Source organism: Pseudomonas sp. GW821-FHT01E05 (assembly GCF_059422425.1).
This window is the reverse complement of sequence record NZ_JBWKWW010000004.1, coordinates 513,341-564,620: the sequence shown is the minus strand read 5'-3', so window position 1 is coordinate 564,620 and position 51,280 is coordinate 513,341. Positions and strand designations below refer to the sequence as shown.

43 protein-coding genes (1 of these 43 only partly in view) are annotated in these 51,280 nt (G+C 58.7%); 23 read left to right on the top strand and 20 right to left on the bottom strand.

Translation table 11 applies throughout. The features are described from left to right. Positions 1-273 precede the first annotated feature (273 nt). The 3 genes from recC to recD are packed head-to-tail and all read left to right on the top strand — an operon-like array spanning position 274 to position 9,499. Positions 274-3,726 (top strand): exodeoxyribonuclease V subunit gamma, encoded by a 3,453-nt coding sequence (gene recC, locus AC07W5_RS11820; RefSeq protein WP_495023416.1) that lies wholly within the window; start codon positions 274-276, stop codon positions 3,724-3,726. Next, entirely contained in the window at positions 3,723-7,415 is a 3,693-nt protein-coding gene (gene recB, locus AC07W5_RS11815) for an exodeoxyribonuclease V subunit beta (RefSeq protein WP_495023415.1), read from the top strand. The genes recC and recB overlap by 4 nt, the downstream gene beginning before the upstream one ends. Continuing rightward, a complete protein-coding gene (gene recD, locus AC07W5_RS11810) occupies positions 7,412-9,499 on the top strand; it encodes an exodeoxyribonuclease V subunit alpha (protein WP_495023414.1) in 2,088 nt (695 codons plus the stop codon). The genes recB and recD overlap by 4 nt, the downstream gene beginning before the upstream one ends. A 69-nt stretch (positions 9,500-9,568) precedes the next feature. On the opposite strand, the gene AC07W5_RS11805 is transcribed toward recD, so the two are convergent. The 4 genes from AC07W5_RS11805 to AC07W5_RS11790 all read right to left on the bottom strand — a co-directional run bounded on the left by AC07W5_RS11805 (position 9,569) and on the right by AC07W5_RS11790 (position 13,967). After that, positions 9,569-11,104 (bottom strand): amino acid ABC transporter permease/ATP-binding protein, encoded by a 1,536-nt coding sequence (locus AC07W5_RS11805; protein ID WP_495023413.1) that lies wholly within the window; start codon positions 11,102-11,104, stop codon positions 9,569-9,571. Between the two features lie 95 nt (positions 11,105-11,199). Next, a complete protein-coding gene (locus AC07W5_RS11800; RefSeq protein WP_494995463.1) occupies positions 11,200-12,000 on the bottom strand; it encodes an ABC transporter substrate-binding protein in 801 nt (266 codons plus the stop codon). Positions 12,001-12,045: 45 nt separating this feature from the next. Then, on the bottom strand, positions 12,046-13,104 hold the full coding sequence (locus AC07W5_RS11795; protein ID WP_495023412.1) for an isopenicillin N synthase family dioxygenase: 1,059 nt from the start codon (positions 13,102-13,104) through the stop codon (positions 12,046-12,048). Positions 13,105-13,115: 11 nt separating this feature from the next. Then, positions 13,116-13,967 (bottom strand): sugar phosphate isomerase/epimerase family protein, encoded by an 852-nt coding sequence (locus AC07W5_RS11790; protein WP_494995461.1) that lies wholly within the window; start codon positions 13,965-13,967, stop codon positions 13,116-13,118. A 467-nt stretch (positions 13,968-14,434) separates the two neighbouring features. Here AC07W5_RS11790 and dgcN point away from each other — a divergent pair, with 467 nt between their 5' ends. Further along, on the top strand, positions 14,435-15,703 hold the full coding sequence (dgcN, locus tag AC07W5_RS11785) for a diguanylate cyclase DgcN/YfiN (protein ID WP_495023411.1): 1,269 nt from the start codon (positions 14,435-14,437) through the stop codon (positions 15,701-15,703). Between the two features lie 44 nt (positions 15,704-15,747). Here the strand turns inward: dgcN and AC07W5_RS11780 are convergent, their stop codons facing one another. Next, positions 15,748-16,695: a LysR family transcriptional regulator gene (locus AC07W5_RS11780; protein ID WP_495013244.1), complete on the bottom strand. Its 948-nt coding sequence runs from the start codon at positions 16,693-16,695 to the stop codon at positions 15,748-15,750. Between the two features lie 162 nt (positions 16,696-16,857). On the opposite strand from AC07W5_RS11780, the gene AC07W5_RS11775 reads away from it, so the two are divergent. Both AC07W5_RS11775 and mmsB read left to right on the top strand, forming a co-directional pair. After that, complete coding sequence (locus AC07W5_RS11775; RefSeq protein WP_494995451.1) at positions 16,858-18,384, top strand: CoA-acylating methylmalonate-semialdehyde dehydrogenase; 1,527 nt, start codon at positions 16,858-16,860, stop codon at positions 18,382-18,384. 14 nt (positions 18,385-18,398) lie between these two features. Next, a complete protein-coding gene (gene mmsB / locus AC07W5_RS11770) occupies positions 18,399-19,286 on the top strand; it encodes a 3-hydroxyisobutyrate dehydrogenase (RefSeq protein WP_495013243.1) in 888 nt (295 codons plus the stop codon). An 83-nt stretch (positions 19,287-19,369) separates the two neighbouring features. Here the strand turns inward: mmsB and AC07W5_RS11765 are convergent, their stop codons facing one another. After that, the gene (locus tag AC07W5_RS11765) at positions 19,370-19,714 is read right to left on the bottom strand and encodes a cupin domain-containing protein (RefSeq protein ID WP_494995449.1); all 345 of its coding nucleotides are present in this window, start codon (positions 19,712-19,714) and stop codon (positions 19,370-19,372) included. Between the two features lie 312 nt (positions 19,715-20,026). Here AC07W5_RS11765 and kynB point away from each other — a divergent pair, with 312 nt between their 5' ends. Together kynB and kynA are read left to right on the top strand one after the other, a co-directional pair. Then, a complete protein-coding gene (kynB, locus tag AC07W5_RS11760) occupies positions 20,027-20,692 on the top strand; it encodes an arylformamidase (protein WP_495013242.1) in 666 nt (221 codons plus the stop codon). Next, positions 20,689-21,543, top strand: a complete 855-nt coding sequence (gene kynA, locus AC07W5_RS11755; protein ID WP_495013241.1) for a tryptophan 2,3-dioxygenase — start codon at positions 20,689-20,691, stop codon at positions 21,541-21,543. Before kynB ends, kynA begins: the two co-directional genes overlap by 4 nt. Before the next feature lie 63 nt (positions 21,544-21,606). Here kynA and AC07W5_RS11750 read toward each other — a convergent pair whose 3' ends face one another. The 4 genes from AC07W5_RS11750 to antA form a co-directional block, all read right to left on the bottom strand. After that, complete coding sequence (locus tag AC07W5_RS11750; protein ID WP_494995446.1) at positions 21,607-23,010, bottom strand: amino acid permease; 1,404 nt, start codon at positions 23,008-23,010, stop codon at positions 21,607-21,609. Positions 23,011-23,086: 76 nt separating this feature from the next. Then, positions 23,087-24,109 carry an anthranilate 1,2-dioxygenase electron transfer component AntC gene (gene antC / locus AC07W5_RS11745; protein WP_495023410.1) on the bottom strand — a complete coding sequence of 341 codons (1,023 nt, stop codon included), beginning with the start codon at positions 24,107-24,109 and terminating at the stop codon, positions 23,087-23,089. An 18-nt stretch (positions 24,110-24,127) separates the two neighbouring features. Further along, on the bottom strand, positions 24,128-24,619 hold the full coding sequence (gene antB / locus AC07W5_RS11740) for an anthranilate 1,2-dioxygenase small subunit (RefSeq protein ID WP_495013239.1): 492 nt from the start codon (positions 24,617-24,619) through the stop codon (positions 24,128-24,130). Positions 24,620-24,621: 2 nt separating this feature from the next. After that, positions 24,622-26,010: an anthranilate 1,2-dioxygenase large subunit gene (gene antA / locus AC07W5_RS11735; RefSeq protein WP_495013238.1), complete on the bottom strand. Its 1,389-nt coding sequence runs from the start codon at positions 26,008-26,010 to the stop codon at positions 24,622-24,624. Positions 26,011-26,569: 559 nt separating this feature from the next. Between antA and AC07W5_RS11730 the strand changes: the two genes are divergently transcribed. Next, on the top strand, positions 26,570-27,583 hold the full coding sequence (locus AC07W5_RS11730) for an AraC family transcriptional regulator (protein ID WP_494995442.1): 1,014 nt from the start codon (positions 26,570-26,572) through the stop codon (positions 27,581-27,583). A gap of 172 nt (positions 27,584-27,755) precedes the next feature. On the opposite strand, the gene AC07W5_RS11725 is transcribed toward AC07W5_RS11730, so the two are convergent. After that, the gene (locus tag AC07W5_RS11725) at positions 27,756-28,640 is read right to left on the bottom strand and encodes a LysR family transcriptional regulator (RefSeq protein ID WP_494995441.1); all 885 of its coding nucleotides are present in this window, start codon (positions 28,638-28,640) and stop codon (positions 27,756-27,758) included. A 136-nt stretch (positions 28,641-28,776) separates the two neighbouring features. Between AC07W5_RS11725 and AC07W5_RS11720 the strand changes: the two genes are divergently transcribed. The 8 genes from AC07W5_RS11720 to AC07W5_RS11685 all read left to right on the top strand — a co-directional run bounded on the left by AC07W5_RS11720 (position 28,777) and on the right by AC07W5_RS11685 (position 36,096). Further along, a complete protein-coding gene (locus AC07W5_RS11720) occupies positions 28,777-29,925 on the top strand; it encodes a muconate cycloisomerase family protein (protein ID WP_495013237.1) in 1,149 nt (382 codons plus the stop codon). Between the two features lie 12 nt (positions 29,926-29,937). Then, the gene (gene catC, locus AC07W5_RS11715) at positions 29,938-30,228 is read left to right on the top strand and encodes a muconolactone Delta-isomerase (RefSeq protein ID WP_419118739.1); all 291 of its coding nucleotides are present in this window, start codon (positions 29,938-29,940) and stop codon (positions 30,226-30,228) included. A 52-nt stretch (positions 30,229-30,280) separates the two neighbouring features. After that, entirely contained in the window at positions 30,281-31,210 is a 930-nt protein-coding gene (gene catA / locus AC07W5_RS11710; protein WP_494995439.1) for a catechol 1,2-dioxygenase, read from the top strand. Between the two features lie 110 nt (positions 31,211-31,320). After that, the gene (locus AC07W5_RS11705) at positions 31,321-32,277 is read left to right on the top strand and encodes an AraC family transcriptional regulator (RefSeq protein WP_495023409.1); all 957 of its coding nucleotides are present in this window, start codon (positions 31,321-31,323) and stop codon (positions 32,275-32,277) included. A 141-nt stretch (positions 32,278-32,418) separates the two neighbouring features. Further along, positions 32,419-33,777, top strand: a complete 1,359-nt coding sequence (benA, locus tag AC07W5_RS11700) for a benzoate 1,2-dioxygenase large subunit (protein WP_495023408.1) — start codon at positions 32,419-32,421, stop codon at positions 33,775-33,777. Further along, a complete protein-coding gene (gene benB, locus AC07W5_RS11695; RefSeq protein WP_494995436.1) occupies positions 33,777-34,265 on the top strand; it encodes a benzoate 1,2-dioxygenase small subunit in 489 nt (162 codons plus the stop codon). The genes benA and benB overlap by 1 nt, the downstream gene beginning before the upstream one ends. Before the next feature lie 10 nt (positions 34,266-34,275). Then, complete coding sequence (gene benC, locus AC07W5_RS11690) at positions 34,276-35,289, top strand: benzoate 1,2-dioxygenase electron transfer component BenC (RefSeq protein WP_494995435.1); 1,014 nt, start codon at positions 34,276-34,278, stop codon at positions 35,287-35,289. 27 nt (positions 35,290-35,316) lie between these two features. Then, a complete protein-coding gene (locus tag AC07W5_RS11685) occupies positions 35,317-36,096 on the top strand; it encodes a 1,6-dihydroxycyclohexa-2,4-diene-1-carboxylate dehydrogenase (RefSeq protein ID WP_495023407.1) in 780 nt (259 codons plus the stop codon). A gap of 126 nt (positions 36,097-36,222) precedes the next feature. On the opposite strand, the gene AC07W5_RS11680 is transcribed toward AC07W5_RS11685, so the two are convergent. Continuing rightward, entirely contained in the window at positions 36,223-36,696 is a 474-nt protein-coding gene (locus tag AC07W5_RS11680; RefSeq protein WP_419118732.1) for an Lrp/AsnC family transcriptional regulator, read from the bottom strand. 220 nt (positions 36,697-36,916) lie between these two features. Here AC07W5_RS11680 and kynU point away from each other — a divergent pair, with 220 nt between their 5' ends. Both kynU and AC07W5_RS11670 read left to right on the top strand, forming a co-directional pair. After that, positions 36,917-38,167 (top strand): kynureninase, encoded by a 1,251-nt coding sequence (gene kynU, locus AC07W5_RS11675; protein ID WP_495023406.1) that lies wholly within the window; start codon positions 36,917-36,919, stop codon positions 38,165-38,167. A 48-nt stretch (positions 38,168-38,215) separates the two neighbouring features. Beyond that, the gene (locus AC07W5_RS11670; RefSeq protein ID WP_495023405.1) at positions 38,216-39,628 is read left to right on the top strand and encodes an amino acid permease; all 1,413 of its coding nucleotides are present in this window, start codon (positions 38,216-38,218) and stop codon (positions 39,626-39,628) included. A 34-nt stretch (positions 39,629-39,662) separates the two neighbouring features. On the opposite strand, the gene AC07W5_RS11665 is transcribed toward AC07W5_RS11670, so the two are convergent. The 3 genes from AC07W5_RS11665 to AC07W5_RS11655 form a co-directional block, all read right to left on the bottom strand. Beyond that, positions 39,663-40,034, bottom strand: a complete 372-nt coding sequence (locus tag AC07W5_RS11665) for a MerR family transcriptional regulator (protein WP_495023404.1) — start codon at positions 40,032-40,034, stop codon at positions 39,663-39,665. A 63-nt stretch (positions 40,035-40,097) separates the two neighbouring features. Continuing rightward, a complete protein-coding gene (locus AC07W5_RS11660) occupies positions 40,098-40,673 on the bottom strand; it encodes an NAD(P)H-dependent oxidoreductase (RefSeq protein ID WP_495023403.1) in 576 nt (191 codons plus the stop codon). A 69-nt stretch (positions 40,674-40,742) separates the two neighbouring features. Then, entirely contained in the window at positions 40,743-41,627 is an 885-nt protein-coding gene (locus AC07W5_RS11655) for a LysR family transcriptional regulator (protein ID WP_495023402.1), read from the bottom strand. A 234-nt stretch (positions 41,628-41,861) separates the two neighbouring features. On the opposite strand from AC07W5_RS11655, the gene AC07W5_RS11650 reads away from it, so the two are divergent. Beyond that, positions 41,862-42,626: a sulfite exporter TauE/SafE family protein gene (locus AC07W5_RS11650; protein ID WP_495023401.1), complete on the top strand. Its 765-nt coding sequence runs from the start codon at positions 41,862-41,864 to the stop codon at positions 42,624-42,626. 75 nt (positions 42,627-42,701) lie between these two features. Here AC07W5_RS11650 and AC07W5_RS11645 read toward each other — a convergent pair whose 3' ends face one another. The 5 genes from AC07W5_RS11645 to AC07W5_RS11625 all read right to left on the bottom strand — a co-directional run bounded on the left by AC07W5_RS11645 (position 42,702) and on the right by AC07W5_RS11625 (position 49,155). Beyond that, entirely contained in the window at positions 42,702-44,888 is a 2,187-nt protein-coding gene (locus AC07W5_RS11645; RefSeq protein WP_495023400.1) for a glycosyltransferase, read from the bottom strand. Next, positions 44,881-45,567, bottom strand: coding sequence for a 2OG-Fe(II) oxygenase (locus AC07W5_RS11640; RefSeq protein WP_495013223.1), 687 nt, complete (start codon positions 45,565-45,567; stop codon positions 44,881-44,883). The genes AC07W5_RS11645 and AC07W5_RS11640 overlap by 8 nt, the downstream gene beginning before the upstream one ends. 7 nt (positions 45,568-45,574) lie before the next feature. Then, positions 45,575-46,978, bottom strand: a complete 1,404-nt coding sequence (locus AC07W5_RS11635) for a polysaccharide pyruvyl transferase family protein (RefSeq protein WP_495013222.1) — start codon at positions 46,976-46,978, stop codon at positions 45,575-45,577. Next, a complete protein-coding gene (locus tag AC07W5_RS11630; RefSeq protein WP_495013221.1) occupies positions 46,975-48,285 on the bottom strand; it encodes an ABC transporter ATP-binding protein in 1,311 nt (436 codons plus the stop codon). The genes AC07W5_RS11635 and AC07W5_RS11630 overlap by 4 nt, the downstream gene beginning before the upstream one ends. 555 nt (positions 48,286-48,840) lie before the next feature. Beyond that, positions 48,841-49,155, bottom strand: coding sequence for a putative quinol monooxygenase (locus AC07W5_RS11625; protein WP_494995412.1), 315 nt, complete (start codon positions 49,153-49,155; stop codon positions 48,841-48,843). A gap of 200 nt (positions 49,156-49,355) precedes the next feature. Between AC07W5_RS11625 and mdaB the strand changes: the two genes are divergently transcribed. The 3 genes from mdaB to AC07W5_RS11610 form a co-directional block, all read left to right on the top strand. Then, entirely contained in the window at positions 49,356-49,946 is a 591-nt protein-coding gene (mdaB, locus tag AC07W5_RS11620; RefSeq protein ID WP_495023399.1) for an NADPH:quinone oxidoreductase MdaB, read from the top strand. Positions 49,947-50,068: 122 nt separating this feature from the next. Next, positions 50,069-50,980: a LysR substrate-binding domain-containing protein gene (locus tag AC07W5_RS11615; RefSeq protein ID WP_494995410.1), complete on the top strand. Its 912-nt coding sequence runs from the start codon at positions 50,069-50,071 to the stop codon at positions 50,978-50,980. Positions 50,981-51,250: 270 nt separating this feature from the next. After that, a protein-coding gene (locus AC07W5_RS11610) for an N-acyl-D-amino-acid deacylase family protein (RefSeq protein WP_495023398.1) crosses the window boundary here: on the top strand, positions 51,251-51,280 show its 5' portion. Its footprint extends 1,440 nt past the window's final position; only the first 30 of its 1,470 coding nucleotides appear in the window; it begins with the start codon at positions 51,251-51,253; the stop codon falls past the right edge of the window.

The following is a 51,280-nucleotide window of genomic DNA, read 5'->3' as shown; positions in this document are numbered from 1 at the left end:
ATCGCCGATGGTAGTGTGGGGTTTCCCCATGTGAGAGTAGGTCATCGTCAAGATTAACTTCCGAAACCCCTATCTGCATCTGCAGGTAGGGGTTTTGTTTTGCGCGCGATTTGTCGGCGCGGGCTGGCTCGCGATGGCGATTTCCAAGACGCCATGGCGCGCACTCGAGTGTCGACCGGCTGCTCCTGCAGCTTTCAGGCACGCGCTGCTGCCCCGGCCCTCCGACAGTGCTAAGGTTCGGCCCTAGCTTTTGCATTTTCCAAGGAAGCCTTTATGCCGGACGCGACGTCCCTCAGTGCTGGTTTTATGGTGGTTCACGGCAACCGCCTGGACGAGTTGCGTAGTCTTGTCGTCAGTTGGATGCGGCGCTATCCGCTCACCCCCCTGGAAAATGAAATCGCCCTGGTGCAGAGCAACGGCATCGCCCAGTGGTTGAAGCTCGCGCTGGCTGAAGACCCGCAAGATGACGATATGGGCGGCTGTGGAATAGCGGCCGCCATCGATGTGCAATTGCCTGGCAGCTTTATGTGGCAGCTTTATCGTATGGTGTTGGGTCGTGATGAAATTCCGGCCAAATCCCTGCTGGATAAAGCCCCGCTGACCTGGCGGCTGATGCGCTTGTTGCCAGAGCTGATTGATCAGCCGCACTTCGAACCCTTGCAACGCTTTCTTACCCACGACACAGATCTACGTAAGCGCTATCAATTGGCTGAACGCTTGGCGGATCTGTTCGATCAATACCAGGTATATCGAGCCGACTGGCTGGAAGACTGGGCAGCAGGTCGCCATCAACTGCGCAATGGCAGAGGCGAAGCCAAGGCGCTGACGCCTGCAAATTGCTGGCAGGCTGAGTTGTGGCGAGCGTTGCTGCTGGATGTGGGTGAGCAGGGCATGGCGCAAAGTCGTGCCGGAGTTCATCAACGCTTCATTGAGCGGATCAACAGCCTGGATACAGCTCCCAAAGGATTGCCCTCCCGAGTGATCGTTTTCGGCATTTCTTCGTTACCGGCCCAGGCCTTGGAAGCTCTTGCTGGATTGGCGCGTTTCAGTCAGGTTTTGCTTTGTGTGCATAACCCATGTCGTCACCATTGGGCCGACATCGTCGCCGATAAAGACCTGCTACGGCACCAATACAAGCGTCAAGCGCGCAAGGCGGGAATGCCCGCAGCGCTCGATCCGCAAACCCTGCATCAACATGCTCATCCGTTGTTGGCCGCGTGGGGCAAACAGGGTCGCGACTACATCAATCTGCTCGACAGCTATGATGATCCCAACAGCTATCGTTCGGCCTTTCGCGATGGGCGGATCGATCTGTTCAGCGAAAGCCGGCCGCAGAATATGCTTAACCAGTTGCAGGACGATATCCTCGAACTTCGCCCCCTGAATGAAACCCGTGAACATTGGCCAAGTGTTGACCTTGTACACGATGAGTCGATCCGTTTTCACATCGCCCACAGCGCCCAGCGTGAAGTCGAAATTCTTCACGACCAATTACTCGCCCGATTCAGCGCCGATCCGCAATTGCGCCCTCGCGATGTGATCGTGATGGTCCCGGATATCGACAGTTACGCTCCGCATATCCGCGCCGTGTTCGGCCAACTGGAGCGAGATGACCGACGTTTCGTTCCCTTCACTCTGACTGACCAAGGCCAACGCGGCCGCGATCCACTGCTGATAGCCGTGGAACATCTGCTCAAATTGCCCGACAGTCGTTTCCCGGTCAGCGAGATTCTCGATCTGTTGGATGTTCCAGCCTTACGTGCTCGATTCGGCGTAGAGGAGCGTGACCTGCCGACCTTGCATCGCTGGATTGAAGGCGCCGGTATTCGCTGGGGCATGAATGCCGAACAGCGCGCAGGGCTTGGTCTACCGGATGAATTGGAGCAGAACAGTTGGCGCTTCGGCCTGCGGCGTATGCTGCTCGGCTATGTTGTAGGCAGCGGAGCGGCTTGTGACGGCATCGAACCTTACGATGAAATAGGTGGTCTGGACGCGGCGTTGATCGGCCCGCTGGTCGCGTTGCTTGATGCCTTGCAGATTGCCCACCAGGAACTCTCGTTACCTGCGCCGCCGCAGCAATGGGGGGAGCGCCTGCATGCGTTATCGCAGTTGTTCTTCCTGGCAAGCAATGAGCATGACGACTACCTCCTGGCCCAGCTCGAAGAGTTGCGCGAAAGCTGGTTGGAGACTTGTGAGTCGGTAGGTTTGCAGGATGAGTTACCGCTGACCGTCGTCCGTGAGGCCTGGCTGGCGGGGCTTGATCAGGGGCGCTTGTCGCAACGCTTTCTGGCCGGTGCGGTGAATTTCTGCACCTTGATGCCGATGCGCGCTATCCCTTTCAAACTGGTCTGCTTGCTTGGCATGAATGACGGCGACTATCCGCGCGCGCAGCCGCCGCTGGACTTCGACCTGATGGGTAGCGATTACCGTCCCGGCGACCGCTCGCGGCGTGAGGATGATCGCTATTTGCTGCTCGAAGCCTTGCTCTCGGCGCGTGATCAGCTCTACATCAGCTGGGTCGGCCGCAGCATTCGTGACAACAGCGAGCGTCCGGCTTCAGTGTTGATAGGCCAGTTGCGCGATCATCTGGCCAGCGGTTGGCATCTGTCGAACAGCGATGAGTCGCTTGTTGATGCAATGACCCAGGAACATCCACTGCAACCCTTTAGCGCCCGTTATTTTCATGAAGGCGACGGACTGTTCAGCTACGCCCGAGAGTGGCAGTTGCTTCACCAGACACACGAGGCCGTCGCCGAGCTTCCAGCGCTGACGGCCTATGTTCAGGAAGAGCCGCTGAGCCTGGGTCAGTTACAGGATTTCCTGCGAAACCCGGTGCGACATTTCTTCAGCCAACGGCTCAAGGTGTTTTTCGAGGCCGCCGAGGCACCTCTGGCGGATGAGGAACCCTTTGTACTTGATGCGTTGCAACGCTATAGCCTGAGCGACAGTTTGCTTGAAGCGGCGCTTACCCATCCGGAACAACCCGAGCTGGCCTTGGAGGCTCAAGCAAAACGCCTGCAGGGCAGCGGTCTGTTACCAATGGCCGGTTTTGGTGAGTGCTTGCAACAGGAGTTGATCGAGCCACTGCCTGACTTGCTGCAACGCTATCAACAGTTGCTGGCTTTATGGCCGACGCCGCTCAACAGTGCCTTGCCGGTGAGTCTCGAGCAGCATGGAGTCGGCCTCGAGGGCTGGCTCAGTGGTCTGCATCAGCGCAGCGATGGAGGATTGTTGGCTGTCACCACGATTCCCAACAGCATTGGTTCAATCAAGATCCGCAAATGGCATCGGCTGACTCGGCCCTGGGTCAATCATCTGGCGGCTTGCGCGAGCGGGTTGTCGCTGACCACGGCGCTGGTGGCCAGTGACGACACCTTGTTGCTGGCTCCCATAGAGCAGAGCGCAGCCCTTAATTCTTTGGGCGATCTGTTGCAGGCCTGGCAATCGGGGATGCGTCAGCCATTGCCGGTTGCGGTGAAGACTGCCTTCGCCTGGCTTGGCCAGAGCGATCCGGTCAAAGCCGAAGCGGCCGCATGCAAGGCCTATGAAGGCGACGGTCAGACCACCGACGGTGAGCGTCGCGAAAGCCCGGCATTGGCCCGACAGTTTCCCGATTACAGCGCACTCGTCGCTGACGAAACCTTCGCTGATTGGTGTAACGCTCTCTACCGGCCACTGCTTGAAGCCCCGTGGCGATCATTGGCCAGCGAGGAGGTTCGCTCATGACAACCAAGACACCTCTGGCGCTGGCTTTCCCCTTGCGCGGCAGCCAACTGATCGAGGCCAGCGCCGGGACCGGCAAGACCTTCACCATCTCGGCGCTCTACCTGCGCCTGGTGCTCGGTCACGGTGGCGAGGTCGCCGGTTTTGGCCGCGAGTTGCTGCCACCGCAGATTTTGGTGGTGACCTTCACGGATGCAGCGACCAAGGAGCTGCGTGAGCGTATCCGCACTCGTCTTGCCGAGGCTGCGCGGTTTTTCCGTGACGAAACGCCAGCACCGGATGACTTGATCGCCGAGTTGCGCGAGCAATACAGCCCTGAGCAATGGGCAACTTGCGCCAATCGTCTGGACATCGCTGCTCAATGGATGGATGAGGCGGCGGTGTCGACGATTCACAGTTGGTGTCAGCGCATGTTGCGCGAGCACGCCTTCGACAGCGGCAGCCTGTTTACCCAGACCCTGGAAACCGATCACAGCGATTTGCTCGGTGAAGTGCTGCGCGATTACTGGCGGCTGTTTTGCTACCCGATGCAGGGTGATGCGCTGAACTGGGTTCGTGCCAATTGGGGAGGCCCGGCTGCGTTGTTGCCGCGCGTGCGTGCCTTGTTCGCAAGCGAGCAAGGTCTTGATGATGGAAAAGAGCCTGCCGAGCTGATTATCGCTTGCCTGCAAGAGCGGCGCGAAGCCCTTCTGCAACTCAAGACCCCATGGCTGCAATGGGCGGCCGAGCTGCGGGATATCTGTCTGCAAGGTGTCGCTGAAAAGACCGTCGATGGGCGCAAGATGCAGGCGCGTTACTTCGAACCCTGGTTTGAGAAAATCAGCGCCTGGGCCGAGGACGAGTCTCAAGAGCAACTGGATATCGGCACCGGTTTCAGTCGTCTGACACCGGACGGTATGGCCGAAGCCTGGAAAGGCCAGGCGCCAGACCATCCGGGGCTGGACGCCATGCCCGGTCTGAAAGCCAGTCTGGATGCCTTGCCGACCCCGGATGCTGCAGTGCTGCAACATGCGGCCAAGTGGGTCGGTACGCGCTTTGAAGAAGAAAAGCGTCGCCGTGCCGAAATGGGTTTCGACGACATGCTGCTGCGGCTCGATGCCGCCTTGCAGGCCGACGCTGGCGAGCGTCTGGCAACGTTGATTCGCGAGCAGTTCCCGGTCGCGCTGATCGATGAGTTCCAGGACACCGACCCGGTGCAGTACCGGATCTTCGAAAGTATTTACCGCATCGAAGACAACAATCCCGAATGCGGTCTGTTCCTGATCGGCGACCCGAAGCAGGCGATCTATGCCTTTCGTGGCGCCGATATCTACACTTACCTGCGCGCGCGTCAGGCCACCAGTGGCCGCCTGCATACCCTGGGCACTAACTTCCGCTCCAGCCATGGCATGGTCGGCGCGGTGAACCACGTATTCGAGCGCGCCGAGTCGCGCGAGCATGGCCGTGGTGCGTTTCTGTTCCGGGAAAAAACTGGCGAGAACCCCGTCCCCTTTCTGCCTGTTGCTTCTCAGGGACGTAAAGAAGTTTTGCAGATTGATGGTCAACCTGTGCCTGCGCTGAATATCTGGCAGTTGTCTGCCGAGCAGCCATTGTCCGGTGTGGTTTACCGGCAGCAACTGGCCGCCGCCTGCGCCAGTGAAATCGTCGCGCTGCTCAATGGCGGCCAGCAGGGCCACGCGGGATTCGTTCGCGACGGTCAGGATATGCGAGGCCTGCTCCCGGCCGATATCGCGATTCTGGTGCGTGACGGCAAAGAGGCCCAGGCGGTACGCGGTGAGTTGTCCGCCCGCGGGGTACGCAGCGTTTACCTTTCCGACAAGGACTCGGTGTTCGCAGCTCAAGAAGCCCACGATCTGTTGGCCTGGCTGAAGGCTTGCGCCGAACCGGATGTCGAGCGGCCGTTACGTGCTGCGCTGGCCTGTATCACACTGGATCTGCCATTGGCCGAGCTGGAGCGCTTGAATCAGGACGAACTGGCCTGGGAAGCGCGGGTGATGCAGTTCCGTGGTTATCGGGCGATCTGGCGCAGCCAGGGCGTGTTGCCGATGCTGCGCCGTCTGCTGCATGACTTTCAGTTGCCCCAGGCGTTGATTGCTCGAAGCGATGGCGAGCGGGTACTGACCAATCTGCTGCACCTGTCCGAGTTGTTGCAGCAAGCCGCCGCCGAACTGGATGGCGAACAAGCCTTGATCCGGCATTTGGCCGAGCATCTGGCGTTGTCCGGTCAGGCGGGTGAAGAACAGATTTTGCGGCTGGAAAGTGACGAGCAACTGGTCAAAGTGGTGACCATCCACAAGTCCAAAGGGCTTGAATATCCGTTGGTGTTTCTGCCGTTCATCTGCTCGGCAAAACCGGTGGATGGCAGTCGCCTGCCGCTGCATTACCACGACGACTCGGGCAAGGCGCAAGTGTCGTTGAAGCCCACCGCAGAGCTGATCGCCCAAGCTGATGACGAGCGTCTGGCTGAAGACCTGCGGTTGCTCTACGTTGCGTTGACCCGCGCGCAACACGCCTGCTGGTTGGGCGTCACGGACCTCAAGCGCGGCAATAACAACAGTTCGGTCCTGCACCTGTCGGCGTTGGGCTATCTGCTCGGTGGTGGCCTGTCGTTGACCGAATCGGCCGGTCTGAGCCGCTGGCTGGAAGACTTGCAGCAAGGCTGTGAGGCAATCAGTTGCAGCGAAATGCCCGAAGCGAGCGAAATCCGTTTCAAACCGCCGCGCAATGAAGCCGTTCTGCTCGCGCCGTTGATTCCCAAGCGCAAGGCTGCGGAGAACTGGTGGATTGCCTCTTACAGCGCACTGCGTATTGGCGAGAGTATGAGCGCCGGTAGCGACGAAGCGCCGGAAAGTCCGCAAGCGCAGAAGCTCTTCGATGATGAGCGACTCGACCCGGATGCACCTCGGGAAATGGTCGCCAGTGGTGGCGATATCCATCGTTTCCCCCGTGGACCGAACCCCGGGACCTTTCTCCATGGTTTGCTGGAGTGGGCCGGTAACGAAGGCTTTGCCGCCGATCGGCGAAGTGTCGAAGACGCCATCGCTCGGCGCTGCAACCGCCGTGGTTGGGAAGGCTGGATCGGCACCTTGAGCGATTGGTTGCTGCACCTGCTGCAAGCTCCGTTACGCATCGGCGCTGGACTGTCACCGGTGGTGTTCGAACAACTGACCCAGTACCGGGTCGAGATGGAGTTCTGGTTCGCCAGCCATAAAGTCGATGTGTTGAAACTCGATGAGCTGGTGTGCCAATACACCCATAACGGTGTTGCCCGGGTGGCGGCCGAACCGGTGTTGCTCAATGGCATGTTCAAAGGTTTTATCGACCTGACGTTCGAGCACGAAGGGCGTTATTACGTCGCTGATTACAAATCCAACTGGCTGGGTGTCGATGATTCGGCCTACACCGAACTGGCGATGGAACAGTCGATTCTCGACAATCGTTACGACCTGCAATACGTGTTGTATCTATTGGCCCTGCATCGCCAGCTCAAGGCACGACTCGCCGATTACGATTACGAGCGGCACATGGGCGGGGCGCTTTATCTGTTCTTGCGCGGCACCCGAGCGCCGAGCCAGGGCGTGTGCTTTACCCGTCCGCCACGGGAGTTGATCGAGCGTCTGGATCGGCTGTTTCAGGGCAAACCGGAGCAACCCAGGGCCGAGCCCGCCTGGGAACAAGGAGTATTGCTATGAGTCGTTCCCTTGCCGATTTACTGCCCACACCGTTGGCCGCTGAAAGCCTGGTCGGGCTGGCACCGCTGAGTCGAGCCGAAGATCTGCTGCTGTTGCTTGAGCGATGGGTCGAACGCAGCTGGCTGAGGGCACTGGACAAAGCCTTTGTGGGCTTCCTTCACGAACTCGAACCTCAAGGCGACTCGCTGGTGCTGCTTGCGGCGGCGTTGACCAGTCACCAACTGGGTCACGGGCACGTCTGTCTGGATCTGTTCGAGACCCTCAAGGAGCCGGACTTCGCCCTGTCGTTGCCGCCGGAAGGGGATGTGCACACAGGCGCCATGCTGTTGCCGTCGCAACTGCTCGAAGCACTGGACGGCGCGCACTGGTGCAAGGTGTTGGCGTCCAGCCGATTGGTAGCGCTGGCCGCCGATAGCCGTGACGACGCGCAGCAGCGCCCTTTGGTGTTGTCCGGCAAGCGTTTGTACTTGCGTCGTTACTGGGCTTACGAGCGGCGCATCGATACCGCGTTGCGTCAGCGACTCGCGGCCCATGAAGCAACGCCCGATGATCTACCCGAGCGCTTGAGTGGCTTGTTCGGCGCGGCCAGGAGCGGGGTGCCGATCGATTGGCAGAAGCTCGCCTGTGCTCTGGCCACTCGCGGCGCCTTCAGCATCGTCACTGGTGGACCGGGTACCGGTAAGACCACCACCGTGGTGCGTCTGCTGGCCCTGTTGCAAGCGCCGGCCGTGGAGTCTGGCAAACCGCTGAGAATCCGTCTCGCCGCACCCACCGGCAAGGCCGCCGCACGACTGACCGAATCCATCAGCCAACAGGTTCGTACGTTGGCAGTCGCTGACAGCGTGCGGGACAAAATCCCCTCTGAAGTCACCACTGTGCACCGCTTGCTCGGCAGCCGTCCGGGCACCCGTCATTTCCGCCACCACGCCGGTAATCGTTTGCCGCTGGATGTGCTGGTGGTCGACGAAGCCTCGATGATCGACCTGGAGATGATGGCCAACCTGCTCGATGCCTTGCCGACACATGCCCGTCTTGTGTTGCTTGGCGACAAGGATCAGTTGGCCTCGGTGGAGGCCGGTGCGGTACTTGGTGATTTGTGCCGCGATGCCGAGGCCGGTTGGTACAGCCCACAGACTCGCGTCTGGCTGGAGGCGGTCAGCGGTGAACATCTGAGTGCCAGCGGTTTGCAGGAAGATACCGAGGACGTTCATCCATTGGCTCAGCAGGTGGTGATGTTGCGCCATTCGCGGCGTTTCGGTGAGGGCAGTGGTATTGGCCAATTGGCGCGCAGGGTCAATCAGCAGCAGGCCGATGAGGCGCGCAAACTACTGGCCGTTCGCACCCATGCCGATTTGTTCTCGCTGACGCTCAAGGGGGAGCAGGATCGCGCTCTGGAGCGGCTATTGCTTGAAGGGCACGGCGAGGGGCCGCAGGGTTATCGGCATTACTTGAGTCTTCTACGCAGCCAGCGACCGACAGTCGACACTGCGCTTGAGGATCCACGCTGGACCGAATGGGCACGCAATGTGTTGCAGGCCTTCGATGCGTTCCAGTTGCTGTGTGCCGTGCGAAAAGGCCCTTGGGGCGTTGATGGCCTGAATCTGCGCATCACCAGTGCGCTACTCAAGGCACGCCTGATCGACAGCGACCAGCAATGGTACGAAGGTCGCCCGGTGCTGATGACCCGCAACGATTACGGTCTGGGCTTGATGAATGGCGACATCGGCATTGCCCTGAAACTGCCGGAACGGGACGGCCCGCAGGCAGGTCGTCAGGTGCTGCGCGTGGCGTTTCCGCGCAACGATGGTCAGGGCGGTGTGCGCTTTGTGTTGCCCAGCCGGCTGAATGACGTGGAAACCGTGTACGCCATGACCGTGCACAAATCCCAGGGTTCTGAATTTACCCACACCGCATTGATTCTCCCGGATGCACTGAACCCGGTGCTGACCAAAGAACTGATCTACACCGGGATTACCCGGGCCAAGGACTGGTTCAGTCTGATCGAGCCAAGGCCCGGTGTATTCGAAGAGGCGGTACGGCGCAAGGTCAAGCGCTTGAGCGGGTTGATGCTTGAGTTGGGGTGAGCCGGTGCCGTAACGGTGGCGAGAGGATTTCACCTCTCGCCACAAAGACCTGGCCAATTCCCGCGACGACTACTCCGCCACCAGCAGCATTTCCTGGGAGGGCAGGCCCATGAAGCGTCGGACCCGCTCCCCGGCCTGCTCATTGCGTATGGCGTGTGGTCTTGCATCCAGCTGAATATTCCCGCCTTCCATGAAAATCACCCGATCAGAAATCGACATCGCGAAGTCCATCTCGTGGGTCACGATCAGCATGGTCATACCTTCCTTCGCCAAATCGCGAATCACGTTCAATACGTCGCCCACCAGCTCCGGATCGAGGGCCGAAGTCGGCTCATCGAACAGCATGATCTTCGGCTCCATGGCCAATGCTCGGGCAATCGCTACCCGTTGTTGCTGGCCACCAGAAAGCTGATGCGGGTATTTGTGTGCGTGGGCCAGCAGCCCGACCTTATCCAGCAGTGCATACGCGCGTTGTTCGCTCAAGGGCTTGGCGCTGCCGTGGTAGCGCGGTGCCAGGGTTATGTTGTCGAGAATGCAGCGATGGGGGAACAGGTTGAAGTTCTGGAAAACCATCCCGATATGCCGCACGCCACTGCGAACCCGGGCGCTGTTGGGAGTGTCATCGTGGCTGATGAAGCTTTCGCCGAACAGCTTGATCTCACCTTGATCAATACTTTCCAGGCCATTGATAGTACGGATCAACGAAGTTTTGCCCGAGCCTGACGGGCCGATGATCGAGATTACCTGACCACTGCCGACCTTCAGGTCGATGCCCTTGAGCACCTCGTGATTGCCATAGCGCTTGTGGATCTTTTCCAATTGCAGAACCGGTGCTGCACCGTGGATGGCTGGAAGGCCGGTAGTGGCAATCAGCGGTGGGATTTGTGCCTTGAGTCGGGCCACGGCAGTTTCGTCGAGGGTTTGTGGTTTGCGTTGGTTCAGATCCAGATAGCGTTCCAGTCGGTGCAAAAACCAGCCGAACACGCTCACGATAAATACGTAATACACCGCTACCGCGCCGAGGGTTTCCATCACCAGGAAGTTTTGCGCGTACAGGCGCTGGCCGACGGTGAGCAGTTCGGTCAGGGAGATCACCGAGATCAGCGATGTCAGTTTCACCACGGTAATGTATTCGTTGATCAGCGTGGGCAGGGAAATGCGAAAGGCTTGAGGTATCACGATCAAACGCTGCAAGCCCAGAAAGCCGACACCCAGCGCACGCCCGGCTTCTTTCTGACCCTTGGCCACCGAAATCAGGCCGCCGCGATGGATCTCTGCCATATACGCCGCTTCGGTTATCACCAGCGCGAACAGCCCGGAGTAGAACGGATTGGACAGTACCGAGCCGGTCATCGGAAACAATTGCGGCAGGTTGTAGACGAACACCACCAGCACCAGCAGCGGGATGCTGCGAAAGAACCAGATATAAACGGCCGCCGGTATTTTAAGCCAGGCCGAAGCAGACAACTTGGCCGAGGCCAGGAGAAAACCCAGCAACATGCCGATGAACCAGGCCAGCGAACTGAGTTCGATCACGGTGACGCAGGCTTGCCAGAAGGCGGACTCTGCAAACAGGGAGAAAAAGTACGTCCAATCGAATTGCATAAGTACCTCAAACCGCATTGAAATCTTCGCGGGTAAGCCGCTCCCGCATGGGGAGCGGTGTTTTTGTAGGCGCGTGCTCGCGAAGGGGCGTAGCCTTAGTTAGACGCTTCTTCCAGGTTGTACTTCTTCAGGATAGCCGCGTAATCACCGCTTTTTTTGGCTTCATCAAACGCTTTGAGCAGCGCCTGATAGGTGTCGTTGTTGCCTTTCTTGACGAAGATGCCGAGGGTTTGCGGATAGACCAGATGCTCGCTGGTGACCACTACGCGGCCACTGGTGTGCTCGGCGATCATCTTCGCCGCGCCGGCGATTTCCATCTGGGCCTGGATGTTTTTCGACAGCAGGGCCTGGGTCACTTCCGGTGCCGACGGGAACTCGCTGACAGTGATGGCGCCCTTGTTGTTCGGCACACAATATTCGGTGGAGAGTTTCTTCAATTGAGCGACCCAGGTGGTGCCTTGTTCCAGGCCGACTTTCAGGCCGCAGAGGTCCTCAGGGGTTTGCGCATTCAGACCGCTGTCTTTCGGCGCCATGATTGCCGCGCCAGTCACGGCGTAGCCAATGGTCATGGCTTGAGTCTGACGCTCGGGCGTGATGTACATGCCGGAGATAATCGCGTCATAGTGCCCGGAGTTCAGGCCGGAAATCAGATTAGGGAACTTGGTATCGACGAACTCTGCCTTGGCTTGCATCTGCTTGGCCAGGGCCTGAGCCAGTTCCGGATCGGAGCCGACAATATTCTTCTGGCTGTCATAGGATTCGAACGGCGGGTAGGTGATTTCCATGCCGATTTTTAACTGGCCCGGTGTCGCGGTGGTTGTGGCAAAGCTGGCGGTGGCGCAAAGCAGGCCGGCGGCAAGCAGGGTCAGGCAGGATGCGGTGTTTTTAGTGAACATGTTCGGTGACTCCAGGGTAGGGAAGTAGTGGCCGACGACAGGGTTTCAGGAAGGCTGCGCCTGGTTTTTCAAATGTCCGAAGCTCGACGGCTTGCGGGCCTTTTCTGGAAGCAGGATCTCGCCATTTTCTACCCGCTTGCGCAGGTATTGGTATGTCTGCAAGGCTTGGCCGTACATGTGTTCACCAATGGTGATTTGCTCGTACTCGTGCTCGGTTTTGGCAAAGCCGGGCAGCGGTTTGATCTGGGTATGGAAGTCGCAGGCGTAGAACAGCGGGAAGGAGTAGCGCTCTTCACTGACTGTGCGCACACGGTGCGCGGTAGCGACGAACGCACCCGCGGTCATGACTTCGAGCATGTCGCCGATGTTCACCACGAAAGCGTCTGGAACGGGCGGCGCATCGATCCATTGGCCGAGGTTGTTCATCACCTCCAGCCCCGGTTTGTCAGCCAGCAAAATGGTGAAGCACTCATAGTCGGTGTGCGCACCAATACCGGGTGCATCCTGGACCGCGTCGTCGAAGGGATAGTGGATCAACCGCAGCTTTGAGGGTGGTCGGGTGACCATGCTGTCGAAATAGTCTTCCTCCAGGCCCAATGCCAGGGCGAAGCCACCGAACAGCCGTCGGCCGAGGTCGAAGATCGCAGCGTAGTAGGCCTGCACTGCTTCCTTGAAACCTGGCAGCAGCGGCCATTCATTTGGCCCGAGCAGCGGGGTGTTGGCCAGCACCAGCGGGTCGTTTACCGGGACTTCGAAGCCGATATCGAAGGCTTCTTTGTGATCCGGTTTGCCCTTGGCGTAAACCTCTTCGCCTTCCGGGACATAACCTTTATGAGTCTGCGAGGCGCCGATGTAGTGCTGCATCTTGGTTGCGAAGGGCTGATCGAAATAGTCCCTGGCTGCCTGGCGCAAGTTGGCGATCAGCTGCGGCTCAATGCCGTGGCTGGTGATGTAGAGAAAGCCGACCTCACTGGCGGCCACCCCGAGCTGTTCAGCGACGGCCAGGCGATGTTCCCGTTCGATGCTGAACAAACCGGCGATATCCACCACCGGAATGCTTTTGAAATTAGCTTGGGCCGGGCTGTTATTGATCTTCTCAGGCATGACGCAAAACCTCACGAGAGAGTTGAGTGGTTGAAGCGATCGAAGTGTTCGCGCTCTGTTCTAGCCATCCAGACATTCAGCGACCACAGGTCGGCAACCGGCACATTGGTGAAGGGCAGGTGATGCAAATAGCCGTCGGCGCCGAACTCTGGCGTCAGGGTACTGACCTGATAGCCACGAGCCTGTTGGGAGCGCCAGATGGCTTCCCAGTGCTGTTGATGGAAGGCCAGTTCCCGGGCGTACTCGGGGGCCGCGGGATGGGGAACCTGTGGACCCTGGTCATACCCGACCCGGGCCTGGATATGGTGCACGCGTTCGACGAAGGCACTCAGGTCATCCGCCGGGTCATTCAACAAGCGTTCGCAGGTGACGACCCAATGGCTGATATCGCTGGTGAACAGCAAGTCGGGCAGCTGCCGGATCAACTCAAGGGTCAGCCAGGGATTGAACAGTGAGCGTGAACGGTGGGTTTCGAAGCTGCAGACTTGCCCGTGCTTGCGCGCAAGCGTCATGGCCTGGCCGAAGAACTCCACCTGCTGCGCCAGTGGCCAGCGGTCATTGCCGGCCAGAACATTGACGAAGCGAGGATTGAGCTCGGCGGCCCAGGCGAGTTTTTTGTCCAGATCAAGAAGGTGTTCGGTGGGCGGCGCGGATTGTTCCGGCAACACGTCATAGGCGGTAAAAACCGTGCTGATGTAACCGAGTCGATTGGCCCGTAGAAAGGCGCCGAACTCGGCTCGCTCACTGACATCAAGAGGTAGGCGGGCCTCCATGCCGTCGAAGCCGGCTTTCAGTAACTCATCGAGAGCCTGAGCCTTGCTTGCGGTATAGCCCCAGAGGGTACGGAATATTTCCAGTTTCATTGGTGAACCTCCGCGATTCCTTCAACTACTCAAGGCTCGAGGCGGTACATGACCGAATCGGGCTGTTATGGCAGTAGTAAAAGGTTTCTATGAGCCGGATCTCTGGGGATCCGTTCTCACTGCATCGCTGTCAGCTTTTATTATTATTACGGCCGCTTGGCGGCCACAGGTCACGTTGGTGTCGATGGTAGGCAGGACGCGAGTCTGGGAAGAATAGGAAAGCTCAAATCGTTACTTCATGTTTCTCTAAACAATTAGGCACCTATCTATAAATGCTGTTTCGTGAGCATTTCACTGGCTATGCTATCGTTGCGGCATCACCTTGTAACGATCATCGAGAATCCGAGCATGGACGCGACGACAGAACGCATTTCTGGCTGGAGGCAGTTACTGCTCTCGACCATTCTCTGTTTGTTGACCTCCCTCGCTTTTGCTCCGCCAGAAGCGCCGACCGGCATAGCGGGCCCATGAGTTTATTCAAGCTCGATAACCCTCCGACCTTGCGCTCGGTCATTGGCCGCGGGCATTTGATCGTCGCGTTGGTAGCGGTGGGCCTGGCCAGCATTTCCTTGACCCTGCTTGGGGGGCTGGCCTTGCGCGTTTATGCCGATCACAACCTGCATCTGATTGCTCGCTCGATCAACTACACCGTGGAAGCTGCAGTGGTGTTCGACGACAAGGTCGCGGTGACTGAAGCGTTGGCGTTGATCGCCTCCATGGAAGAGGTGGCAGACGCGCAGGTTTTCGGCGAGAACGGGAGGTTGCTGGCGCGTTGGCAGCGACCGGCAACCGGGTTGCTCTCTGAGTTAGAAACGCAGATAGCCCAGACCTTTCTGGAAAAACCGATCACTCTGCCGATCCTCCATCAGGGGCGGGAAATCGGCAGCATCCTGCTCACCGGTCATGGCGGCAGCCTGTTGCGTTTTCTGCTCAGTGGTCTGGCCGGCATTGTGTTGTGCACCGCCCTGAGTGCCTGGATTGCCCTGCATCTGGCACGACGTCAGCTTCGAGGGGTCATCGGCCCTCTGCGCGGTCTGGCCAGTGTGGCCCATGCTGCCCGCAGCGAGCGAGCTTTCGATCAGCGCGTGCCACCGACCGAGATTGCCGAGCTGAATAGTCTGGGTAACGACATCAATGCCTTGCTCGATGAAATGGAAGCCTGGCAAACGAATCTGCAAAACGAAAACGAAACGCTGGCCCACCAGGCCAGTCATGACAGCCTCACCGGCCTGCCGAATCGGGCGTTTTTCGAGGGCCGGCTGATCCGCGCATTGCGCAGTGCGAACAAGCTCGATGAGCGGGTCGCGGTGTTGTTTCTCGACGGTGACCGGTTTAAAGGCATCAACGATAATTTTGGGCACGCAGCCGGTGATGCGGTATTGGTTGCCGTTGCGACGCGGGTCAGAGCGCAGTTACGCGACGATGACCTTGTCGCGCGTCTGGGCGGCGACGAATTTGCCATTCTGCTGACGCCCCTGCACAAGTACGAGGACGCCGAGCGCATTGCCGACAAGATAATTGCCAGCATGGACATGCCGATCCCGTTGCCGGGCAATACCTCAATCTTGACCTCACTCAGTATCGGGATTGCCATCTATCCCGATCATGGCGTTACTCCAGGCACCCTGCTCGATGCTGCCGCTGGGGCAATGTGTCAAGCCAAACGCCTTTCCCGAGGCGGGCAGTACACCGCGGGGGCGGAGCACCCTGTCGCCCATGTTCAAACCAGGCGCTGAATCCACACCGAAAATCGCCGAGTGTCGATTGTAGTGAGCGCGGATTAGTCCGCGAACACCATCGAGCGGGTTTCGCCCATCAACAAGTGTTGATTCTGCTCGGTCACGCTGCGGATGTAATCCCACAACAAGGTAATCCGCTTGAGCTTGCGCAGATCCTCGCGGCAATACATCCAGAACTGCCGGGTGATGTTGATTTCCTCCGGCAGCACCGGCAGCAGACGCGGGTCCTGCGCGGCGAGGAAGCACGGCAGAATCGCCAGCGAGCGGCCCTGCTGCGCGGCGACATACTGAGCGATCACGCTGGTGCTGCGCAGGTTGGCGCTGGCGCCGGGCAGCACGTTGGCCAGGTAAAGCAGCTCCGAGCTGAACGCCAGATCGTCGACATAGCTGATGAACTGGTGTTTACCCAAGTCTGTCGGGCGGCGGATCGGTGGGTGTTTGTCGAGATAATCCTGGGTCGCATACAGCTGCAAACGGTAGTCGCAGAGTTTGCAGCACACGTACGGGCCGTGTTCCGGGCGTTCCAGAGCGATGACGATATCCGCCTCACGCTTGGACAGGCTGATGAAGTGCGGCAGCGGCAGGATGTCCACCGAAATCGCCGGGTAGGTGTCGACGAAATGGCTCAGCTGCGGGGTGATAAAGAAGCTGCCGAACCCTTCAGTGCAGCCCATGCGCACATGACCCGACAGCGCCACGCCAGAGCCCGAGACCTGCTCGCAGGCCATGTGCAGCGTGCTTTCGATCGACTCGGCGTAACCCAGCAAGCGCTGACCTTCGGCGGTCAGCACAAAGCCGTTGGTCCGCGACTTCTCGAACAGCAACGTGCCCAGCGCCCCTTCCAGTGAGCTGATGCGCCGCGACACGGTGGTGTAGTCCACCGCCAGGCGTTTGGCGGCGGTGCTGGCCTTGCGAGTACGGGCGACCTCGAGGAAAAACTTAAGGTCGTCCCAGTTCAATGAGCCCAAAGACGTGATGTTTTTTTGCATGTTAGACCGGCTTTTATGTGCGTTCTTATTAGAAGTTTGCACATCTATACTCCAAAAACAGTCCGACAACCAACTCGGGACACCGCCTCATTTCAAGGCGACAAAACGCCTTGGCTCCCTGCACAGCAACCCACTTCAATAACAAGAAGCCAGGAGACCATCATGAACGTATCTCTCACGCCAGACGAAACCACCCTGCAACGGGTCAAGCTGCTGATCGACGGCGAATGGGTCGAGTCGCAGACCACCGAGTGGCACGACATCGTCAACCCGGCCACCCAGCAAGTGCTGGCCAAAGTCCCGTTCGCTACCGCCGCTGAAGTCGACGCCGCCATCAGCGCCGCCCATCGCGCCTTCCAGACCTGGAAGCTGACGCCGATCGGCGCGCGGATGCGCATCATGCTCAAGCTTCAAGCGTTGATTCGTGAACACTCCAAACGCATTGCGGTAGTGCTCAGTGCCGAGCAGGGCAAGACCATCGCTGACGCTGAAGGCGATATTTTCCGTGGTCTGGAAGTGGTCGAACACGCGTGCTCCATCGGCAGTTTGCAGATGGGCGAGTTTGCCGAGAACGTCGCCGGTGGTGTCGATACCTACACCCTGCGCCAGCCAATCGGCGTCTGCGCCGGGATTACCCCGTTCAACTTCCCGGCGATGATTCCACTGTGGATGTTCCCGATGGCGATCGCCTGCGGCAACACCTTCGTCCTCAAGCCTTCCGAGCAGGACCCGATGTCGACCATGTTGCTGGTGGAGCTGGCGCTGGAAGCCGGGATTCCGCCGGGCGTGCTTAACGTGGTGCACGGCGGCAAGGATGTAGTGGATGCGCTGTGCACCCACAAAGACATCAAAGCCGTGTCGTTTGTCGGTTCGACCGCGGTCGGTACTCACGTCTACGATCTGGCCGGCAAACACGGCAAGCGTGTGCAGTCGATGATGGGCGCAAAAAACCACGCAGTGGTGCTGCCCGATGCCAATCGCGAACAAGCCCTCAACGCCTTGGTCGGCGCCGGTTTCGGTGCGGCCGGTCAGCGTTGCATGGCCACTTCAGTCGTGGTGATGGTAGGCGCGGCCAGGCAATGGCTACCGGACCTCAAGGCACTGGCGCAAAAACTCAAAGTGAATGCCGGCAGCGAGCCGGGTACCGATGTTGGCCCGGTGATCTCCAAGAAGGCCAAGGCGCGCGTTCTGGGCCTGATCGAAAGCGGTATCAAGGAAGGCGCGAAGCTGGAACTCGATGGCCGTGACATCAAGGTTCCGGGGTTCGAACAGGGCAACTTTATTGGCCCGACCCTGTTCTCTGGCGTGACCCCCGAGATGCAGATCTACACCCAGGAAATCTTCGGCCCGGTGCTGGTGGTGATGGAAGTCGACACCCTTGATCAAGCGATCGCCTTGGTCAACAGCAACCCGTTCGGTAACGGCACCGGTCTGTTCACCCAGAGCGGCGCGGCGGCACGTAAATTCCAGAACGAGATCGATGTCGGTCAGGTCGGGATCAACATCCCGATTCCAGTGCCGGTCCCATTCTTCAGCTTCACCGGTTCGCGTGGCTCCAAGCTCGGTGACCTCGGTCCGTACGGCAAACAAGTGGTTCAGTTCTACACTCAGACCAAGACGGTCACCAGTCGCTGGTTCGACGATGACAGCGTGAACGATGGCGTGAACACCACCATTCACTTGCGCTGATCGAGGAGAAGAACATGAAAATTGCATTTATCGGTCTGGGCAACATGGGCGCGCCGATGGCGCGCAACCTGATCAAGGCCGGCCACGATCTGAACCTGTTTGACCTGAATCAGACCGTGCTCGCCGAACTGGCACAGTTGGGTGGCACCATCAGCACTTCACCTCGTGAAGCGGCTCAAGGCAGCGAACTGGTCATCACCATGTTGCCGGCGGCTGCCCATGTACGTAGCGTCTGGCTGGATGAAGACGGCGTATTGGCCGGGATTGCCAAGGGTGTTCCGGCGGTGGATTGCAGCACCATCGACCCGCAGACCGCCCGCGATGTGGCGGCTGCTGCGGCCAAGCAAGGCGTGGCCATGGCCGATGCACCGGTATCCGGTGGTACCGGCGGTGCACAGGCTGGGACTCTGACTTTCATGGTTGGCGCTACGCCGGAATTGTTCGCCATCCTGCAACCGGTGCTGGCGCAAATGGGCCGCAACATCGTTCGTTGCGGTGAAGTCGGCACCGGGCAAATTGCCAAGATCTGCAACAACCTGCTGCTGGGGATTTCCATGGTCGGTGTCAGCGAAGCCATGGCGTTGGGCGACGCACTGGGGATCGATACCCAGGTGCTGGCCGGAGTCATCAACAGTTCGACCGGGCGTTGCTGGAGTTCGGAGATGTATAACCCATGGCCAGGCATTGTCGAAACGGCGCCGGCGTCGCGCGGTTATACCGGCGGTTTCCATGCCGAGCTGATGCTCAAGGATCTGGGCCTGGCCACTGAAGCGGCGCGTCAGGCACACCAACCGGTGGTGCTCGGCGCGGTGGCCCAGCAGTTGTATCAGGCGATGAGTCAGCGTGGGGAAGGGGACAAGGACTTCTCGGCGATCATCAACAGCTATCGCAAACCCCAGTAAGGGGTTTTCCGAGAGCCCACGTCGGGTGGGCTCTCGGGTTTTTTCGAAGCGGCGATCCCTCGCCACAAATATTCGTGTCAGGTTCAGGCAAACACGAAATACTTGCGCACTGTCTCGACCACTTCCCAAGTGCCTGTCATCCCCGGCTCCACGACGAAAATATCACCCGCCCGCAGATGGATCGGCGCCATGCCGTCCGGGGTGATCACGCAGTAGCCTTCCTGAAAATGGCAGTACTCCCACTTCACGTACTCAACTCGCCATTTGCCCGGTGTGCAGATCCAGGTGCCCATGATCTTGCTGCCGTCTTCGCTGGTGTAGGCGTTGAGGTTGACGGTGTGCGGGTCGCCTTCGAGTTTTTCCCATTTGCAGGCATCGAGCACTGGCAACGGGTGAGTATCGCGCAGGACGGTAATCGGTTTGGACATGATGACTCCGGACGGTAGGGAGAACTGAAGTCGCACCCTATAGGGCTTGGCGAGGCGTCAGTTGTCTGTACTCGACACTGAGCTATCCAGAAACGCAGTGGCCTTCGAGCATCGTTGTAATGCTCGAAGGATGGAAGCAGGCGTTTGAATGAACCGTTCGGAAGTCGATTTCGCTGATTGAAATTTCTGCCCGGTAAACGCCTGATTCTTAGCAATATGTGCGAAATACTTGGGCGTTCCCGAAGGATTTCGCAAGAATATTCACAGGTATCACTCGTATCATTCACTTCAGAACAGGCCGAGAGCTTCGCAATGAAAGAAACAATGTCATGGTGGGATATAAGTCCGCCCTTGAGCACCGCTACACCCACCTGGCCGGGTGATACACCTTTTCAAGAAGAGCGCGTCTGGAAGTTCGGGCCAGAGTGCCCGGTGAATGTCGGGCGCATCACTCTGTCTCCTCACACGGGTGCCCATGTCGATGCGCCGCTGCATTACAGCGCTGACGGAGCAGCCATTGGCGATGTGCCGCTGGATGTCTATATCGGTCCGTGCCGCGTGTTGCATTGCCTGGACAGCGGCCGGCTGGTGCACCCTGAACAGCTTGAAGGTCGCTTGCAAGACCTGCCTGAACGCGTCCTGCTGCGCACCTATCGACAAGCGCCGCTAACCTCCTGGGATCCGGACTTCACCGCTGTCGCCAAAGAAACCGTCGACCTGCTGGCAAGCCTGGGCGTGCGGTTGATCGGTATCGATACGCCGTCACTGGACCCTCAACAATCCAAAACCATGGATGCGCACAATGCGGTGGCCCGGCATGGCATGGCTATCCTGGAAGGCATCGTGCTCGATGACGTCCCGGAAGGGGACTATGAATTGATCGCTTTGCCGCTGCGCTTTGCCAACCTGGATGCCAGTCCGGTCAGGGCGGTCCTGCGTCCACTCAATCCACTGCAACGTGAGGAGTCTGTTCGATGAGCCAATGTCCCTATTCGCCGGCCAGCCAGACAGATGAATGGCATAACGCCGAACTGAATTTTTCCGACACCATGAGCTATGGCGACTACCTGGACCTGGGCAAGATTCTCAGCGCCCAGCATCCCTTGTCCCCGGACCATAACGAGATGCTGTTCATCATCCAGCATCAGACGTCCGAGCTGTGGATGAAGCTGATGCTGCATGAGCTCAAGGCCGCCCGCGAGCACGTCAGGCTGGGTGAGCTGCCGCCGGCGTTCAAAATGCTGGCGCGGGTTTCGCGGATCTTCGATCAGCTGGTGCATGCCTGGACGGTGCTGGCGACCATGACCCCCACCGAGTATCACGCGATCCGGCCATTTCTGGGCCAGTCATCGGGCTTTCAGTCGTTTCAATACCGCGAGATCGAATTCATTCTGGGCAACAAGAGTGCAACGCTATTGCGTCCGCATGCTCACCGTCCCGAGTTGTTGGCAGAGCTTGAAAAGGCGATTGCCACGCCTTCGTTGTATGACGAAGCGATTCGGTTGATGGTCAGCGCAGGATTGGCGATTGATCCGCAGCGCTTCGAGCGCGACCCGGCCAACCCGACCGTTCATGACGCCTCGGTCGAAGCCGCCTGGCGTGTGGTGTACACCGATCCTTCACGGTATTGGGATCTCTACCAGTTGGCGGAGAAGCTGATCGATCTGGAAGACTCGTTCCGTCAATGGCGCTTCCGGCATGTCACGACCGTTGAGCGGATCATTGGTTTTCAACCGGGCACAGGCGGCACTGAAGGCGTCGGCTATCTTCGCAAGATGCTCGACACGGTATTGTTTCCGGAGTTGTGGCGAGTGCGTTCGACCCTCTGACCCACAATAAAAGAAGCCCCGGCATTCACCGAATGCCGGGGCTTTTTATCGTCTGGTTGAAGGCTATTGAGCGACCGACAACGAGCGAGTCCTGGCTAACCGAATTCGGTAGCACACGAACAGGATCAGCACCCAGACCGGGATGGCGTAGACCGACGCACGTACCCCCGGAATCAACAGCATCACGTAAATGATCACGGCCATGAAGGCCAGGCACAGGTAATTGGTGTAAGGCGACCAGAATGCCTTGAAGCCTGGCACGATGCCGCGTTGGCCCATGACCTTGCGAAACTTCAGGTGAGTCAGGCTGATCAGCGCCCAGTTGATCATCAACGAGGCGACCACCAGCGCGAACAGCAACTCAAGCGCTTCATGCGGGGCGACATAATTGACCAGCACGCACAACATGGTGATCAACGCGGAGATGCCCAGCGCCAGTAACGGTACGCCCTGTTTGTTCAGCTTCATCAGCGCCTTGGGGGCATCGCCCTGTTCCGCCAGGCCGTAGAGCATACGGCTGTTGCAGTAGACGCCGCTGTTGTAGACCGAGAGCGCCGCGGTGAGCACCACAAAATTGAGGATTTGCGCCGCGGTGTTGCTGCCGATCAAGGCGAAAATTTGCACAAACGGACTGCCGCTGTAGGCATCGCCGGAAGCGCCCAATGTCTGTAGCAGTTGGTCCCATGGGTACAGCGACAGCAGCACGGTGAGCGCGCCGACGTAGAAGATCAACACGCGGTAAACCACCTGATTGATCGCCTTGGGAATGATCTTCCTCGGCTCGCTGGCTTCAGCGGCGGTGATGCCGACCAGCTCCAGGCCGCCGAATGAAAACATGATGAACGCCATCGCCATCAGCAAACCGTTGGTGCCATTGGGGAAGAAGCCGCCATGGCTCCACAGGTTGCTCACCGAGGCCTGCGGGCCGCCGGTGCCGCTGACCAGCATGTAACAGCCCAGGGCAATCATGCCGATGATCGCCACGACCTTGATGATCGCGAACCAGAACTCCATTTCGCCGAAGATTTTGACGTTCATCGTGTTGATCAGGTTAACCAGTACGAAGAACACCGCCGCACTGATCCAGGTCGGCACCTCGGGCCACCAGAACTGCACGTATTTGCCAACGGCCGTCAGCTCCGCCATGCCCACTAGCACATACAGCACCCAGTAGTTCCAGCCGGACAGGAAACCGGCAAAACCGCCCCAGTAATTGTGGGCAAAGTGGCTGAAGGAGCCCGCCACGGGTTCCTCGACGATCATCTCTCCCAGCTGACGCATGATCAGAAAGGCGATAAACCCGGCAATCGCATAGCCGAGGATCATCGACGGCCCGGCCGACTTGAGCACGCCGGCGGAGCCCAGAAACAGTCCGGTGCCAATCGCTCCGCCCAATGCGATCAGCTGAATATGACGATTTTTCAACCCCCGCTTGAGCTCACCCTGTTGCAAGATGTCATCCGCCATCGTGTTTCCTTTTAGTTGTAATGGTCAGGCTTGGTTTGAATGCGTCAGTTTATTCAATTGCGCTCATTTTAAGGGCTCAGGCATTACTCTCGGTAAATTTTTCGTAATACAGATGAACGTTGTCCAGGGTTTGGGCCTGCAACCAGGTCTTGATCGATTCGACCATGGGCGGTGGCCCGCAGACGTACATGTCGACCGCCGCGTCGCGCAGTTCGCTGGTGTCGAAATGCTCGGCAATGTAGCCGCGCTTTCCCTCCCATTCCGGCGATGGATCACTGACCACCTCGGTGTAGCGAAACCCTGGAATGCGTTCGGCATAGGCCTCAATGCGCGCGCTTTCGCACAGATCGGCGGCGTCCCGCACACCGTAGTACAAATGCACGGGCTGCTCGCAACCACGCTCGGCAATCTCGTCGAGCATGCCGAGCAGTGCCGATAGCCCGGTGCCACCGGCGACCAGGATCAGCGGTTTGGCGATGTGGCGAAGATAGAACGCCCCCAGCGGCGCTTGCAGCCCGATTTCGTCGCCAACCTGGCAGCGTTCACGGATGTAGTTGCTCATGACTCCGTCGGGCAGCAGGCGAATCAGGAACTGCAGGTGATTGCTGCTGTTCGGTCGGTTGGCGAACGAGTAGGAGCGTTTGCTCTGGGTACCCGGGATCAGCAGTCGGGCGTATTGTCCCGGCAGGAAATCCAGTGGCTGGCCTGCCGTGCCCATATCCAGGTGCAAGATCGCGGTGCTGGCCGAGACCTGCCTGACTTCGGTGACCGTACCGGTGAGTTGGTCCGGGCCTGATGCATTGCACAGGCTAGAGGCGAAGTCGAAGTAAAACGTGGCATCGGATTTCACCCGAGTCTGGCAGGTGAGCATTTTGCGTTGTTGCAGGTCCTGGCTGGAAAGGGCCTCCTCGTCCACATAATCCTGGCTGTAGTCGCCCGATTCGCAGCGGCCCTGGCAGGTTCCGCAGACGCCCTCGCGGCAATCCAGGGGAATATTGATGCCGTTGCGCAGAGCGGCGTCGAGCAGTATTTCATTGGGTTGTACGGGAAAAAACAACGTTTTGCCGTCGGCAAAGCTGAACGCGACCTTGTGATTCATGCCCCGGTCTCCATGGATTCAGAGGTGGTAGAAGTCGAGCACCGAGTTGATGGTGTCGTTGAGCAGCAGGACGTGCTTGCGGGTAATGACCCAGCTGTCTTCACGGGGCTTGAGGCGATAGGTCGCGTTCCCGTAAAACTGCTCGGAAGTGGCCAGGCGATAGAACAGGGTGTGCCAGTTCAGACGCACCTCCAGGTCACCGCCCTCAAGTTCACTGATGCGCACGTTGTTGATCAGGTGCAGCGTGCGTGGCATCGGCGTCGCGGAGGCGGCCTTGCCTGTACGCAGGCGAAACACCCGGTCCTCCAGGCCTGAGCGGTTGGGGTAGTAGATCAGTGACATTTCGCGCTTGGGGTCGAGGGTGTAGACGTGTTCCGAGTCCCATTGCGGCAGGTGGAATTCACTGTGTTCGTCGAACAGTTTGATATAGGCGTCCCAGTCCTTGGCGTCGCACAGTTCGGACTTGCGATAGAAAAATTGCTCGATCTGGTACTGCAATTGCTGATTCATGTTCACACCTCACGCAGCTTCAAGGATTTCGCTTCCAGACCATCGAGCAGAAATTTCTGCCAGTTGCTGTGCTGGTTGACGTAAAGCCCTTCGTGGGTGAATTCGGTGCCCGTCATTGCCGGCAGGATGCCAATCGACTCACTGTTGGGGGTGGCGCCGGTCGCCCATTGGTGACTGCCGCGAGAAATATCGCTCCAGCGCTCCAGGCGCGCCTGGAAACCACGCTGGGCTTCGCGGAACTCCACCAGGTCATCCGGGGTGCCGAGTCCGGAAACGTTGAAGAAGTCTTCGAATTGACGAATCCGGTTCTCCCGATCCGCGTCCGACTCGTGCTTGACGCCCAGGCACTGGCTGATGATTTCAGTCTTGTTCCAGGCTACCGGGCGGATGATGCGCAGTTGCGAACTGATCTGATCGAGGAAAAACAGGCTGGGATAGATGTTCAGGTTGCGCAGGCGATGCATCATCCATTCGGCTTTTTCCTGGCCATGCTCTTCGATCAAGCGCGGCATGATCGTGGCGTAGCCGGAGCGCACTGCCGGGTTTGGCATATCGCTGAACAGCACGCTATGACCATTGTTGAAGGCGAACCAGCCGTCATCGGTATTGGCATCGCCGGCGCCCAGCTTGCTGTAGTCAAGCGTGTCGCCAGCGCTGGTGCCGTTCTCGCTGTTGACTTGCTGGCGATGCTGCACGGTGGCCACGTAGTTATAGTGAACCGTGCTGACGTGATAGCCGTCCAGACCGTTTTCGTTCTGCAGTTTCCAGTTGCCGTCGTAGGTGTAGGCGGACTTGCCGGGCAGCACTTCCAGCTCACCGGTCGGCGACTGGGCGACCATCATGTCGAAGAACACCTTGGCATCGCCGAGGAAATCTTCAAGGCTGTTTTCGCCGTGCACGTCCAGGCTGATGAACACAAAGCCCTTGTAGCTCTGGATGCGAGCCTTTTTCAGGCCGCGAGTGGCTTTGTCGAAACCTTCCGGGTATTCGCCGGGAGCCTTGACCTTGACCAGGCGTCCGTCGCTTTTGTAGCACCAGGCGTGGAACGGGCAGGTGAATGTCGACTGGTTGCCCTTGCCGACACGGGTCAATGTCGTGCCGCGATGCTGGCAGGCATTGATCAGCGCGTTGAGCTGACCGTCGCCGTCGCGGGTAATGATCATTGGCTGGCGGCCGGCACGCATGGTGATGAAGTCGTGATTGTTGGCCAGCTCACTTTCGTGGCAGGCGTAGATCCAGTTTTTCTCGAAGATCAGCTCCATCTCCAGATCGAACAGCTGCGGCTCGGTAAAAATATCCCGGGCAATCCGGAACACGCCGTCTGCCGGACGGAAGTCCAGGCAGCCCTCGATAAACTCTTTCCACTGTTCGACGCTTTTTGCACCACTCATGGGCGTGTACCTTTTTTATTCGGGCCAATCGGTACGCTCATTAGAGAGAGTGGGGCGGGCAGGGGTCTATCCGGTTTGTCGGCGAAGGCAGTCCATAAAGTTCGTGGGCAATTGACGCGCTGATCCCGTAGCAGCTGCCGAAGGCTGCGTTCGGCCGCGCAGCGGTCGTAAAGTCGGTATGTAGGGTTTCCCTGAAAGAGTGCGGTTGCAGACCCTACAACACGACCGCTGCGCGCTCGAACGCAGCCTTCGGCAGCTGCTACGGGGACGGTTTTAACCTGGGGTAACACCCGGGCTTTGCGCTGGGCAGCTAATACTCAAAGCGGTGCACCAGGCGATGAACGGCTGCACCCGTTTGCAGCAATCAGGTACTGTTTTGCGGTGCGTCGAACGCTGTTCGATGGCTTGCCTGCGCTTCAAGACGGATGCTTTATCCGCTTAGTCGGTGATCGCTATCCACTGGGTTGGCTGGGTCGTCTTGTGGCGTGGAACTTGCTCTTTTCAAGCCTGATACGCGCCGTTAGAGCGCGCAAAAAAATATTGCCGTGGGTGCGCCGTGATGAGTAGCAAAGCTGATCCGCAGTTTCGCGACATTCGTATCGATCGCTATGACCTTGAGGGTGCGAGGCACTGGATGTCCGGTATCTGCGGCCCGCACCGGCTCCAGACCTCGACCCCCGAGCGGATCCGCTTTCATCACAGCGCCAATGTGTTCAAGTCGATGGCCACGACCCTGGGCACCATCGAATATGGCACCGATGTCACTATCGATATCGAAGACGCCGAGCACTTCAGCAGTTACAGCCTGAGTTTGCCTTTGGTGGGCGAGCAGGAACTGAGCAAGAACGGCACCCTATTGAAGTCCAACCGCGATCAAGGGGTGATCATTTCCCCGAATGAAAGCCAGGTGCTGGCGATCTCCGGCGACTGTCGCAAAGTCCAGGTGGTGATCACTCGAGTCGCCATGAGTGAGTCCCTGGAGGGGATGCTGCAGCGCCCGCTGGATGCGCCGCTGCGTTTCGAGTCGGTGATGGATGCGGTCGACGGGGCCTCGGCCTCATGGTGGCGCATGGCGCGTTATTTCATTGCCGAGCTGGAACGCAGCAGTGAACTGTACGAGCAGGTGGCCTTCACTCGGGACATCGAAAGCTCTTTGATCAAAGGTTTGATCCTCGCCCAGCCGAACAATTATTCCGAGGAGCTGCGGGACGTGTTGGGGGTCAAGCTGCCGCATTATCTGATCAGGGCCAAGCAGTACATTCACGACAACGCCCGCGAAGCGTTGCATCTGGAGGACATCGAAGCTGCGGCCGGCGTCTCGCGTTTCAAGTTGTTCGAGGCGTTCAAGAAGTACTTCGCGCTGTCACCGATGGTCTACCTGAAAAAATACCGGTTGAATGCCGTGCGTCAGGAAATCCTCGAGCATGGCTCGGCGCGCAATATCTCCGAGATCGCCATGGGCTGGGGCTTCACGCACCTTGGGCGGTTTTCCGCCGAGTACCGCAAGTTGTTCGACGAATCCCCGAGCATGACCGTGCAGCGTAACGAAGCCCGGCGCATGCGTGGGCTCTGAATATCCCGGCGACTAGTGGCCTGTGTGGCTAGTTCTGTTAGTCAACTTCGGCGCCAGCAGCCCATATCCTGCGTTGCTGTTCCTCGCCATAGCGGGCTATGACTCGTCACAGCGCCTTGGCTCTGGGCCGCCGGCATCCGAATTTGAGCTAACGAACTAGCCACACAGGCCACTAGGCTTGAATCAGCAACTCTTCAATCAGTTGCAGGCAGTGATTGAGGCCTGGCGACTGGTCGGCGACACGGCGACTGAGAATGATCGGCGAGGTGGCCGTGGCTTCGAGCAACGAGGTGTAGCCGATATCGGCGCGGTGCAGCACCTGTACCGAGGCCGGCACCAGCGTCACGCCCATGCCGGCGGCGACCAGACCGATGGCGGTCTGCAACTCATTGGTCCACTGGGACACCTTGATACTCAGCCCATGGGCATCGAAGAGCGCGATCACATGGTCGGCATAGCTCGGCCTGGGATTGCCCGGATACAGCACGAAAGGCTCCTTGGCCAACTCGGCGAGCGTCGTCGGCCCGGCCAGCAGCGGGTGACCGGCGGGGAGGACGGCGACCAGCCGATCCTCGATCAGTACGCGTTGCTGAATCGCCGGATCGTCAATGCGGATGCGGCCGAAGCCGACATCGATCCTGCCGGCCTTGAGTGCCTGGACCTGTTGCAGGGTGGTCATCTCCGACAAGCCCAGTTCCAGCTCCAGGGCGTCGTTGTTGCGCAAGCGGCGAATCAGCTCTGGCAGCATGCCGTATAAGGTCGAAGGGGCAAAACCGATACCCAGCCAGGTCTTCTCGCCCAGGCCGATGCGACGGGTGTTGTCGCAGACCTTGCCCAGTTGCTCGAGCAAGACGTTGGAGTGTTCATAAAAATACCGTCCGGCTTCAGTCAGTCGCAGCGGGCGACCGCGCTCCAGCAGCACCACGCCCAACTCGTCTTCCAGTTGCTGAATCTGTCGGCTGAGGGGCGGCTGAGCGATATGCAGACGCTCGGCGGCGCGAGTGAAGTTGAGGGTTTCCCCCAGGACCTGGAAATAACGCAGATGGCGAAGCTCCATGGGGACTCCTCAAAGAGTGCGGATCAGTGTGCTGCATACCCTTGGGGTATGGATCGAGACCAATTCTATATTGGAACGGCTAAAAAATGGGGGGCAGAATCGGGCAAAACAAGCAAAGAACCTGACGGGTATCGACATGCACGCTAGCGCCATTGAATCGATCGAGACGATCATCGTCGATCTTCCGACTATCCGCCCGCACAAGCTGGCGATGCACACGATGCAGAACCAGACCCTGGTGATCATCCGCCTGCGTTGCGCCGATGGTATCGAAGGCATCGGCGAGTCCACCACCATTGGTGGCCTGAGCTACGGCAACGAAAGTCCGGACAGTATCAAGACCAATATCGATCGCCACTTCGCACCGCTGCTGATCGGTCAGGATGCCTGCAACATCAACGCGGCCATGCTGCGGCTCGATCGCAGCATTCGCGGCAACACCTTCGCCAAATCGGGGATCGAAACCGCGTTGCTCGATGCCCAGGGCAAACGCCTTGGCCTGCCGGTCAGCGAGTTGTTGGGAGGGCGTGTCCGTGATGCCCTGCCGGTGGCCTGGACCCTGGCCAGTGGCAACACTGAAAAAGACATTGCCGAAGCCGAACAGATGCTCGATCTGCGCCGCCACCGGATCTTCAAGCTGAAGATCGGCGCCGGTGAAGTGAGCCAGGATCTGGCCCATGTCATTGCCATCAAAAAGGCCCTGGGTGATCGCGCCAGCGTCCGCGTTGACGTCAATCAGGCCTGGGATGAAGCCGTCGCCCTGCGAGCCTGCCAGGTGTTGGGCGACAACGGCATCGATCTGATCGAGCAACCGATCTCGCGCAATAACCGTGGCGGGATGGCCCGGCTCAACCTGTCCAGCCCGGCACCGATCATGGCCGACGAGTCCATCGAATGTGTCGAGGACGCCTTCAATCTGGCCCGCGAAGGCGCGGCCTCGGTGTTTGCCCTGAAGATCGCCAAGAACGGTGGCCCGCGTGCCGTATTGCGCACCGCTGCAATTGCCGAAGCGGCGGGGATCGGCCTGTACGGCGGCACCATGCTCGAGGGCGGGATTGGTACGCTGGCGTCGGCCCATGCCTTTCTGACGCTGGCCAGACTGACGTGGGATACCGAGCTGTTCGGTCCGCTGTTACTGACCGAGGACATTCTCACTGCACCACTGGTCTATCGCGATTTTCAGCTGCATGTGTCGAACGAGCCGGGCCTGGGCCTGACCCTCGACGAGGAGCGCCTGGCGTTCTTCCGACGCGACAAATCTTCCCCTGTCACTTCACACGCCTGAGGACATCAGACCATGTTGTTCCACGTAAAAATGACCGTGAACCTGCCGGTCGACATGAATCCCGAGCGCGCCGCGCAGCTCAAGGCTGACGAAAAAGCCCTGGCCCAGCGCCTGCAACAGCAAGGCAAGTGGCGGCACCTGTGGCGGATCGCCGGGCTCTACGCCAACTACAGCGTATTCGACGTCGACAGCGTGCAGGAGCTGCATGATCTGCTGATGCAGCTGCCGCTCTATCCGTACATGGCCATCGAAGTGAATGCACTGTGCCGGCACCCTTCGTCGATTCACGAAGATGACCGCTAGGCCAGATGACCTTTGTGCTCCAACCTAATAAATACAAGATGAGGAATAAATCATGTCAGTCAGAATTTCCCACACTGCCAGCGTCCAGAAGTTTCTCGAAGAAGCCAGCGGTAACCTCAACGAGGGTGGCAATCCACGGGCCAAGGCGCTGATCTACCGGATCCTGCGTGACTCGGTAAACATCATCGAAGACCTGGAAGTGACCCCGGAAGAGTTCTGGAAAGCGGTCAACTACCTCAACGAACTGGGCAAAAACCAGGAAGCCGGTTTGCTCGTGGCAGGTTTAGGCCTTGAGCATTATCTGGACCTGCTGATGGATGCCGAGGACGAGCAGGCCGGCAAGTCGGGCGGTACGCCACGGACCATCGAAGGGCCGCTGTATGTGGCCGGTGCGCCGCTCTCCAAATACGAAGCGCGTCTCGATGACGGTCTGGATCCGGGCGTCGTGTTGTTCATGCAAGGCCAGGTCCGCGACACCGACGGCAAGCCGTTGGCCGGCGCCATTGTCGATGTCTGGCAAGCCAACACCGGTGGCACCTACTCCTACTTCGATGGCACGCAGTCGGAGTTCAACCTGCGCCGCCGTATCGAGACCGATGCCCAGGGACACTATCGCTTCCGCAGTATCGTGCCGTCCGGCTACGGCTGCCCACCGACCGGGCCGACCCAGCAGTTGCTGGATCAGTTGGGCCGCCACGGCCAGCGCCCGGCGCATATCCACTTCTTCATTTCGGCGCCCGGCCATCGGCACCTGACCACTCAGATCAACCTGTCCGGCGATCCGTACCTGCATGACGACTTCGCCTATGCGACCCGTGATGAGCTGATCGCCGAAATTCGTTTCAGCGAAGATCAGGAGATGGCCCGCGAGCTGGGTGTCGAGGGGCGTTTCGCGCAGATCGACTTTGACTTCACCTTGCAGTCCGCCGCCGAGCCGGTTGAACAGAAGCGTATGGAGCGGGTCCGCGCCCTGGAAGATTGACAGCCCATTGCCCGCAAAGCCGCGAGATAACCGACCGTTTATCTCGCGGCGTTGTTCGCGGCGTTGGCTGGCATAGAATCACAACTGAAGAACAATAAGAGTGACCGGTTATGGAAAGTCGTCTGCTGAGCGAGCGCAGTATGGTGTTTGAGTGTGCCGACCCCTATGCGGTGTCCGGTTACGTCAATCAGCATGTCGGCGTGCATTGCATCCATCTGCCCAGGGCCTCCAGCCCTCAGGCCAGTCTCAATCATCGCAAATTCGCCAGCCTTGACCTGTGCCGCATCAGCTATGGCGGCAGCGTTCACGTCACCTCACCGGCACTGGAAACCATCTACCACCTGCAAGTGCTGCTCAGGGGCAATTGCCTGTGGCGCGGGCGTGATCAGGAACACTACCTGGCGCCTGGCGAATTGTTGCTGATCAATCCCGATGACCCGGTCGATCTGACCTATTCCGCAGACTGCGAAAAATTCATTCTGAAAGTACCGACCAGCCTGCTGGAGTCGGCCTGCCTGGAGCAGCGCTGGTTATACCCGGAGCCGGGTGTGCGCTTTATGCAGAATCGCTACAGCCTGGGAGAGCTGGAAGGCTTCGTCAATTTGCTGGCCATGGTCTGTATGGAAGCTGAAGCGGGCGAACCCATGCTCCAGGTCCAGGAGCATTACGCCCAGATCATTGCGAGCAAGATGCTCAGCTTGATGAAAACCAACGTCAGTCGCGCCCATCTGAGCTCCCGTGGTGCCACCTTCGAGCACATCGTCGACTACATCGAGCAGAACCTGAAACAGGACATCTGCAGTGAAGAACTGGCGCTTCAGGCCCGCATGAGCCTGCGTTCGCTGTATTCGCTGTTCGAGCGCCATGCCCAAACCACGCCGAATAACTACATTCGCCTGAAGAAGCTGGAGCGGGTGCATGCCTGTCTCAGCGATGAGACGTGCAACGTGCGCAACGTCACGGAGCTGGCCATGGACTATGGCTTCCTGCACCTGGGACGGTTCTCGCAAAGCTATCGCCAGCAGTTCGGCGAACTGCCATCGGATACCCTCAAACGCCGTCACTGAATCTGCGCTCCACCCCCTCTAAATCCCCGTCCCCCCCCAGTGCAGAAAACGGATAGCGATCTGCACGCAACGGATATTGCCGTTTGCGCCACCTCCCTAGCATGAGCCTTGCCTGAATAAAAACAACGGAGGGCTGTGGCCATGTCTTTGCGACCTGAATACCTTCATTCACTGCTTGAAGAAGACCCGGAACAAGGCGTCTATCGCTGCAAGCGAGAGATGTTCACTGACCCGCGGTTGTTCGACCTGGAAATGGAACACATCTTCGAAGGGAATTGGCTGTACCTGGCCCATGAGAGCCAGATCCCTAACAAGAATGACTTCTACACCACCACCATGGGCCGCCAGTCGATCTTTATCGCGCGGAACAAGGATGGTGTGCTCAATGCGTTCATCAACGCCTGCAGTCACCGCGGCGCGATGCTTTGCCGGCACAAGACCGGCAACCGGGCGTCCTATACCTGCCCGTTTCATGGCTGGACCTTCAACAACTCCGGCAAGCTGCTCAAGGTCAAGGACCCGGCCGAAGCGGGCTACCCGTCGAGTTTCAACTGCGAAGGCTCCCACGACCTGACCAAGGTTGCGCGGTTCGAGTCCTATCGCGGTTTTCTGTTCGGCAGCCTGAACGCCGATGTAGTGCCGCTGGCCGAGCATCTGGGCGAGTCGGCGAAGATCATCGACATGATCGTCGATCAATCCGCCGACGGCCTTGAAGTGCTGCGCGGCTCCTCCAGCTACATCTACGAAGGCAACTGGAAACTCACGGCCGAGAACGGTGCCGACGGTTATCACGTCAGCTCCGTGCACTGGAACTACGCGGCCACCCAGGGCCAGCGCAAGCAGCGCGAGGCCGGCGACTGCAATCCGACCATGAGTGCCGGCAGCTGGGCCAAGCAGGGCGGCGGTTTCTACTCCTTCGACAAGGGCCACATGCTGCTCTGGACCCGTTGGGCCAACCCGGAAGACCGTCCGCTGTACGAGCGTCGCGATGAGCTGGCCCAGGACTTCGGTCAGGCCCGCGCCGACTGGATGATCGAGAATTCACGCAACCTTTGCCTGTACCCCAACGTCTATCTGATGGATCAGTTCAGTTCGCAGATCCGCATCGCCCGGCCGATCTCGGTGAATCGCACCGAAATCACCATCTACTGCATCGCCCCGAAAGGCGAGAGCGACGACGCCCGTTCCAAGCGCATTCGCCAGTATGAGGATTTCTTCAACGTCAGCGGCATGGCTACTCCCGATGACCTGGAAGAATTCCGCTCCTGCCAGGTGGGTTATCAGGGCAGCGCAGGCTGGAACGACATGTCGCGCGGCGCCATGCATTGGGTCGAAGGCGCCGATCCGGCCGCACAGGAAATCGATCTGCACCCGCTGCTCAGCGGCGTACGCACCGAAGATGAAGGTCTGTTCGTGCTGCAACACAAGTACTGGCAGGAGACCATGCTCAAGGCACTGGCCGCCGAACAATCGAAAACGATCCCCGTGGAGGCCGTGTGATGAGTATTTCCCATGACGCGGTGCGTGACTTCCTCTACCGCGAAGCGCGCTACCTGGACGACAAGGACTGGGACAACTGGCTGGAACTGTACGCCTCTGACGCGAGTTTCTGGATGCCGTCCTGGGACGACAACGACGAGCTGACTGAAGACCCGCAACGAGAAATCTCGCTGATCTGGTATGGCAACCGTGGTGGCCTGGAGGACCGGGTTTTCCGTATCAAGACCGAGCGTTCCAGCGCCAGCGTGCCGGACACCCGGACCTCGCACAACATCAGCAATATCGAGTTGCTGGAAGTCGCCGATGGCCAGTGCAAGGTGCGTTTCAACTGGCACACCCTGAGCTTTCGCTACAAGACCGTGGACAGCTATTTCGGGAGCAGTTTCTACACCCTCGACGTGCGCGGCGAAACCCCACTGATCAAGGCCAAGAAAGTCATCCTGAAGAACGATTACGTCCGTCAGGTCATCGACATCTACCATTTGTGAGGCCGCTGCCATGAGCCATCAAATTGCATTGAATTTCGAAGACGGGGTGACCCGTTTCATCGCCGCCGATGTTGGCGAAACCGTCGCCGACGCGGCCTATCGTCAAGGTATCAATATTCCGCTGGATTGCCGTGACGGCGCCTGCGGTACCTGCAAGTGTTTCGCTGAAGCCGGTCGCTATGATCTGGGCGAAGAGTACATCGAGGATGCGCTCAGCGAGGATGAGGCCGCTCAGGGTTACGTGCTGACCTGCCAGATGCGCGCGCAAAGCGACTGCGTGGTGCGAGTACCGGTGTCTTCGGACGTTTGTCGCACTCAGCAGACCCACTACAACGCCGCCATCAGCGAGATCCGCCAGCTCTCCGACAGCACCCTGTCGCTGTCGATCAAGGGTGAGGCACTGAGCAAACTGGCGTTCCTGCCGGGGCAATACGTCAACCTGCAAGTGCCCGGCAGCGAACAGACCCGTGCCTATTCCTTCAGCTCGTTGCAGCGCGAGGGCGAGGTCAGTTTCCTGATCCGCAATGTTCCGGGCGGGCTGATGAGCAGTTTCCTCACAGGTCTTGCGAAGGCCGGCGACTCGATCAACCTGGCCGGTCCGTTGGGCTCTTTCTATTTGCGGGAAATTCGTCGGCCGTTGTTGTTGCTGGCGGGCGGGACCGGGCTGGCGCCGTTCACGGCAATGCTGGAAAAAATCGCCGAGCAGGGCAGTGACTATCCTTTGCACCTGATCTACGGCGTGACCAACGACCACGATTTGGTGGAAATGGAGCGGCTGCAAGGGTTCGCGGCGAGCATTCCAAACTTCAGCTTCAGTGCGTGCGTCGCCAATCCGGACAGCGGCCATCCGCTCAAGGGCTACGTCACCCAACATATCGAACCGCAGCACCTCAACGCCGGTGATGTCGACGTCTACCTCTGCGGGCCACCACCGATGGTCGATGGGGTCAGCCGTTACCTGGCCGAACAGGGCATTGCGCCGGCGAACTTCTACTACGAGAAGTTCGCTGCCAGCGCGGCCTGAGTCCAATCCCATGGTTGAGGAGATGACATGAGCAGTTTACGTTTCAAGGGTAAGGTCGCGTTGATCACCGGCGCAGCCCAGGGCATTGGCCGACGGGTCGCCGAGCGCATGGCGGCCGAAGGTGCGCGGTTGGTGGTGGTCGATCGTTCTGAATTGATTTTCGAATTGCGCGATGAGCTTGCGGCCGGCAGCGAAGTGCTGGCGCTGACCGCCGATCTTGAGCAGTACGCAGAGTGCGGCCGGGTCATGGCCCAGGCTGTCGAGCGTTTCGGTCGGCTGGATATTCTGATCAACAACGTCGGCGGGACGATCTGGGCCAAGCCGTTCGAGCATTACAAACCGGATGAGATCATGAGCGAGGTGCAACGCTCGCTGTTCCCGACACTCTGGTGCTGCCATGCCGCGTTGCCCTACATGCTGGAGCAGGGCAGTGGGGCTATCGTCAACGTCTCGTCGATTGCCACCCGCAGCATCAACCGTGTGCCTTATGGCGCGGCCAAAGGCGGGGTGAATGCGCTGACGGCATGCCTGGCCTTCGAGACCGCCGAGCGCGGAATCCGGGTCAATGCCACGGCCCCCGGCGGTACTGAAGCACCGCCCCGGCGCATACCGCGCAACAGTGCCGAACAAACGCCGCAAGAGAAAATCTGGTACCAGCAGATCGTTGAACAGACCTGCGACAGCAGCCTGATGAAGCGCTACGGCACGGTCGATGAGCAGGCAGCGGCGATATTGTTTCTGGCCTCGGACGAGGCGTCCTATATCACTGGCATGACATTACCGGTGGGTGGTGGTGATCAGGGCTGATCACCTGCGAGCACGGGCTTGAGGCAAAGAAAATCCAATGTAGGAGCGAGCTTGCTCGCGATAGCATCACCGCGGTCATTCAGATACACCACGGTACCCGCATCGCGAGCAAGCTCGCTCCTACACTCACTTGCGTACGACCAGATCGAGCAACTCTTCTCGTTCCTTGATTTTCTGCAGGACGATTTCCGAGCGGATATCGGTGACGCCAGCGGTGCGGTTCAGCTGATTGACGATGAAGTCCGAGAAATGTTTCAGGTTGCGCGCCTGGACTCGCAGCACATAGTTGCTCGCCCCGGTAATCACGTAGGCGGTGACCACTTCCGGCCACAATTGGACCTTCTTGATGAAGGTCTCGTGCCAGTCCTCGACGTCCTGTCGCAATGACACATGGACGATGGCTTCGAGCTCGATTCCCAGCCGTTCGGCGTTCAGCACCGCGCGATAGCCGGTGATGATTCCCTCACTTTCCAGCAGCCGCAAACGGCGTAAACAGGCCGACGGCGACAGTGCGACTTTCTCCGCCAATTCCTGATTGCTGATACGGCCATCCTGTTGCAGGTGATGCAGGATTCGCAGGTCTGTCGAGTCGAGAGTCATGGCTAGAATAAATCCGCGTTTATTTGGGTTGGATTCGAATTTTCTTCGAGATAACTACTATACGGTCACTTACTTTGCACGAAAATTCTCCAAAACTTCGTTCATTATCTCTCCACCGTGAAGGCGTAAATAACGCCTGAAACACGACACTCACACCCATGCTCGACCCGACTATCGCGATTTGCCCGGACGGCACCTCATTCAAAAAACAGGACACTCAATGACTACAAGAAACGATTGCCTGGCGCTTGATGCGCAGGACGCTCTGGCTCCTTTGCGTCAGCAGTTTGCGCTCCCCGAAGGCGTGATTTATCTCGACGGCAACTCTCTGGGCGCTCGCCCGGTCACAGCGCTGGCGCGTGCTCAGGCGGTGATCGCCGAGCAATGGGGTAACGGTCTGATCCGCAGTTGGAACAGCGCCGGCTGGCGCGACCTTCCTGAACGTCTGGGCAATCGATTGGCGGGGCTGATTGGTGCCGGTGACGGTGAAGTGGTGGTGACCGATACCACCTCGATCAACCTGTTCAAGGTGCTCAGCGCTGCCCTGCGTGTGCAGGCTACGAGAGCGCCGACGCGGCGGGTGATCGTCACCGAGACCAGCAACTTCCCGACCGACTTGTATATCGCCGAAGGTCTGGCGGACCTACTGCAGCAGGGCTATTCCCTGCGTCTGGTCAACAGCCCTGAAGAGCTGCCGCTAGCGATTGACCAGGACACCGCGGTGGTGATGCTCACCCACGTCAACTACAAGACCGGCTACATGCACGACATGCAGGCCCTGACCGCGCTGACTCACGAGTGTGGTGCGCTGGCCATCTGGGATCTGGCGCATTCCGCCGGGGCGGTGCCGGTCGATCTGCATCAGGCGGGCGCCGACTACGCCATCGGCTGTACCTACAAGTACCTCAATGGCGGCCCTGGTTCGCAAGCCTTCGTCTGGGTTTCGCCTGAGCTGTGCGATCTGGTTACGCAGCCGCTGTCTGGCTGGTTCGGCCATTCGCGGCAGTTCGCCATGGAGTCTCGCTACGAGCCGAGCAGCGGAATCGCTCGCTACTTGTGCGGCACCCAGCCCATCACCTCATTGGCGATGGTGGAGTGCGGTCTGGATATTTTCGCCCAGACCGACATGGCCAGCCTGCGCAGCAAATCCCTGGCACTGACCGACTTGTTCATCCAGTTGGTCGAGCAGCGCTGCGCCGCTCACGAGCTGACCCTGATCACCCCTCGCGAACACGCCAAACGCGGCAGCCATGTCAGCTTCGAACATCGCGAAGGTTATGCGGTGATCCAGGCCTTGATCGCCCGTGGCGTGATCGGTGATTACCGCGAGCCACGGATCATGCGGTTCGGCTTCACCCCGCTGTACACCTGCTTCACCGAGGTCTGGGACGCAGTGCAGATTCTCGGCGAGATTCTCGATCAGAAAACCTGGTCCCAGGAGCAGTTCCAGATCCGCCATAGCGTCACTTGACGTCAAGGTTTTGTATCCGTGCAATCACAATAAAAAGGGGCACACAAAGTGACCACCTCCGAAAAAGGTTTCGAAGCGATTTCCAATCGTGAGCAGGGCCTGCGGCGCCAGCTCACATCGGGTCAGATGAGCATGATCGCCATTGGCGGTGCGATTGGCACCGGCCTGTTCATGGGCAGTGCCTACGCCATTGGTTATGCCGGGCCGAGCGTGCTGCTCAGCTACGCGATTGGCGCGATCATCACGCTGCTGTTGATGGGCTGTCTGGCAGAAATGACCGTGGCCCATTCGACCTCCGGCTCGTTCGGTGCCTATGCCGAATTCTATGTCAGCCCGCTGGCCGGGTTTCTGGTGCGCTACGCCTATTGGGCGGCGATTGTGCTGGCGGTGGGCACGGAAGTGACGGCGGTCGCGATGTACATGAAGTACTGGTTCGCCAACGTGCCGGAATGGATCTGGATCGTCTCGTTTTCGAGCGTCCTGATCGTGCTCAACGCCATCAGCGTGAAGACTTTCGGCACCTTCGAGTACTGGTTCTCGACCATCAAGATCGGTGCGATTGTCGGCTTCATCATCCTCGCGGTGTATGTGGTGTTCGGTTCCGGCAATCCGGATTACGGCGTGCACAACTACACGGCTCACGGCGGCTTCTTCCCCAATGGTTTGCAAGGGATGTGGGTCGCGGTGATCGTGTCGATCTTCAGTTACCTGAGCGTGGAAATGATCGCGGTGGCAGCCGGTGAGGCGCAGGATCCGGAGCGGGCGGTGAAGAAGGCCTTTCGCGCGACCATCGTGCGGCTGGTGGTCTTCTACCTGCTGACCCTGGCGTTGATGTTGGCGATTGTGCCGTGGGTTCAGGCCGGTCATGCCCAGAGTCCATTCGTCACCGTCATGCAGACCATCGGTATTCCCGGCGCAACCGGGGTGATGAACTTCGTGATTCTGATTGCCGCGTTGTCGGCGATGAACAGTCAGCTCTATATCACCACGCGCATGATGTTCAGCCTGTCCCGTGGCGGGTATGCACCCAAGTCCATGGGAGTGTTGAGCAAGACCGGGATCCCGCTCAATGCCTTGTTGCTGTCCAGTTCGGGCATCGCTTTGGCAACGTTGCTGAACGTGGTGTACCCGGAAAGCTCCTTCACCTTGATGATGGCGATCTCGATGTTCGGCGCCATTTTCACCTGGTTCATGATCTTCCTGACCCACTACTGTTTCCGCCGTTACCAGGAGCGCAACGGCGAGCGGAAACTGTCCTTCCGCATGCGGTTGTTCCCCTACACCACGCTGTTGGGGTTGGTGCTGATGGGCGCTGTGATGATCACCACCTACTTTACCGATGCCTTCAAGATGACCCTGGTATTCGGTGTGCCTTTTCTGCTGATCCTCACGGTTGTCTACTGGATTTTCTTTAGAAAATCCAAGGCAGCCGTGGTGTTGAATCCGCTGCCAAAGGTTTAGAGGGAAGAGGTGCGCACTGCTGGCTCGGTGGTTTTCAAAGACTGGCGAGCCGGCATTGATCCTGGGCACTCTCGAGGCTGGCTTCGAACGCGACCAACCCGGCGTGAAGTTGTTGTAGTGCGCCGATTTTGTCCATCAATTCGCGTTTCTTGTCCGCGATGGCGACTTGAGCAAGGTCCCAGGGAAGCTCCTTGCCCCGGTGTTGCTCAAACATCGCCTGCATTTCCTTGAGCTTGAAGCCCAGTTGCTGGGCGCACTTGATGAACGTCAGCAACTCGACGCTCTGCTGGTTGTAGATCCGGTATTTGCCCTGGCGTGCTGCTTGCGGCAACAAGCCGATGTCCTCGTAGTGACGGATGCTCTTGACCGTCGTTCCTGACAGTTGCGCAGCTTTGCCGATATACATGAAAAATCCCTTTTATGAATGTCCCGGAGTGCGCCAAAAACGCTGGCGCATTATCCGGGAGATTCAACGGCTGGCGATAGCCTGTGCTTGCTTGAGCCATGTTTCCCGTTGTGCAGCTTTCGAACCCAGAATTGGCCCGAAGGTGAGGGTCTTGGTTGGCTTGATACCGCAAAACTTCAGCGTGGTCTTGCGCACCTGGTGCAGCCCGGGCATGCGGTAGATCCATTTGTAATACCAGGGTGGTGTGTCCATGGTCACCAGCAGGTGGGCGGTGCGGCCTTGCAGGAGCTTGTCCGGAAAGGCGCTGCCTTCGCGGTATTTGAAGGCGAAACCGGATAGAAAAACCCGGTCGAAAAAACCCTTTAATAACGCCGGAATTCCGCCCCACCAGATCGGATAGACAAACGCCAAATGCTCGGCCCAGGTGATATCCGTTTGGGCTTGCAGCAGATCGGCTTCCAGTGGCTGGATTCGGTTGTAGCCTTCGCGCAAAACCGGGTCGAAACTCAGTTTGCCCAGGCGCAATTGCCGTACCTCGTGCCCGGCACCTTGCGCAGCCTGCACGTAGCTGTCGGTGAGCGCGCTACAGAAGCTGTCGCTGGAAGGGTGACCCAGAATCACCAGTACTCGCTTGCTCATCGTGACTAAATCCTGAAAGTGGAGCTTTCAGGGTAGAGTCTGCCCCTAACGGGAGAGTCAATGGGTGGCTCATTCAACGGACAAGGCCTCAAGCAAGGCTCTGGCATAACCAGGCAGGCTGTCGAATGAGCGCGCGCACAGCAGCAGTTTTCGCTGAGCCCACTCTTCCTTCAGCGCGAAGCTTTTGAACGGTTGCTCGACCGTCCAGCGCCGGATCGCGGCCAGTGGCACGATCGCCACGCCAGCGCCGCGGGCGACCATACGAATCACCCCGTCGAAGCCTTCAGCGCGGATACGTATTTGCATGCGTACGCCGGTGTGCAGCGCCTGTTCTTCGAGATACACCGCCAGCGCGCTATTGGCGGCCAGACCAACGTAATCGTGAAGCAAGGTATCGCTGAAACCCGGCGGCCTGCCGTTGGCCAAGGGATGATCGGGCGGCATGATCAACACCAGCGGGTCGTCGCGAAAGGGCCGGGTCTGAAGGTCCTGGGTGTCCACCGCGTCGGAGACGATGCCAAGGTCAGCCGAGCCCTGACGCAAGGCGTGGGCGATACGCAGACTTGGCAATTCTTGCAGGTCGATGTCGAGGTTGGGATGGCTGCGCAGAAAGTCCGCCAGCAATTCCGGCAGGTACTCGGTGATTGCCGTGGTGTTGCACAACAACCGCACCTGACCTTTGACGCCTTTGGCGTACTCGGCCAGATCCTGCTGCATGCGTTCGGCCTGTTGCAGCATCACCCGAGCATGTTGGGCCAAGGCCTTGCCGGCCGGCGTGGGACTGACGCCACGGCGTCCACGCTCTAGAAATGGAGTGCCCAGCGAAGCTTCCAGCGCCCGAACCCGGGCACTGGCCGCCGCCAGCGACAGATGGCTGCGGCTGGCACCTGCGGTGATATTGCCGGCTTCGAGAATGTTCAAGTACAGCCGCAGATCGGTCAGGTCAAAGTGCATGTAGGGTCGCCTTCGATGGATCGTTCCCAAGAGGCCGCCTCAGTATATTGGATCGTTCCCACGCTCCGCGTGGGAATGCCGCCCTGGACGCTCTGCGTCCGCCCTTTGTGACGCAGAGCGTCACGAGATGCATTTCCACGCAGAGCGTGGGAACGATCAGCCTCAACTTTAACAAGAGGTTGCCTCAGTATATGGTGAATTTTCAAGGCCAGGCGCAAGGCCCAGGATAGCGCCATGAAGACACTTGTCGCGTTCTACCAAAACCTCGGCCCGGCCTTGTCATTATTGGTCATTGGCACCTTTCTGCTAGCCGGGATGATCAAAGGTATAATCGGCCTTGGTCTGCCAACCATTGCCATGGGCCTGCTGGGCCTGGCTATGGTTCCGGCGCAGGCTGCAGCGTTGCTGATCATACCGGCGACCCTGACCAATATCTGGCAATTGGCCTTCGGTGGGCATTTGAGTTCGCTGATCAAACGGCTGTGGCCGATGCTGTTGGCGATTTTTATCGGCACTGGGCTGGGTACGCTGTGGCTGGGTATCGATGGAGGCCGTTGGGTGGTGCGGGCACTGGGCGCGGCGTTACTGCTCTACGCCCTGAGCGGTCTGTTATTGCCGACGCTGCATGTGAACGCCAGCACCGAGCGCTGGCTTGGCCCGGTCTGCGGCGTGCTGACCGGCATCATCGCCTCGGCTACCGGAGTCTTCGTGATTCCGGCCGTGCCATACCTTCAGGCACTGGCTCTGAACAAGGATGAACTGGTGCAGGCGCTGGGCCTGTCGTTCAGCGTTTCGACACTGGCGCTGGCCGCCGGCCTGCTGTGGCGTGGGGCGTTGGGCGGTGGCGAGTTGAGTGCTTCGCTGCTCGCCCTGATACCGGCCGTACTGGGTATGTTGCTGGGGCAATGGCTACGCCAGCGAATCAGCGCCGTGCTGTTCAAACGCGTATTTTTCATTGGCCTCGGAGTGCTCGGAGGCCATCTTTTGATCAGCGGCTAGCGTTGTGTACGCAAAAGCAGGTCTTCTGCATCAGGGCCAGTTGTTGTGGGCGTTGATGTCCGGCAGTTCAGGCCGCTATGTCGGCTCTGCCAGTGGCGGAGCCGTTTCGTTCTTGCCGGGTGTGGCACTCGCACGGTGAGTATGAGGCGTCCAGGTTTGCCACTTGCTTTCGAAGTACGCCTGATTTTTATCCCAGAGGGCTTGATACTCGCCACTGACGATCAGCTTCTTGAACGATGCCTGTCCATAGTGATGGACGAATGCATCTTCGGCACAGACAGTACGGTAACCAGCGGCCTGAACCCTGCGACTGTAGTCATCATCCTCGAACAGACCGATGCCAAAGGCTTCATCCAGATACCCTACCTGGCGCAGAACGTCCCGGCGCATGGCGACGCAAAACATCGCCAGCATTGGAATGTCGAACACCTGACCTTTATGTTCGGCGGTGTAGCGGGATGCAAAGTCGTGCATCTGTCCGATACTGGTATACGGAACCGCGATTTTCGCCTCGTTACCGACCATGTTGGTGACGGGGCCGATCAGTCCGATGCTTGGATCCTGCAAGTGTTTGATCAGTGGCGTCAGCCAGCCTTTGGGCACCACCGTATCGTTATTGAGCAACAGCAGAGTCTCGCCTCTGGCCCGACGCAAACCTTGATTGTTGGCGGCAGAAAACCCGCGGTTATCGGCATTGAGGATGATATCGACATCAGGATTGTCGCGGCTCAGCTGTTGCAGGTAGGCGGGGGTGCCATCCGCTGAACCGTTGTCGACAATGATCAGCTGGTAACGGACCGACGTGGTGTTACGCACAATGCTGTCGATACACTCTCGGGTCAGATCGAGGTTGTTGTAGGTCACGACAATGATGGACGCCCGCACATCGAGCGCGCTGATGGCTTGTCGGGTGGTTTCGACGCGCTCTTTCCAGTCATTGCTGCGGGCGGTTTCCACCCGTTGCCGGATCCTGTCTTGTGCGGTTTCAGTCAAGGCGCGCTCGATCTGCACCAGGTACTCATCGACGTCGCTCGCGAAGTACAGAATATCTTTGTAGCGGCTCAACTCTTCGAGGGGCGCCGAAACCACTGGTTTTCCCGCACTCAGGTATTCGTAGAGCTTCACCGGATCCACGGCGTGGGTCACATTGTTGAGCAGAAAAGGGATCAGGCAGACATCGAAGCGATGAAGATAGAGAGGCATTTGAGCGTAAGGTTTTATTCCTGACAACAGCACATTGGGTTTGCCCTCGAGACCTGCGAGGTTGTCGACGAAGACGTCTCCCACCAGTACGAAATTCCAGGTCGGGCGTTTGTCTGCCAGCGCCGCGAGTAAGGGGAAGTCCAGCCACTGTGCCAGGGCTCCGTAGAAGCCAATCACAGGTCCCGCAAAGTCTGGTAGTAGATCGTTAGGCATGCAGTGCCGGTGGAAGAATTCAAAGTCCACTGCGTTGCGCACCAGAACGCATCTTTTGCAATGCCCGGACCATTTACGGTGCAGACGCGCCGCCGATACCGTTACCAGATCTGCCTGGGCGACGAGGTTCCATTCTTCGGTCACCAACCCGGCACCGATATTCGGAAAACCATCCCAGTCATCCATGCAATCGTATTGAATGGGCCAGCCGCGATCAGCGCGTAACTCAATGGCCAATGGGCTCCAGTAAGGAATGTGGATGAGTGAAAACGCATCCCGGATCTGGAAGTCCTCTATCAGCAGGTCGAGGGCACGTTGGTAGGCTTGGGTGTTCTCGGGCGTCAAGACTTTCTCGTAATAGATATCCTGAGCATCACGCTGAAGGGTCACTTCGAAAATGTTGTGCGCCACACGGGTCAGACTATAAGGCCGCCCCTCAGGAGGGACTCTCGAGGGCACGATATAAAACACTCGACTTCCCTGGTGCGCGAATTGGCTCATCAACTGCTGCGGTCGTTGAAACCTGGCGGCCCACTCAATATTCGCAAAGCACAGAATATCCAGCTTCTTGTGGGGGACTACTTCGGCTACGGAGCGCTGCGCAGGATGTCGCGCCGGGTCGCTGGGGAGCGTTAGCCCTTGAGCGCGAAACGCAACATCGGCACCGCCAGAAAGAGCCTCGAGCAATCCATAGCGCATCATGCAGGCAATGAAACGCAGTGGTCTGGTCACAAACCATGAGCGGCTACCCAGCAGGAAATCGACCCTGGCGAGCGCGGCATCGCGCTCCTGCAGTACTGCATCTCTTTCGGCCAGGGCTGTGTCGTGCTTGATCGGATCAGTCACGTGGGTACCTGTGCAATGCAGTGCAGTCATCATCCGGCCACATGGAGCTCTTCGAGCCCGGACGATAAAAGGTCGCGGTCAGGCTGCGACGAGATGAGCGGTAGCCGCTGACGACCGGTGAAACGGCATGCCAGGAGTGATTCGAACGCACCAGTACGGCGGAGTTGCCCACCTGCGGTTCGATGACGGCCGCAATGCTGGTCGGGTCTGAGCTGCGCAATATGTTCAGGCAGCCACCGTCGATGCGGTTCCAGGATTCATTGAAGTACAGGATGTGGGTGACCAGTTTGTCGCTCAGGTCGGGATGGGCGCCAAGGCTGGCGCCTGGACCGTAATGGAAGACATTCACCTCCATCGGTACATCGCGCAGGTCATGGTCGGTCAAGTGCGACAGGGCTTCCCGATAGGCCGAAGAGCAGAGGTCTTGAGCCAGTTTCTGCCATGCCTCGCTCAGCTCCTCAGGAAAAACAACGGCGTTGGTGCCCATCGACACCAGGCCCCGTGCCTCATAGTCATAGTTTTTTTCCCCGCCATAACCCGTCACGGTCTTGAAATGATCGTGGGGAAAGGTGGTCGCCAGGGCAAACGCGTCTTCTGGCGAATACAAATCACCAATTTCGGCCCATGAATACGGTTGAGTGTTCAACGCGCTGGATTGCAGCCGTGTCAGGTTTAGCATCCTGTCCTTACCTTCCTCTCAGGGTTCTGAGGCCACGTGCAATTGAGCGCAGTGGGGCGGTGATTCGAAATGAGCTGGAGTTTTGCAACTCAAGCACTTTTGCCTCGCTTCGTGCCAGGCGCTGGTGGAGGCTCGTTATCTGTTGCTGTTGAGTGCTCAACCTGGCGTGCAGGACAGCGCGTTCGCTTGCCTGGTCCACATCGACAGACGGGGGCGCGGCCTCGATGTACGGTGTGTCGCGGGGCTCTGCTGCCGTTTCGAGCAGCGTCGGCAAACCTTGCCAAAACGCGTCTAGCGCCCGCGTCGAAGAGGTCTTTCCCTGCTTGATGAGGGTCGCGACCTGGTCCCAGTGAGTGCTCACCTGCAGCGCAGCCGCCTGTGCTGCGGCGCAGGGCCGGGTTTTGCCGGCTCGATCGAGAAACCACTGTGCGTCAATGGTCTCGACATCGGGCAGGGCGTGCAGCGATTCGAAGTCGGCCAGGGCGGTGTATTTCCCGGCACTCAGATCGGCGGAACAAAACACCGGGACGCCAAAGGCCAGCGCGCTGATCGCCAGGTGATAGCTGTGACCGATAACGGCCTCTGCCCGGCTGAGGATTTCTGCCAGCAATAATGGCTCGGGCCATTCCGGCAGGCTGATTGCGTGGGGCAAATGCCGGGTGACTATCGAGGGGTGGTCACCAAGGACCGGGCCAATGGGCAGCGCCAGAAATTGATAGTGTTCGAACGCCTGCGGATATTGCTCGAACAAGCGCAAAAACGGCTCAACCATGTGGATGGCATGGATGACGATATACGGAGCGGTCAATCCTGCCTGCTCGCACAGATGGATGAATGGCCTGGAAGGTTGCTGGTCATCGATCAGGTTGGGTAAGCCAAATGCGGTATCGGGCAGGACTTCGACGTCAATCTCGCTCGAGATTGCAGCCAGGGTATCGCGTGACAGGCTGTCACGAACCCGCACGTACTGGCTTTGTTCCAGGGCCAGTTTCACTAGCGGTGCGGCCCAGTCGGGAATGCTGTTGCAGTGCATGCCGGGAGCGTTCCAGATCACGGGCGTTGCGTGTTGCAAAGCGATCAGCGCCGGGGTGAGCCAATATCCGGTGGGGTGGTGAATATCCGCTGAAGCAGGGCCATAGCCCTCAGCCACGAGCTTATCGAAGCGAATCAGAAAGCCGCCGCCGATCAACAAGCCGTCCAGATGCTCGGCCAGACCAGGCAGTTCGCTCAGAGACGTCACTGGATAGGGCCATTGCCCAGCGGGCCTGGAGTTGTACGAAAACCGCCGTAGATGTACGGCTCCCAGCCGTTTGCTCAGCTCGACTTGTGCAATGATCGGAAACAGTAGATCGCCATAATTCTCGACGTCGAAGGTGCCAACTATGGCGATCTGCCAGGTGCGTCCGTTCATGTACTCTCCGGGACATCGACATTACACATTTTTTTTATTTGACCCTGTTGTTCAGGAGGCTGGACCACGCTTTGCAAACCCAGATCTACGACGCCGAGGAAACCCCTGTTATTGGGCAGCATGTCGAATGACAGTAGCCCCACCTGTTTCTCGATCAGCTGTGAGGTGTCCTCAGTCCCGCCCTGTAGAAGCTTGAGGGTAATGTGGTAGCGACCTGCCGATAGACTGGCCGGGAATCGCACGCAGATCGAAGCCTGCCGCCAGCCGTCCTCGGCCGGTGCCATTTGCAGCGCAAAGTTCGCCCCACCGATGACCATCAACCGAGCCTCCTGGACCGTAAAACTGAGCGATGGCTGGGTGATGCCGTCGCGCAGCAAGGTTTCGACCCGGATCTCTATCTCATCGCCATACAGGTAGCTGGAGAAGAGTTCCCGGGTGTTTGTAAAGAAGGCAGAAGTAATGCGCCCTTCCTGTGTGCCGAAGGCAATACCCTCTTTGGCATCGCTTGAAACACCCAGAAAAGGTTTGCGCGTGACCGAAACGTCGCCGCCGCTTGCCCAGCGGCGCTGTTCATCACGCATATCAAGCAGGTACAACTCGGCCATTTCGTCGGGGGCACCGCTGGCGAATATTTGACCTTCGCGAAGATAAATGACGCGGTTGCAAAAGCGTCTGACCATGCTCATGTCGTGGGACACGAACAGCAGCGTAGAGCCGCTCTCGATCAAGCTCTCCAGCCGGTTCAAGCATTTGAACTGAAAGGACGCATCACCGACGGAGAGCGCCTCGTCGACGATCAGAATGTCCGGTTCCACACACACCGAGACGGCGAAGGCGAGCCGGACCAACATGCCGGTGGAGTAGGTCTTGGTCGGTTGGTCGATAAAATCGCCGATGTTGGCAAAGGCAGCGATTTCATCGAAACGGGTGTCGATCTCGGATTGGCTCAGGCCCAGTATTACACCGTTCAGGTAAACGTTTTCCCTGCCGGTGAACTCTGGATTGAAGCCGGACCCTAGCTCCAGAAGCGCCGCAATACGGCCGCGACCTTCAACGCTGCCCTGGGTGGGTGCCATCGTTGCGCAGATCAACTGCAACAGCGTGGACTTGCCGCTGCCATTGCGACCGATGATGCCGACGGTCTCGCCTTTAGCAATTTGCAGGGACACATCCTTGAGTGCCCAGAATTCACGGTAATAGCGTTTTCTGCCACGGGTCAGCATTTGCAGCATGCGATCCATCGGCTTGTCGTAGATTTGATAGCACTTGCTCAGGTGCTCGGCGTTGATCGCTATCTCAAAGGACATTGGCATAGTCCTCGGGTAGCACCGCTAACGACCTGAAAAAAACCGGCAATATATCTGCGATAAACCCGACTATCCGGTGCATTACCCATGCGCCCAACCACTCACGGTGATTCTCAAGGCTGGAAAACATACCGCCCGGTGTCCTTTCCCTCATCAATTAACCACCCGGTTCTAATTATTTTCCGCGCTCGTCCACTCGGACTGTTCGATTGGCCGAGTGCAGACAAAATGAGGGACTTGAGGCAACCTGAATCTGTTTGGCATCCATGCTCATTTAGCGTTTTATGACGGTTTTCGGATTGTATTGCAGCAAATTGCCATCATCCAGACAAAATGCAGATGTTCCAGCTGGATATTTGCGTTCGACAATGAATCGGTGACGTTCCTGTTACAGATTCAAGTGATAGCAGGTTTCTGGAGTCGTGCTGATAATTTGCCGCTGGAGACCGCCTGAACCGGCGATTGCTACAGGTGAGAGAGGTACACAAACCCGGTGGGTTGGGGGGAAGGGGAGGTCTGAGGATGAAAGCTGCCTTTGAGGCAGCGATTAGCGGATCAGCGGCTAGCTGATGACGGGCTTAGCATATCGATGCGACGGATATCGAAATCGCGCTCCAGGTAATCCATGCGCTGGTCGAAGAACTGCTTCATGTGCGGCAGATTCGAATGCATGTCCAGGTGAGCCCGGGATTGCCAGATTTCGTAAAAGATAAACAGCGTTGGATCCTGCTGGTCGCGCAGCATGTGGTACTCGATGCAACCGGGTTCGGCGCGGCTCGGTTCGACATAATCGCGAAACAGCGCTTCGAACGCCTCGGCTTTTTCCGGTCTGGTTTTTGCCTGCAAGATAAAACCGTGCAAGTCACTCATGTCGCTCTCCTCAATTCCGGGTTCGGAAAGTCTACGACAACAATCCACCTGCAATTCGTGCGTATAGGTCAAATGAATTTTGACCGCTTCGGGCTTATTCCCTCGGCACCGCATCGATACCCTGCCGCCATCAACTTTCAACCTTCTCAATCCAGCGACTTATCCACAGCGCTGCGCATTGGACCTTGATGAGGCACCCCATGAAAAAAGTACTGTTGCTCAACGGTGGCAAGAAATTCGCCCACTCCGACGGGCGCTACAACTCGACGCTGCATGACACCGCGCTGAGCGTGCTGGATCGCGGCGGAATCGATGTGAAAGTCACCCACATCGACGAGGGCTATGACATTGCGGAAGAGGTGGCGAAGTTTGTCTGGGCCGACGTGATCATTTATCAGATGCCGGGCTGGTGGATGGGCGCGCCGTGGACCGTTAAAAAGTACATCGACGAAGTCTTCACCGAAGGCCACGGCAGCCTGTATGCCAGCGATGGCCGCACCCGTTCCGACGCATCGCAAAAATACGGCAGCGGCGGCCTGCTGCAAGGCAAGCAATACATGCTGTCGCTGACCTGGAACGCGCCGCAGCAAGCCTTCGACGACCCGACCGACTTCTTCGAAGCCAAGGGTGTGGATGCCGTGTATTTCCCGTTCCATAAGGCCAACACCTTCCTTGGCATGACCGGACTGCCGACGTTCCTTTGCGTCGATGTGATGAAGCGTCCGGCCATTGAGGCCGACGTTGTCCGCTACGAGCAGCACCTGAGCGAGGTGTTCGGCCTGCCGGCGTAAGGTTCCTTTTGCCCCGCATCGGGCTACTATCGGTGGCGAGGGGGCTTGCCCCAATGCCGCTCCTACAGGGCCCCCTCCCACGGTAAGTCACCCGCCGGGACAACTCGATACAGAGGACATACGTGAAAGCCAGATCCGATGAGTTGCAAATTTTCGTCTGCGTCATCGAGTGCGGGTCTATCTCGGCTGCGGCCGAACAGGTGGGGCAAACGCCCTCGGCGGTCAGCCGCACGCTCTCGCGGCTCGAGGCCAAGCTCGACACCACGCTGATCAACCGCACCACGCGGCGTATGGACCTGACCGAAGAGGGCAAATATTTCTTCGAGCGGGCCAAACTGATTCTCGAACAGATGGATGAACTCGAAGAGCGCTTGTCCTCGCGCCAGAAAACGCCCTCAGGTCGACTGCGAATCAACGCCGCCTCGCCGTTCATGCTGCACGCGGTCGTGCCATACATCAGCGAATTTCGCGCTCTGTACCCGGACATCCAGCTGGAACTCAACAGCAACGACCTGATCATCGATTTGCTGGAACAAAGCACCGATATCGCCATCCGTATCGGGCCTCTGGTGGACTCCACGCTGCATGCCCGCTCCCTGGGCTGCAGCCCGCTGCACATCCTCGCCAGCCCTGAGTACCTGGAAAAGCACGGCTCGCCGGCCACCGTGGCGGAACTGGCCGGGCACTCGCTGCTGGGTTTCACCCAGACCGAAAGCCTCAATCATTGGCCATTGCGTCATGCCCAGGGTGACCGCTGGCAGATTCAGCCGGGAATTTGCGCCTCCAGCGGTGAAACCTTGCGACATCTGGCGCTGGAGGGGCAGGGTATTGCTTGCCTGTCGCACTTCATGACTATTGATGACATCAAGGCCGGTCGCTTGAAGGTGGTCTTGGCCGAGGCCAATAGCGGCTATCGCCAACCGATCAATGCGGTGTACTACCGTAATTCGCAGCTGGCATTGCGTATTCAATGCTTCCTGGACTTCATTCAGAGCAAGCTGGCGGCCTATGCCATGACGGTGTTCGAAGGTTGATTGGCGATCGCTGCTCAGGATTGAATAGGGGCATCCGGATTTCTGCAGCAGGGGTCAGTCCTCGATACTCGCTCCATCGCTGATTCACGCAGGGAGTGACCTGCGTGAAAGCATTGGTGGCGATGCTAGCGGTGATAAGGCTTGAGACGTCATCTACTATGAAGACAAACTGCCTCAGCCATCGCGCGGATCGTTTTGATCGCTCGTTACCGAGTCAATCCCTTCATTGCGATCACGCCGGTGCCGATTGCCTGCCGCTGGGAAACTGACATGAAGTACGACACATTGATCCGCAATGCC

Excerpts from the sequence above, each read along its gene's own strand:
- recC (WP_495023416.1), top strand. The coding sequence starts at position 274 with ATGCCGGACGCGACGTCCCTCAGTGCTGGTTTTATGGTGGTTCACGGC.
- recB (WP_495023415.1), top strand. The coding sequence starts at position 3,723 with ATGACAACCAAGACACCTCTGGCGCTGGCTTTCCCCTTGCGCGGCAGC.
- recD (WP_495023414.1), top strand. The coding sequence starts at position 7,412 with ATGAGTCGTTCCCTTGCCGATTTACTGCCCACACCGTTGGCCGCTGAA.
- AC07W5_RS11805 (WP_495023413.1), bottom strand. The coding sequence starts at position 11,104 with ATGCAATTCGATTGGACGTACTTTTTCTCCCTGTTTGCAGAGTCCGCC.
- AC07W5_RS11800 (WP_494995463.1), bottom strand. The coding sequence starts at position 12,000 with ATGTTCACTAAAAACACCGCATCCTGCCTGACCCTGCTTGCCGCCGGC.
- AC07W5_RS11795 (WP_495023412.1), bottom strand. The coding sequence starts at position 13,104 with ATGCCTGAGAAGATCAATAACAGCCCGGCCCAAGCTAATTTCAAAAGC.
- AC07W5_RS11790 (WP_494995461.1), bottom strand. The coding sequence starts at position 13,967 with ATGAAACTGGAAATATTCCGTACCCTCTGGGGCTATACCGCAAGCAAG.
- dgcN (WP_495023411.1), top strand. The coding sequence starts at position 14,435 with ATGAGTTTATTCAAGCTCGATAACCCTCCGACCTTGCGCTCGGTCATT.
- AC07W5_RS11780 (WP_495013244.1), bottom strand. The coding sequence starts at position 16,695 with ATGCAAAAAAACATCACGTCTTTGGGCTCATTGAACTGGGACGACCTT.
- AC07W5_RS11775 (WP_494995451.1), top strand. The coding sequence starts at position 16,858 with ATGAACGTATCTCTCACGCCAGACGAAACCACCCTGCAACGGGTCAAG.
- mmsB (WP_495013243.1), top strand. The coding sequence starts at position 18,399 with ATGAAAATTGCATTTATCGGTCTGGGCAACATGGGCGCGCCGATGGCG.
- AC07W5_RS11765 (WP_494995449.1), bottom strand. The coding sequence starts at position 19,714 with ATGTCCAAACCGATTACCGTCCTGCGCGATACTCACCCGTTGCCAGTG.
- kynB (WP_495013242.1), top strand. The coding sequence starts at position 20,027 with ATGAAAGAAACAATGTCATGGTGGGATATAAGTCCGCCCTTGAGCACC.
- kynA (WP_495013241.1), top strand. The coding sequence starts at position 20,689 with ATGAGCCAATGTCCCTATTCGCCGGCCAGCCAGACAGATGAATGGCAT.
- AC07W5_RS11750 (WP_494995446.1), bottom strand. The coding sequence starts at position 23,010 with ATGGCGGATGACATCTTGCAACAGGGTGAGCTCAAGCGGGGGTTGAAA.
- antC (WP_495023410.1), bottom strand. The coding sequence starts at position 24,109 with ATGAATCACAAGGTCGCGTTCAGCTTTGCCGACGGCAAAACGTTGTTT.
- antB (WP_495013239.1), bottom strand. The coding sequence starts at position 24,619 with ATGAATCAGCAATTGCAGTACCAGATCGAGCAATTTTTCTATCGCAAG.
- antA (WP_495013238.1), bottom strand. The coding sequence starts at position 26,010 with ATGAGTGGTGCAAAAAGCGTCGAACAGTGGAAAGAGTTTATCGAGGGC.
- AC07W5_RS11730 (WP_494995442.1), top strand. The coding sequence starts at position 26,570 with ATGAGTAGCAAAGCTGATCCGCAGTTTCGCGACATTCGTATCGATCGC.
- AC07W5_RS11725 (WP_494995441.1), bottom strand. The coding sequence starts at position 28,640 with ATGGAGCTTCGCCATCTGCGTTATTTCCAGGTCCTGGGGGAAACCCTC.
- AC07W5_RS11720 (WP_495013237.1), top strand. The coding sequence starts at position 28,777 with ATGCACGCTAGCGCCATTGAATCGATCGAGACGATCATCGTCGATCTT.
- catC (WP_419118739.1), top strand. The coding sequence starts at position 29,938 with ATGTTGTTCCACGTAAAAATGACCGTGAACCTGCCGGTCGACATGAAT.
- catA (WP_494995439.1), top strand. The coding sequence starts at position 30,281 with ATGTCAGTCAGAATTTCCCACACTGCCAGCGTCCAGAAGTTTCTCGAA.
- AC07W5_RS11705 (WP_495023409.1), top strand. The coding sequence starts at position 31,321 with ATGGAAAGTCGTCTGCTGAGCGAGCGCAGTATGGTGTTTGAGTGTGCC.
- benA (WP_495023408.1), top strand. The coding sequence starts at position 32,419 with ATGTCTTTGCGACCTGAATACCTTCATTCACTGCTTGAAGAAGACCCG.
- benB (WP_494995436.1), top strand. The coding sequence starts at position 33,777 with ATGAGTATTTCCCATGACGCGGTGCGTGACTTCCTCTACCGCGAAGCG.
- benC (WP_494995435.1), top strand. The coding sequence starts at position 34,276 with ATGAGCCATCAAATTGCATTGAATTTCGAAGACGGGGTGACCCGTTTC.
- AC07W5_RS11685 (WP_495023407.1), top strand. The coding sequence starts at position 35,317 with ATGAGCAGTTTACGTTTCAAGGGTAAGGTCGCGTTGATCACCGGCGCA.
- AC07W5_RS11680 (WP_419118732.1), bottom strand. The coding sequence starts at position 36,696 with ATGACTCTCGACTCGACAGACCTGCGAATCCTGCATCACCTGCAACAG.
- kynU (WP_495023406.1), top strand. The coding sequence starts at position 36,917 with ATGACTACAAGAAACGATTGCCTGGCGCTTGATGCGCAGGACGCTCTG.
- AC07W5_RS11665 (WP_495023404.1), bottom strand. The coding sequence starts at position 40,034 with ATGTATATCGGCAAAGCTGCGCAACTGTCAGGAACGACGGTCAAGAGC.
- AC07W5_RS11660 (WP_495023403.1), bottom strand. The coding sequence starts at position 40,673 with ATGAGCAAGCGAGTACTGGTGATTCTGGGTCACCCTTCCAGCGACAGC.
- AC07W5_RS11655 (WP_495023402.1), bottom strand. The coding sequence starts at position 41,627 with ATGCACTTTGACCTGACCGATCTGCGGCTGTACTTGAACATTCTCGAA.
- AC07W5_RS11650 (WP_495023401.1), top strand. The coding sequence starts at position 41,862 with ATGAAGACACTTGTCGCGTTCTACCAAAACCTCGGCCCGGCCTTGTCA.
- AC07W5_RS11640 (WP_495013223.1), bottom strand. The coding sequence starts at position 45,567 with ATGCTAAACCTGACACGGCTGCAATCCAGCGCGTTGAACACTCAACCG.
- AC07W5_RS11635 (WP_495013222.1), bottom strand. The coding sequence starts at position 46,978 with ATGAACGGACGCACCTGGCAGATCGCCATAGTTGGCACCTTCGACGTC.
- AC07W5_RS11630 (WP_495013221.1), bottom strand. The coding sequence starts at position 48,285 with ATGTCCTTTGAGATAGCGATCAACGCCGAGCACCTGAGCAAGTGCTAT.
- AC07W5_RS11625 (WP_494995412.1), bottom strand. The coding sequence starts at position 49,155 with ATGAGTGACTTGCACGGTTTTATCTTGCAGGCAAAAACCAGACCGGAA.
- mdaB (WP_495023399.1), top strand. The coding sequence starts at position 49,356 with ATGAAAAAAGTACTGTTGCTCAACGGTGGCAAGAAATTCGCCCACTCC.